This is a genomic window from Sinorhizobium psoraleae (assembly GCF_013283645.1).
Classification (GTDB): domain Bacteria; phylum Pseudomonadota; class Alphaproteobacteria; order Rhizobiales; family Rhizobiaceae; genus Sinorhizobium; species Sinorhizobium psoraleae.
In genome coordinates, this window is the sequence record NZ_JABEKV010000008.1 from 57,672 (window position 1) to 112,778 (window position 55,107).

Consider the following 55,107-nt stretch of genomic DNA (forward strand, 5'->3'; position numbering starts at 1 on the left):
CGAGCGGGAAGAAGGGCACATAGGCGGTGCCTTCCGCTGCGAGCCGGTCGATCATGGCATCGTCACTGCGGTTGGCGAGATTGTACATGTTCTGCACGCAGACGATCTCCGTGATCCTGCGGCCTTCCTCGACTTGTCTTGTGGTCACGTTGGAAAGGCCGATATGCCGGATCAGCCCCTGATGCTTGAGGTCCGCCAGCACCGTGAGCGACTCCTCGATCGAACCTTCGGCCGGACCGTGCACGCTGAACATGGCGCGCAGGTTCACGACGTCGATCACGTCAAGTCCGAGATTCCGCAGATTATCATGCACGGCCTGCGTCAGTTCTTCCTTCGTGAAGGCCGGGATCCATGAAGCATCCGCGCCGCGCCTGGCGCCCACCTTGGTGACGATGACGAGGTCGTCCCGGTAGGGGTGGAGCGCTTCACGTATGATCTCGTTCGTCACGTGCGGGCCATAGAAGTCGCTGGTGTCGATGTGGTTGACGCCGCTCTCAACCACTTCGCGCAGGACCGCGGCGGATTCCGCGCGATCTCGCGGCGGACCGAAAACGCCCTTGCCGGCGAGCTGCATCGCCCCATAGCCGAGCCGGTTCACCGCCCGGTCGCCGAGCATGAAAGTTCCTGATTTTGCAACACTGGACATGCGCTGATCTCCGTTTTGAGCCACGAAAACGGGATTAAGCCTGTTCCATTGGTAGGACAATCAGCTACCATCCGGACGGGCTGTACGGCACGCCGAACAATTGGGAGAAGCGGGAATATGGAACGTGACAGGCCCGACATGGCGGATGTGGGCGCTTTCATGAAGGTGGCCCGGGCCGGGGGGTTCCGGGAGGCGGCCCGGGCGAGCGACATCAGCGCGTCGGCGCTGAGCGACGCCGTGCGACGCCTCGAGGCGGAGCTCGGCGTCAGGCTTCTCAACCGCACCACCCGCAGCGTGGTGCCGACCGAGGCTGGGCGGGGGCTGATGGAGCGGCTCGGACCGGCATTCGGCGAGATCCATGCCGCGCTCGATTTCGCCCGCGGTTTCCGTGACCGCCCGGCGGGCGTGCTGAGGCTGAACGTGCCGGTCAGCGCCGCAAGGCTGGTCCTGCCGTCCATCGTGCCGCCCTTCCTCGCGGCCTACCCCGACATCCGGCTGGAGATCATGACAGACGAAAGCTTCGTCGATGTGATCGCCGCGGGCTGCGACGCCGGCATCCGCTACGACGAACGGCTGCAGCAGGACATGATCGCGGTGCCGATCGGGGCTCGCATCCAGCGCTATGCGAGCGGCGCCTCGCCAGCCTATCTCGACGTGCACGGCCGGCCGCGGCATCCGCGCGACCTGCTTTCTCACAGCTGCATCCGCGGCCGTTTCGCCGGCCGGCCAATAAGTCCCTGGGAGTTCGAGCGCGACGGCGAGGCGGTCACGGTTGACCCGCCCACGTCCCTCGTGGTGCAGGCGGGCGGTGGCTCGGATCTCGGCATCGCGACGGCGAGGCGGTCACGGTTGACCCGCCCACGTCCCTCGTGGTGCAGGCGGGCGGTGGCTCGGATCTCGGCATCGCGACGGCGAGGCGGTCACGGTTGACCCGCCCACGTCCCTCGTGGTGCAGGCGGGCGGTGGCTCGGATCTCGGCATCGCGACGGCGAGGCGGTCACGGTTGACCCGCCCACGTCCCTCGTGGTGCAGGCGGGCGGTGGCTCGGATCTCGGCATCGCGGCGGCGGTTGCCGGAACCGGCATCGTCTCGATCTTCGAAGACTGGTTGCGCCCGCACTTCGAAAGCGGAGCGCTGGAGCCCGTGCTGGAGCCGTGGTGGCTGAGCTTTTCCGGGCCCTTCCTCTACTACCCCGGGCGCCGGCTGGTGCCCGCGCCCCTGCGGGCCTTCATCGACTTCATCAGGGGCATGCCGCCGGGTGGACCCGGTTGAGCAATGAAAGCCCCGTATCTTGGAGGCTGAATCAAGCGGTTACGGACGACAGCGCCTGTCCGCCAGTTCGTAGCCGATCCTCAAGCAATGCGGGCAATTGCCTTGATCTCGAAGTCGAAGCCCGCGAGCCATTTGACCCCCACCGCCGTCCAGTTCGGGTAGGGCGGTGCGCCGATCTGCCAAGCCGCCGCCGCGTTCGTGAGACGGCGATACCTTCGCGTTCATTTTCGTGTTTGGCGCGGCTTGAGCCGAATCGGCAGCTGATCGGATCGGGCCCTTACGTCGAACGAGAGATAGTTGGCAGCGATTAAAGATGGAAAGCTTGCACGCGTGCTGTTCGCATGGCGCAGCATCCTTGCAAGCGAAGTCGTAACGGGCACGACAGCAGCGATGGTGTGGAAATCATTGCCTGTCCGTGGTTCGCCTGTGTGGGGAGAGAGAGAGAGAGAGAGAGAGAGAGAGCGCTGCTGGAAGCGACGACCGTCTGAATTCATAAATTCTAGGCAGTCAAATGTTGATGCCGGAAAGACAACGCCGTGGGGCGCTTGGCGCTTGCGTACCAGACGATCGAGACTTAAATTGGCAAAATGCCTGACCATTCGTCCCGACCGTTGTCGCCGTCAAATATCCCAATGGATGCGCTAAGCGAAGTCTTGCAAGACTTTCGCTTGAGTGGCGTCAACTATGGACGCTGCGAACTCAGACATCCATGGAGCATCGCCTTTTCGCAACAACAGTTGCTTCGTTTTCACTTTGTCAGCCAGGGTCCGTGCTGGATCCATACCGAAGCTCAAGGCTGGCAGGAGTTGAACGATGGAGATCTGGTACTGCTGCCGCAAGGCATCGCACATCGGTTGGCCAGCGCGCCAGATGTTGAGGGCGACTCGCTTGAAAGTTGTCAGATAACAAGGTGGGGAAGCAACGTCTGCGAAGTAGTGCGGGAAGGAACGGGTGCGACCAGCACCCTCTTCTGCGGCTCCATGGCTCTGGGCGCGCATGCGCTTAACCCCTTGATCGCTCTGATGCCGCCAATCATCAAGGGCTGCGATGTGGCCAGCAATGACCCGATCGTTGGACCCCTGCTGGCGGCTATGTCGGTGGAGGCGACACAGCCACAAATGGGGAGCGCGACCGTCTTATCGCGAATGGCGGACTTGCTCGCAGCGCGGCTTATCCGCTGCTGGGTCAATTGCAGCGGAGCCTCGACCACCGGTTGGCTTGCCGCCATCCGCGACCCCCACATCGGTCGTGCGTTGGCAGCGATACACCGAGACCCCGGCCATAACTGGACTGTCGAAAGCCTCGCCGGTGTGGCAGGCCAGTCGCGCTCGATCTTTGCAGAGCGCTTCAGCGCTATTTTAGGAGAGGGCGCGGCACGTTATCTTGGCCGTCTGCGGATGCAGCTTGCCCGCGAGTTGTTGGGGCAAAGCGGCATGTCGGTTGCCGAAGTTGCTACTCGTTTAGGTTATGAGTCGGAGGCCTCCTTCGCTCGTGCTTTCAAGCGCATCACCAGCGTCTCGCCGGGCGTTGTGCGCCGCACAAGTTCCGGACGAATGGACATGGATTTCGGATTTTAAGACACATATCATCCCGGCAAGTTCGTCTATGAAATCTCCCAACTAGGAGATACTTCAATGACGGACACAACATCACAGCTGGACGGGGCAACAATTGGCCTGGAGACCGTCGAGCAATCCGCGTGGAGCGCGGCGACTTGGTTTGCCGTTCTCTCGATGGCGGCCACCAGCTTTGCGCTGGTATCGGCTGAGTTCCTGCCGGCGGGCCTGTTGACACCAATGGCGCGCGATCTCGGGATTACCGAGGGAACAGCCGGACAGGTCGTCACCGCCACCGCTTCCGTCGGCGCCGTGACGGCCCTGTTGAGCAATGTTCTCATCGGCAAACTGAACCGCAAGTCGGTATTGGTCGGTCTCAGTGCGTTGGCGATCGGCTCCAATGTTCTTGCATCATTGGCGACCGATTTTTGGCTGTTGTTGTTGGGCCGGGCTGGGCTGGGCATCGCGCTTAGCGGTTTCTGGGCGCTTTCAGTTGCCGTGGTAGCGAGGCTGGTCGGCGCCAATGCGACAGGTCGGGGCATGGCTATCGTCACCCTCGGCGTCTCGCTCGCGACCATAGCTGCACCATCGATGGGCGCGTTGATCAGCGACTGGCTGGGATGGCGCATCGCCATGGCCATGACCGCCGGGCTTGCCGCGCTTGCTATGCTGCTGCAGGTACTCAGCTTGCCAACACTGCCTGCAAGCACAAGCAACAGTCTCGCTGATGTTTTCCGGCTGACACGACGGCGCGGCATTCAACTGGGAATGCTTGCCATCCTTTTGCTGATGACAGGGCACTTTGCCGGCTCGGTTTACGTGCGTCCCTTCCTCGAACAAGTGACGCTTCTTGACACCAGATCGATCGCCCTGGCGCTGCTTGGCTTTGGCATCGCCTCCGTGATCGGTAACGTTGCCGGTGGCCGACTGGCCGACGCCAGTATCCGCTTGGCACTCGCTGTCACGGCAGTGTTAATGGCGTTCGCTGCTTTCGCTTTGGTGCTTTCGGGCGCTCATATCGGCATCGCGTTCGCTCTCGTTACGCTTTGGGGCTTCGCCTTCGGCATGGCGCCGGTCGTGCTGCCGACCAATCTTTCCCGCGGGGCACCCGACGCTCTGGAGGCGGCGGGCAGCCTGATGGTCGTCTCTTTTCAGGTCGCGATCAGTATCGGCGCGGTTTTCGGCGGCTATATCGTCGACCACTACGGCGCTGGGGGGCCTTTGACCCTTACCGCGGTCCTGGCTGCGTCGACGGTTCTCTTGGCGCTGCTGCAGCCTCGCAGCTGATCTTTGCTTCCGGGTTGAGCAATCAGGCGCAATCGGACTGAAGATGCTGTGCAACCTTTGCGCATCTGTAAGACGCAAGGTGGCGGCGCATGGCGGGCCGAGTAGCGCTCTTACTGGGCTCTGGATATGAGACCGCCGGCACTCGCCGGCGACCTCGACTGCATCAGTCTATGATAATGTGCCTGCCTTCTGCCTTGAGGCGTGCGAAGCCGTCCTTCATCGTAAGCGGCGTGCTACTCGCACCTTGAGAGTATTTCTTGGATTCGACAGCAAGAAATCGCAGCCTTGACCGAACTGATCGAACGACTCGCATTGACGTCACCTCGTTTCGGCGAGCAGGCGCTCAAAGCTCTTGCCCACGTTGATGGTTGTCGCGACGACCAGTCAGCTGCCAACTCACTGAAAATTCCGGCTCTTGATCTTCAGATTGTCGATATGAAGATCCGGCACGAACATGTCCCTCGGCCGAATCCCTGGAGGCGTCTTTTCGCGGGAATCCGGACTTCCAGGGGAGCCGTGAGCGAACTCATCGCCGCGGCCACTCGCCGGCCGGAACGCTCCGTCGCGCTCGGCAAGGCTCGACAGATCGGCCGAGAGATCGAAGAGCTGCTGGGCGACGAGGTGAACCACCTCCCCTTCCCGCTGAATCCTGCCGTTGATCGCCATCATGCTGGCGCCGAGCACGACTCGGCGTGACCGCTCGAAGAGCTTCGGCCAGACGACGATATTGGCGACGCCGGTCTCGTCCTCGATGGTGATGAACATCACGCCCTTCGCCGACCCTGGGCGCTGGCGTACCAGCACCAGGCCGGCCGCCATCAGCCATTGCCCATCGCGCGCCGCCATCGCCTCGGCGCAGGTGACGATCCGGCGCATAGTGAGGTCGTTCCGCAAGAAGCTCAGGGGGTGTCGCCGGAGCGTGAGGCCGGCATGACTGTAGTCCTCGACGACGTTATGGCCGTCGGTCATCTGCCGCAGTTCGACCGCCGGCTCCTGCTGCTCGGCAATGGCCCGCGCCTCCCGTTCCGCGGCCGCGGTGAAGAGCGGAAGCGGTTCGTTGCGCAACGCCTTGATCGCCCAGAGCGCGTCGCGGCGCTCGAGACGCAATGACGGCAGGAAGGCATCGGCTTCGGCAAGCTCGACAAGGGAGGCGACCGGCACGCCCGACCGCCGCCACATGTCATCGACCGATGCGAAGCGTTCGTCGGCGCGAGCGGCGACAACGTGCGCCGCATCGGCGGTCGCCAATCCCCGCACAAGACGCATGCCGAGCCGCACGGCATGCCGGTCCGTGCCCTCTATCGGCTCGAGCATGCAGTCCCAGCGCGATCGGTTGATGCAGATCGGACGGACCTCGACGCCGTGCTTGCGGGCATCGGCGACGATTTGCGCGGGAGCATAGAACCCCATCGGCTGTGAGTTCAGAAGCGCCGCGCAGAAGACGTCCGGGAAATGGTATTTCACGTAGTTGGAGGCATAGGCGATCAGCGCGAAGGAAGCTGCATGGCTTTCGGGAAATCCATAGGAGCCGAAACCTTCCAGCTGCGAAAATGTCTTTTCGGCGAATTCCGGCGTATAGCCGTTCCGGACCATCCCCGAGACAAGCTTGTCCTTGAACCTCGAGACGCCGCCGGTGAACTTGAAGGTCGCCATGGATTTCCGGAGCTGGTCGGCTTCACCGCCGGTAAACCCCGCACAGACCATGGCAACTTTCATGGCGCTTTCCTGAAACAGTGGCACGCCCAGCGTCTTATGGAGGACTGCCTCCAACTCTGGCGTCGGATACTCAACCTTCTCCTTGCCTTCGCGCCGGCGAAGATAGGGATGGACCATATCGCCCTGGATCGGCCCGGGGCGGACGATCGCCACCTGGATGACGAGGTCGTAGAAAGTCCGCGGCTTCATGCGCGGCAGCATCGACATCTGCGCGCGTGATTCGATCTGGAAGGTGCCGAGCGTATCGGCCCTGCGGATCCTCGCATAGGTCGCCGGATCCTCCTGCGGGATGGTGGCCAGATCGAGATCCTGATGCTTGTGCTCGCGGATCAGCGCAAAGGCTTTGGCCATGCATGTTAACATTCCGAGCGCCAAGACATCGACCTTCATCATCTTGAGCGCTTCCACATCATCCTTGTCCCATTCGATCACCTGGCGGTTGGCCATCGCAGCCGGTTCGATCGGCACGAGATGATCCAACCTGTCGTGGGTAAGGACGAACCCTCCGGGATGTTGGCCCAGATGCCGCGGCGCTCCCATTAGTTGCTGGGCAAGTTTCAAGGTCAAGGCGAGACGCCGGTCGTCAGGATTGAGGCCGAACTCGCGCACCTGCCGCTCACCGACTTCGTCCGACCAGGACCAGATGCCGGAGGAGAGCGCCTTGATCAGGTCCTCCGGCAGACCAAGTGCCTTGCCGACATCGCGAATTGCCCCCTTGGCGCGATAGCGGGTCACCGTCGAGCAGAGCGCCGCCTTGTCATGCCCATAGGTTTTGTAGATCCACTGGATGACTTCCTCGCGCCTCTCGTGCTCGAAGTCGACATCAATGTCCGGCGGCTCGTCGCGCTCCTGGGAGACAAACCGTTCGAACAGGAGATCGTTGGTCTCAGGATCGATCGAGGTGATGGCGAGCACATAGCAAACGGCGGAATTGGCCGCCGATCCCCTGCCCTGACAGAGAATGCCCTGGGAGCGCGCGAACCGCACAATGGAGAACACCGTCAGAAAGTAGGGCGCGTATTTCATCGTCTCAATGAGAGCGAGCTCATGACGGATTGTCTTCTCGACATGCGCCGGCAGCCCCTCAGGATACCGCGTCTTCACGCCCTCCCAGGTACAATGCTCCAGCGACTGCTGCGCTGTCAGGCCCGGGATCAGCGCCTCTTCGGGATACTGATAAACCAGCTCTTCCAACGAGAACCGGCAGCGCTCGACGATCTCCGTGGTCCTTGCCAGGGCTTCGGGGTAGCGGGGAAAGAGACGCGCCATCTCTTCCGGCGGCTTGAGGAAGCGATCCGTGTGCCGCTCGCGCTCAAAGCCGACATCGTCGATGGTCGTGCCGGTGCGGATGCAGGTGACGACGTCCTGCAGCTGCCGGCGGCCGCGCTCGTGAAACAGAACGTCGTTGGTGACCACTGTCTTCACCCGGTACTTTATCGCGAGGTTCGACAGCTCATGCAGTCGCAACTGATCGTTCGGACGGCGGCGAAGACAGAGAGAAACATAGGCACGGTCTCCAAGAACCTCCGCCATTTTCCGGAGCTGCACGGCGCAGATGTCGTCCGGCATATCCGGCACCAGAACGCCGATCAGGCCCTCCGAGTACAGCGCCACGTCATCAAGATGCAGGATGCAGTTCGCCTTCCCTCCCCTGCCCTTGCCGAGTGTCAGAAGTCGTGTCAGCCGCGAATAGGCGGCGCGATCGGTCGGATAGACGAGGATCGATATGCCGTCCTGCAGATCGAGCCGGCAACCGACAACGAGCCGCAGGCCGGTGGCGCGCGACGCCTCCAGCGCCCGGACGATACCGGCCAGGCTATTGCGATCAACGATGCCGAGCGCTTCGATGCCCATCAGCCTTGCAGTCGCGAAGAGTTCTTCCGCCGAGCTTGCGCCCCTGAGGAACGAGAAATGCGTGGTGACCTGAAGCTCAGCGTAGCGCATCACGCGAAGATCCCATGCATGAACCACTTATGCGAACCGGTTTCCGCATCGACGCCGTCGCCCGATCGGAAAATCCAGAAGCGTTCGCCGGTATCATCCTCGACCACGAAGTAGTCGCGGACCGCGACCCATTCGGAGCTACGTTTCCACCACTCCCCAAAGATCCGCTCCGGACCATCGGCGCGCTTCACCCGGCGGCGCTTGCCGCGCCAGGTAAACGAGACCGGCGGATGATCCGGCAAAAGGGCAATCACTTCTATCGGTTCGGGACGCTCCAGAAGCCGCGGCGGCCTCGGCCAATTGAGCGGCCGGGTGGCGCCGTCCTCATCGGCCGTCGGCGCGATCCGCTGCACACTGCGCTCCGGGACGTCGCTTGCCACCGGCGCGACACGGAAAATCCGCTGGCCGCCGCGATTGCCGAGTACATCGATCAGCGGTGTCACGTCGGTTACCTGCTCTTCGATCAGCAATGACGCCGACTGTGTTTCGATGAGCGGCTCGGCGAGGGTGGCGGCGAGGCTGAGCTTCTCGATGCCGAAGCCGGGCTCGATCCTCTCAATGCGATCGCGGAAGAGTTTCGTCAGCCAGGCGATGTCGCGGACGGGCTTGGCCGTGCCAGCCCGGAGCGACTGAATGGTGTTGTCGACGCGGTGGACGATGAGGTCGGTGCCAAGCCCACGCTTCTCAAGTTCCAGGCAGAGCTGCCGCACCAGGCGGCTGACGTATTTGTCGATGGTTTCCGGTGCGCCGATCGGTTCGGCAAAGGACTTGTTCACCTCGACGAGGTCCGCCGGCCGGATCGGATCGATCGGCTCGGCGACGCGGCCGTACATCTGGTCGAGACGCCGCCCGACCTCCGGCCCGAAACGCAGGGTAAGCGGCGCCCGCGGTGTGGCAGCCAGATCGCCGACAGTGGCGAAGCCGAGCGTGCGGAGACTTGCGACGGTCTCGGCTGGCAGTCGCAGCGACGAGAGTGGCAACCGGTTCACGGCCTTGTCGGTCTCGCCGCGGCCGACGATCACCGTCTCACGGCTGATGGTACGGGCAAGCGCATGCGCCGCACCCCAGGTATCGGCGATCGCCGCATGGGCAGCGAGACCGCGGCCGTGGAAGCGGTTGATGAGGCCGGACAGCATCAATTCCTCGCCACCCTGGAGGTGATCGGCGCCTTCGGTATCCATGACGATACCGTCGGGAGGATCCATGGCGACAACGGGAGAATATCGCGACAAGGCCCAGAGCGTCAGCCGTTCCAGTGTGGCAAGGTCGGCCCCCGGATCGGCATCGATCATCACGAGCTCCTGGACCAGCGCCCGCGCCTTGGCGGCCGGCATGCCGACGCGAAGCCCGAGTTTGAGAGCTGCCCGATCGGCCGCCGCAACCCATCGCTTCGCCCCGCTCCTGGCGATCACTACGAGAGGCTTGTCAGGAGAGAGCGAAGGATCGGCTCGTCTTATCCTGTCGGTCGGCAGTGTCGGAAGAAAGACAGATACGACCCTGGCCATCGCACGCTCCGATGATAAACTCTCCTCCCTCTCCTGCCCTGACCCGCATCAGTTCCGCCAACCATCGCGGCCGGCCAACGCCCGGTACGGGAAGCGGCTCCGACGGCAGCACCGATATCCGCCAGCGGGTTGCCGCAGCCGTCGGCATGCCGAAGTCCGAAGCTTCCGTTTGGCGCCGCCAGCGGCGGATCACCAGGCCCAACGTCCCGGATTTTTCCGCCGCAAGCTGCAGCCGGCGCGAGGCGGTCATCGGCAGGCGCACCAGTTCGGCGACGACCGCGCCAAGGCCGCCATAGCGCAGCGCCTCCTCGAAGCTTGCGAGCACCGTGTCTTCCTTGTCGCACTCGACAAAGATGACGCGATCGGGATGAAGTCCGACCTGGGCGAGCGCCGGAAAGAAAAGATCGAAGCGCGTCAGGCACCAGACCACCTTGCCGGTCGTGCGGGCCGCGATGCCCCCGATGAAGAGTGCCGCCGCGGCGCCATCGATCGCGCCGTTTCCACCGCCGGCCACTTCGTGTAGCGCGCCATAGGCGAGCCCACCTCTCGCCAGCTGCGAATCGATCTCGCTGACCCCGAAGGGCAGAACGCTTCGCTGGCGCAGGCTGCCCCCCTCTAGGCTGGCGATTTTCTGGCGTAACTCGTCGAGGACTGCGTTCGAAGTGGCGACGGCGGCGGTCATGATCTCCTTTACGGCAACCCGTTTTCGGCTTGAGAAGTATGATTATGTTCTGTATCTGTTCTCAAAGCGAAAATGAGTCAATGCGCATGTGGCGCGCGGAAGTTGAGCGAAAGTGCCCGTCGAAGAAATTCGTTCAAGAGATTCAATCCGATGCCAGGTATAGGAATTTTTTCTCATGACGCGAGGGGGACCTGTGAACGATCTGGGTCCGAGACTGAGGGATCATCGTGAGCGGATCATTGAATTCATCTGTCGGCCATGTCATCGCCACTGCGCGTTTGAGCGCAAGCTGTTAGTGAAAGCGTTTGGCGCCAGCATGACCTTCGCTGTGATCCGCCGACGCATGGCAATGGGCTGCGAGCGCATGCAGACGCCGGAGGGTGACAAATGCGGCGCGCACTTCCCATGTTTGGTTGAGGGACCTGATGGAAGCTAGGCGATGACAAACGACGAAGGCAGCGAGCGACCGCGCAAGATCGTTCACATAGACATGGATGCCTTTTATGCATCGGTCGAGCAGCGCGACAATCCCGAGCTGCGAGGCCTGCCGGTTGCCGTCGGCTATCCTGCGGCCCGCGGCGTGGTGGCGGCCGCCAGCTACGAGGCACGCAAGTTCGGCGTTCATTCGGCGATGCCTTCGGTGACCGCCCAACGGAAGTGCCCCGACCTCATCTTCGTCAGACCGCGCTTTGATGTCTACAAGGCCGTCTCGTTGCAGATCCGCGCGATCTTCGCCGAATACACGCCGATGATCGAGCCACTCTCGCTCGACGAGGCCTATCTCGACGTCACCGAAAACTTGAAGGGCATGGAGATCGCCACCGAGATCGCCGCGGAAATCCGCGCTAAAATCAAAGCGACGACGGGCCTCAATGCGTCGGCCGGGATTTCCTACAACAAGTTCCTCGCCAAGATGGCATCCGACCTCAACAAACCCAATGGTCAGGCTGTCATTACGCCGAAGAACGGGCCGGCCTTCGTCGAGGCCCTCCCCGTCAAGAAATTCCACGGCGTTGGGCCGGCGACGGCCGAAAGGATGCATCGGCTGGGGATCGAGACAGGCGCCGACCTCAAGGAGAAGACGCTCGAGTTTCTGGTCGAACATTTCGGGAAATCGGGGCCATATTTCTATGGGATCGCCCGCGGCATCGACAATCGCCAGGTCAAACCGGACCGGGTGCGGAGATCCGTTGGCGCGGAAGACACGTTCTCTGAGGACATTCACTCCTACGAACCGGCGCGCGACGGTCTTCAGCCGTTGATGGAGAAGGTGTGGGCTTACTGCGGGGCCAATGAAATCGGCGCCAAGACCGTCACGCTCAAGGTCAAATATGCCGATTTCACCCAGATCACCCGCAGCAAGACGGTTACGGCACCTCTGCAAACGATCGGCGACCTCGAGGAGGTGGTCGGCCTGCTTCTCGCGGCGATCTTTCCGCCGCGCAAAGGCATACGCCTGCTCGGCGTCACGCTGTCATCGCTGGAACGGCAGACCTCTGGAGTGGCGCCGCAGTTGCGGCTAGCGCTTTAGACCGCCAGCATCGGCTGGGCTGGATCATTCGAGTGGCGTTTGATCCGGAAGTTCCCGCTGGCAACGGACGGAGGATTTCGTCCTCAGGCACAAGTCCGTTGAGCCAAGCCATGCGTAAGATCGCGTGTCAGCACCGCCATCTGCCGGTCGTGAAACGGGTCGAGAGTAGGCCTCCAGCCAGGCTGAACCGAACTACCTCTGAGGGGTAGTCTAAGCGGCTATCACGCGATCCTGGCGAGTGCGAATATCGCGGCCAGGCCCTCAAGAACGCTTGCGCAAATTACCAAATTGTAATTCACTCCCTTCGATCAACTTTGAGGCGAGGGAGACGTCGTGATCCGGTATCTGGCAGCATGCCTTTTTGTTCTGCTCGGATCCGCCGAGGCCCTGGCGAGCCAGATTGCCATCGCCACCTGGAACCTCGGCTGGCACATGGACCTGGAGACCGCCAAGCACTGGATCGGCGAATGTTCGAAGAACTATGTCGAAGATCCCGCGACTGGCAAATTCAAGCCGTCCCAGGAGGCGGGTTTCAAGCCGGGATGGGACATCGACGCCTTCAAGGTCGAGGGCTGGGACGTGACCCGCTTTCCGGTCTGCAGCGTTTACTTCGCCGGCGGCGCGGTTCGCGTCAATCTCGATGCCTACCGAAAGCGGCAGGAGCAAATCGCGAATTTCATCTCACGGTCCCTTCCTGCAGACATCATCGCCTTCCAAGAGGTCAGCGGCGAGCAGTCAGTCAGGGAAGTACTGCCGAATGGCGGTGTTAACTACGATTTCTGCCCCGTGACGGGTTACAAGGTGCAGCGCCTGGTCATCGCCTGGAAGAAAACGCTGGGCGAAACGGTGTCCTGCGCCATCGAGGATGCGCTCAGCCTGCCCGAGAATCCCGACGACAAGCGGCCGCGGCCGGGTCTTGCGGCCACGCTCAAAATCGACGGGAAACTGCTTCGCATCATGGATGTCCACCTCAAGTCGAGGTGTGTGTCGCCCTTCGACGGCGCAAATCTCGAGGGATCGGGCAAAGACTGCACGATCCTGCAGCAACAGATCGATCCGCTCGAAAGTTGGGTTGAACGCGCGGCGGCCGATGGAGCCAAGATTGTTCTGCTAGGCGATTTCAACCGCAACCTGTGGCATGAGCTGCGCGACCAGCGACCGGCCAGGACCGACGCGAGCGGAACCTCGACGCCGCGGCCGGCGGGCGTGCTGTCCCGGTCGCTCATAGAAGAAATCGCCGACGGTCAGCCAGCGGCCGCCAATCTCAAGGTTCTCGACGAGCACAGCCAGATCAGCGATGCCGGACAGGCACTCTGCGCCCAGGCCGAGATCCGCGATCTGACCACGCCGGAGACGCAGCTGCTCGCCTCGGACAACTATCTCGGATGCCGCAATCCAGTGGGGCTTGATCACATCCTTGTCGGCCCGGGAATCAACAGCAACGGCCCGGCCGAGCATCTGAGCATTGGAAACCTTGGCGGCAACAAAGCCGGCACCCCGAACGGGAAAGACCAGGTCCTGGCTATTTCAGATCACTGCCCTATGATGGTCCGGCTGAATTTTTGATCGGAGTTCAGACCGCCGCCAGCCCGTGGCATTGAAATCTCCTTCCAATTTTAAAGGCCGCGAATACATCCGCACCGACAAACGCGTGCAGGCAATCGTGCGGCACTTCCACGAAGAGCAGAAGCCGATCTTCACGATCTGCCACGGCGTACAAATTCTGATCGCCGTCGAGGGCATTGTGGTGGCAAGAAGGTCGGCGCTCTCGACGCCTGCGAGCCGGAAGTCACGCCGGCCGGTGGCACCTATATCGACCTCTCCCCCACCGAGGCTTATGTCGACGCCACGATGGTATCGGCAAAGGGCTGGACAGCCTTGCCACCTTCATGCGGGAGTGCCTTAAAGGTTCTCGGCACCGAGATCTACCACAATAAATAGACTGCGAGCCCGGCACACGATCGTGCGCCGGGCTCCGTCTTTCGGCAGGAATTCGCCGCCCGCTATACCGCCCCGGGGTTCCAGCCGCGCCCTCTGTTGCCGAACATCTCATACCCGTCCTTAGTGATGGCGAGCGTGTCCTCGAGCTTGATGAAACCGCGCTTCGGGTGAAGCATCGTCGTCTCGACGGAAATGACCATGCCTGCCTCCACGGGGCGATCCGCGTCCACGCCTTCATAGGCGACCGGATGGTTGGTCATCAGGAATGGTGCTTCGTGGCTGATGAGACCCATGCCGTGGCAGAAGAAGTCGGTAAAGGCGGCCGAAGGCGAGCTTTTCAAAACCTCTTCCGCCGCCGCAATCATTTCGCGGCCTGCAGCCCCGGCCTTGGTTTTGGTGAAGGCCGCCTGTTGAATCGAATCGACTTCAGCTAACAGGTCCTCGAGCTCAGAATCAGGCTCGCCGAGCACGCCCATGCGGCAAAGGTCACCGATATAGCCGTGATAGTTGCCGCCCGAATCGATCGAAAGCACCTCGCCCTTCGCCCACGCCTGCGGCGAGGCCGCACGGTTGTGACTGGCGCCGAGGGTCAGCAGGCAATACTCGAAATGCAGCCCGCGATTGGTCTCTTCTCGCCTCAGGCGTTCAATGATCTCCGCCTTGGTGGATCCCTCCCGTGCCGCCGCGATGGTGGCGAGCATGGAATCGGTGATCAGTTCGGACGCAAGCTTGAGTTTTTCCAGCTCCTGCGGCGTTTTGATCGCGCGCAGTCGCTCGAGCGTGTGCGTCGCGTCCACGAAACGCGCACCTTCAAGACGAGAAGCCAGCACATCCCGCGCATCGGAGGGCAGGAAGGGCGGCTCGATGCCGATGCGAGCACGCGCGTTACCAATCTTCTTCAGGTGTTCGACGACAAGCGCTGCCGCATCGAGCGTACCCCAGGTCGCCGTATGGACGGCGGGTGTCCAGAACGGGTTGTTCTGGTGCTCACCTCCCTCCATGCGGTTGCCAACATAGGCTGAGTGATTGGGTGAGCCCTTCTCATAAACGACGATCGGCAGATAGCGGCTGTGGCCGATCGCATCCATTGCGGCGAAGAAGATGAACTTGTAGCCCCCGAGCAGGTACTGCGTGTTGTGCTTGGAGGTGGCGAGCAGCACGTCGATACCCGCCTCCTCCATTAGTCTGTCGAGTTTAGCCGCATCGAAAGGCGGTTCCACCGCCCGCGCTTCGCTTTGATTGATGTTCATGGGTTTTCTCCCAGAGGCCGTTGCCGTGCGCCTTCAGGTGCCAGGCGGGATTAATCGGAAATCCGGCAGGTCGCGAAGCGCTCGCTCGGGGCCGGCCGGCGAATAGACGACGAAGAGCTGCATCGGGCCGGATCCCGTGTTCTTCGTCGAGTGGAAGCGGCTTTCCGGTACATAGACGGTGCAACCAGGCCCAACCTTCTGCGTCATCGGATTGCCGTTCTCGTCCTCCACCATTTGTTCGCCCTCGCCCGAGATGACGAAGATGATCTCCTCAGAGCCGGGATGATTGTGACGTGCATGCCCCTCGCCGCTCGGCAAGTCCACCACACCACCCGAGAAGCGCTCGGCTCCGTTGACCTCCGGCGCGACCGTCAGTGCGAGGCGACCCCAGTCGAACCCGAAGCTGTCGACATCCTTCGGGTAGAGAAAATATTCGTCCTTTGCCATGCCGCGGCCTCCTCCCGCATCTTGCCCGCTTTAGACCACCGTTCTGATGGCCAACGCCTTGAAATCTTCCGTCTGCTTGCGGATCGCCACCTCGGCAGGCAGGCGTTCCATGGAACTTGCGCCATAAAAGCCATTGCAGCCGGGGCAACGATCCAGGATGTAGCGTGCATCCTCCGGCATCGAGATCGGCCCACCGTGGCAGAGCACGATAACGTCCTTCCGCACCGAGCATGCGGCGTTCGCGATCGCGTCGATTTCCCTCACGCAGTCGTCGAGCGACATCGCGGAAGTGGCGCCGATCGCTCCGCCCGTGGTAACGCCCATATGAGCGACGACGATGTCGGCACCGGCCTTGGCCATCGCGATCGCCTCTTCCTCATTGAAGACATAGGGTGTCGTCAGCAGGTCGAGTCGGTGGGCCTCGGCGATCATGTCCACCTCAAGTCCGTAGCCCATCCCGGTCTCCTCGAAGCTCCGCCGCATCCGTCCATCGAAGAGGCCAATGGTCGGGAAATTCTGTACGCCGGAAAAGCCCATCGCCTTCAGTTCCGTGAGAAATTGCGGCATGAAAACGAATGGGTCAGTGCCATTGACGCCGGCGAGTACCGGTGTCGCCTTGACGACCGGCAGCACCTCCAAGGCCATTTCCTTCACGATCTCATTGGCATTTCCATAGGCGAGCAGACCGGCCGCCGAGCCGCGGCCCGCCATTCGGTAACGGCCGGAATTGTAGATGATGATGAGATCGATGCCGCCCGCCTCTTCGGCCTTGGCCGAAATCCCCGTTCCGGCCCCACCGCCGATGATCGGCTTGCCGGCGGCGATCATGCCGTGGAGCTTTTCAAGTATGGTCTTGCGGGGGATTACTGGCATCGGTGTCTCTTTCAGGGGTTGGCGATATCTCGGTAGGCGGCGACTGCGGCCTCGGCGAACTGCGGATCGTTGATGTGGAGCGGAAGCCGTTCGATGCGGCGCGCGTCGGTTCTTTCGACGGTGGCTTCCAGTGCCTCGAAGAGCGCTGCATCCGCCGCAGGATCGAAGAAGGCGCCGCCCTCGATATCGAGCGCCGACACGCCTCTCTCCGGGATCAGGAACCGGAGAGGTCCTCTGCAGAGGTTCAGCTTTGCGCCAATCCACCTTCCGATCGCGGCGCACTCCTCCGGGGTCGTGCGCATGAGCGTGACGTTCGGGTTGTGGCGGTATAAGAGCCGGCCGGCATAACGCTCCGGCACCGTCTCGGGAGCCCAGAAATTCACCATATCCAACGCCCCGACGGAGCCGACATAGGGCAATTCGGTGCGCGCAATTGCGCCGAAACGATCCTCAGTCGCCGGCAGAACGCCGCCGAAGAGGAAATCGCAGACCTCCGTCGTGGTGATGTCTAACACGCTCGAAAGAAGCCCGCTGTCTGCAAGCTTCTCCATCGTGCGTCCGCCGGTGCCCGTGGCGTGAAAGACCATACAGTCATGGTCGGCCTTGAGTCGTTCGACGATGGCAGTCACACAGGGCGTCGTCACGCCGAACATGGTAAGGCCGAGAGCGGGCTTCGAGGCCAATTCCTTCACCGGCCGGTTGGCCATGGCGGTAATCGCTTCGGCCGCGTTTTGCAGGATCACGCGGCTCAGGCGGTTCAGCCCGGCCATGTCCGTGACCGACGGCATCATAATGATATCAGAGACGTCGACATAAGGTGCTACGTCGCCGGACGCGAGCGTCGAGACCATGACCTTCGGCAGCCCGAGCGGCAACCTGCGCATGCCGGCGGTGACGATTGATGTGCCGCCCCCACCACCAATGCCCACCACGCCGACGACGTCTTCGCGTTCGGGAAGGAACCGCGCGAAGGCCTCGCTCATTGCGGCGACCGCCGTCCCCCGGTCGTCGCCCGAAAACACCGCGGCGGCACCGTCCGGATGCGCGGCGGCCACGGTTTCGGCGGAGATGCCGACCGCAATGGTGGGGCGACGCGTGCCGACATCGACTAGAACGGGCTCGCCGCCCGCTGCCTCGACGCGGGACGCAAGATAAGCGAGTTCCTCCCCCTTCGTGTCGGCCGTGCCGACGACGTAGATGTGCTTCATCTCTCCTCCCTGGCGGCTCTGGCCCTCCTCTGCCTTGAAAAGCCGCCTATGCCGACCGGTTTGCCGGCTCTTGCAAAATTATGAGATGCGCGTATCATAAAGATATGGATGTCTCACGTCAACAGAACGAATCCGCCGCACGCGCCGAGCGCGGTCCCCGGGCCCGCACACGCAAACTCATGCTGGAGACCGCCACACGGCTGATGCAGTCTGGCATCACGCCCTCAGTCAGTGAGGTCGCGGAAGCCGCCGAAGTTTCGCGCGCCACGGCCTATCGCTACTTTCCGAGCCAGGCGGCGCTGGTTCATGCGGTGGTGGACGAGGCGCTCGGCCCGATCCTCGATTGGCGCTCCGAAGCACCCGATGCGCTCACCCGCGTCGCCGATCTGTTGGCCACGGCCATGCCGCGCATCGACGAATTCGAGGCGACCTTTAAGGCGGCGCTCAAGCTCTCGCTTGACCAGTGGGCGCAGCGCCAGGCCGGCACTCTTGGTAATGAACCACAGCTCACGCGCGGCCACCGCGTCGAACTACTGCGACAGGTCACTGTGCCGCTCGAGGGCAAGCTGTCCACTGAGGCCCGCGAGCAGCTCGCTCAGGCCCTCTCGCTGGTTTTTGGTGTCGAGGTGCTGGTCGTACTCAAGGATATTTGGGGCCTCTCGGCCGAACGCGCGCAGTCCGTTGCAGAATGGGCGGCGGCAGCCTTGGTTGAGGCGGCGATTCGGGAGGGTCAAACCGCGGCATGATATCGGCCCCTCTCGCTTACAGGAAACTGGTTTGACCAATTTGAATGATACGCATGGATGGCGGCTCTTGGACAGGTCTTCCAAAATTGAACTGCGGTAAAGCATGCCAACTTAAAGTCCGTATGATCTCGGCCTTGCGAGCGGTGATCCAGGGCAGAAGGCAACGAAACAGGGACCTTGACGCTCGTTAGCTTTGGTAATACCAGATTGGTACTGCGGCCCATTGGGCTTGAGATTAGGCACAAGGGTCGAGGAGGACCCGCCGCAGAAGCGCCAACCAGGAGGATTTGATAGGCGGACCGCCCGCCGCAAGGCGGGTATTGTGCATAAAAGGGGAGGAAATATTATGCGCAAGACAGTGGCCGGCCTGATGGCCGGTATCGGTTTCATGTTTGCCTGCGGGACATCCGCGCAATCGCAAGAACTGACGATTTTCTGGGCCGAATGGGACCCGGCAAACTATCTCCAGGAGCTTGTAAACGAATACGAGGCCGAGACCGGCGTGAAGGTCACGGTCGAAACGACCCCTTGGGCGGACTTTCAGACGAAGGCCTTTACCGAATTCAACGCGAAGGGCTCGGCCTACGACATGGTCGTCGGCGACTCCCAGTGGATCGGGGCCGCATCGGAGGCCGGCCACTACGTCGACCTCACCGAGTTCTTCAATAAGCACAAGCTAAACGAGGTGATGGCTCCTGCCACGGTGAAGTACTACTCGGAGTATCCCGCGAACTCCGGCAAGTACTGGTCGATCCCGGCCGAGGGCGACGCGGTCGGTTGGTCCTACCGCAAGGATTGGTTCGAGGACCCGAAGGAGATGGAAGCCTTCAAGGCGAAGTATGGCTATGACCTCGCCCCGCCGAAGGATTGGAAGCAGTTGCGCGACATCGCCGAGTTCTTCCATCGTCCGGACCAGAAACGCTACGGCATCGCGATCTACACCGATAACTCCTATGACGGTCTCGTAATGGGTGTAGAGAACGCCATCTTCTCTTTCGGCGGAGAACTCGGCGACTACAGCACCTACAAGGTCGACGGGATCATCAACTCGGAGAAGAACGTCAAGGCTCTGGAGACCTACCGCGAGCTCTACGGCTTCACGCCTCCGGGCTGGGCGAAGAGCTTTTTCGTCGAGAACAACCAGGCAATCACCGAGAACCTGGCAGCGATGAGCATGAACTACTTCGCCTTCTTCCCAGCGCTGGTCAACGAAGCCTCGAACCCGAATGCGAAGGTAACCGGCTTCTTCGCCAACCCGGCCGGCCCGGATGGCCACCAGTATGCCGCACTCGGCGGCCAAGGCATTTCCATCGTCTCCTATTCCGAAAACAAGGATGAGGCGATGAAATTCCTCGAGTGGTTCATCAAGGATGAGACGCAGAAGCGCTGGGCCGAGCTCGGCGGTTACACGGCAAGCGCCAAGGTCCTGGAATCGGAAGAGTTCCAGAACGCGACGCCCTACAACAAGGCCTTCTATGAGACGATGTTCAAGGTGAAGGACTTCTGGGCAACGCCCGAATATGCCGAGCTGCTGATCCAGATGAACCAGCGCATCTACCCCTATGTGACCGCCGGCCAGGGAACGGCAAAGGAGGCGCTTGATGCTCTCTCTGAGGACTGGAACGCGACTTTCAAGAAGTACGGCCGCCACTAACGGGTGATGAGACCTCGCGGGAGGGAGCCCGGCTCCCTCCCCTTTTCTTCAACTCTGCACCGAATGGTGCTCGCGCGGACGCGACGTCAGCGTTCAGGCAATGCGCAACAGGACGCCGCAAGTGCGCCTTGCGCTGGGCTCTCGGAGGAGGAGCACATTGGCCACCGTGGTTATGACATCGCTGGATTCGAAGTCGCACGCTGCTTCGCGGGGCTTGAGCGACATCAAAATTCGCAATCTTTTCATTATTCCGACGATCCTGTTCCTGATCGTCTTCAACATCTTCCCGTTGATCTACTCGCTCGGCTATTCTTTCACGGACTTTCGTGCTTCGACGAACGCGCCGGCCACCTTCGTCGGCCTGCAGAATTATCGGGAACTGCTGAACGACCCCTTCATCTGGGCGAACTTCGCGATTACGGCGAAATACGTGATCGTGTCGGTTACCGGTCAGGTTGTCGTCGGTTTCGGCACGGCGATGCTGCTCAACCGCGAGATTCCGTTCAAGGGTCTGATCACGACACTGCTTCTGCTGCCGATGATGCTGTCGATGGCGGTGGTCGGGCTCTTCTGGAAGCTGCTCTACGATCCATCCTTCGGCATCATCAACTACGCGCTCGGCCTCGGTTCTTTCGAGTGGCTGGCGAATCCCGACATGGCACTCTACGCTGTCGCCATCACCGACATCTGGATGTGGTCACCTTTCGTGATGCTGCTCTCGCTCGCCGGTCTCTCGGCCGTACCGAGGCACCTTTACGAGGCGGCGGCCATTGATCGCGCGGGACCGTTCTATACCTTCTTCCGCATCACCCTGCCGCTGGTGGCACCGATACTCATGATCGCGATCATCTTCCGCACGATGGAGGCTTTCAAGACTTTCGACCTCGCCTATATCCTCACGAGCCAGCCGACCACGGAAGTGATCTCTATCCGCCTCTACAAGATGGCGTTTCAGGAATGGCAGACCGGGCGATCCTGCGCACTCGCCTACATAGTTCTAATCATGGTGCTCGCGATCACCAACATCTACGTCAAATATCTCAACAGGGTGAAGGAGCGCTGAGATGGCGGCCGTCCAAACTCGCTCCGAGCGCGCGCTGAATCGGGTGGCGATCGCCGCCGTGCTCGTCATCACCCTGCTCTTCCTCGCACCGATCTACTGGATCACCTCTACGGCCTTCAAACCGCGCAACCTCGCGACGACAATCCCCCCAACGGTCATCTTCGAGCCGGAGATCTCGCCGTTCGTCAAGCTCTTCACCAAGCGCTCTCAGCTGCGGGCAGCACCGGAGCCCGAAGACTATGCTGCCGCTCCTTGGTGGGAACGGCTGGTCTTCGACGGGGGTGAAAAGGTCGTGCGCTCGGGACGCGGTGAGGTGCAGTTATCCGGCTATCCCAACCGCTTCATGAATTCGCTGATCGTGGCGATCACCTCTACGGTGCTCGCCGTCGGCATGGGTACCTTCACGGCCTACGGTTTCTCGCGCTTCAAAATGAAGGGCGAAGCGGATCTTTTGTTCTTCATTTTATCGACACGCATGCTCCCGCCCGTGGTCGTGGCAATCCCCATGTTCCTAATGTACCGGGCCGTCGGGCTGAACGACACCCACTGGGGTCTTATCATCCTCTACACCGCCTTCAATCTCTCCTTCTCGGTCTGGCTGATGAAGGGCTTCATTGACGAAATTCCGAAGGAATATGAGGAAGCGGCACTTGTCGACGGCTACACGCGCCTGGAAGCCTTCTTCAAGATCGTGCTGCCAGAGGCCGCCACAGGCATCGCCGCGACCGCCGTCTTTTGCTTCATCACAGCGTGGAACGAGTATGCTTTCGCTCTGATCATGACGAACCGGCGCGCGCAAACGGCACCGCCCTTCATCCCAAGCCAGGTCGGCTCCGGCCTTCCGGATTGGACAGTCATCGCCGCGGGGACCTTCCTGTTCCTGCTACCGGTCGCCATCTTCACCTTCCTGCTCAGGAATCATCTCCTGCGCGGCATGAGTTTCGGAGCGATCCGCAAATGACGTTTCGCGCCATAAACCAGAAGTACCTCGAGCCAGGCTCACAGCTCCTGATGATATTCGGCATCATTGCGCTGTGCCAACCGTGGAACCTGTTCCTCCACCGCTACGGACTGACGATGACGTTAGTCGGGCTGATTGCCTTCATGATCACGTCGAAGGTCCCGCCGGAACAGAAAGCTGACGAGAGCAGGAATCCATGACGCAGATTGAATTGCGCGGCATTGAGAAGCACTTTGGTGCCGTTCAGGTCATCAAGAACCTCAATCTCGCGATCGCCGACAACGAGTTCATTGTTCTGCTTGGCCAGTCCGGCTGCGGCAAGACGACGACTCTACGCGCGATCGCCGGGCTCGAAACGATCGATGAAGGCGACATCCTCATAGACGGTCGGCCGGTGCAGCACATAAAGGCCTCGCACCGGGACATCGCCTTTGTGTTCCAGTCCTTCTCGCTCTACCCGCACATGACAGTCTTCGAGAATATCGCCTTCCCGCTCCGCGCCACCCGCGGCAACCGTACGGATATCGAGCGGGAGGTTCAGGCGGTCGCAAAAACGCTGCAGATCACCCACCTGCTCGCAAAAAGGCCGTCCGCTCTCTCAGGCGGCGACATGCAGCGCGTGGCGATCGGCCGGGCACTCGTCCGGCGCCCCAAGGCGATGCTCATGGATGAGCCGATCGGCGCGCTTGACGCGAAGCTCCGCGAAGAGATGCGCGCCGAGATCAAGCGGCTTCACATCAAACAGGGCTCGACCACGATCTACGTAACCCATGACCAGGTCGAAGCCATGTCCCTCGCCGATCGTATTGTTGTCATGCACGAAGGCGTGCTGCAGCAAGTCGGCAGCCCTCACGAGGTCTACGCTCGTCCTGCCAACATGTTCGTCGCGCAATTCGTCGGGAGTCCGGTCATGAATATGGCTGAAGTGACGGTTTCCGAGGACGCGGGGCATGCGCGTGTGCTGGTCCGAGGTGCTCCAACCGCCGTCGATTTTCCGCCCAGTCTCACGGCCCAGCTCGCTGCCGCTGGGGCCAAAAACGGCAAGCTCACCCTCGGCGTGCGACCGGAAGGGGTTCTCGTTTCACGGGAAGCACGTGAGGGCTTCGTGCCCGTCGAGGCCCATATCATCGAACCGCTCGGCTCGCATGACATCATAGACCTGCAGATTGGCGCCCAGATGTTGCGTGCAAGGACGAAAAGTGGCTTCGTACCCAGGCCCGGCGAGGCCGTCTGGGCTCGGATAAATCCGGCGCAGGCGCATTTCTTCGACAGCTCGACCGGCACATCTTTCGGGATTAGGCTCTGATGGCGCATATCGAACTCAAAGGTATCACCAAGACCTTCGGAACCCACACGGCCCTGAAGGATCTCAGTTTCGAAATTGCCGACGGAGAGTTTTTCGTGCTGCTCGGCGAGACGGGCGCCGGCAAGACGACGACGCTTAGGCTGATTGCCGGGCTCGAAAATCCAACGGGCGGACAAATCTTCATCGACGGTGAGGATGTCGCCGCCTGGGGCGCCGCCGAGCGCGACGTGGCGCTTGTGCTGCAGCAGTATTCCCTTTACCCGCGCTATACGGTCCGCGAGAACCTCGAATTCCCACTCAAAGCTCGCATCCGGCGTGTCGAACCGGCCGAGATCAAAGAGCGTGTCGCCCGCGCCGCGAGGACGCTCCGCATTGAGCATCTGCTCGACCGCAAGACGGACCGCCTATCGGGTGGCGAGATGCAGCGCGTTTCCATCGGCCGGGCTATCGTGCGCAAGCCGCGCGTCTTTCTGATGGACGAGCCCCTTTCCGCCCTCGACGCCAAACTGCGTGAGGCGTTGCGTACTGAGCTCAAGAACCTTCAGATGAATCTCGGGGCAACCTTCCTCTTCGTCACCCACGATCAGATCGAAGCCATGTCGATGGGCGACAAGATCGGCGTACTCAACAACGGTCAGCTCGTTCAGACCGGCACGCCGCAGGAGATCTATCGCAATCCGGTCAACACTTTCGTTGCACGCGCCGTTGGCTCGCCGCCGATGAACCTGATCTCGGGGAGGCTTGTGGGCAGCGAGGCTATCGCGGACGAGGGCTACCGATTGCCTTTTGACGCGGCGTTCGGCACTGCGGTGGACGGAAGGCCCCTCACCTTCGGCATCCGCCCTGAAGATCTTTTCCTCGAAAGCGGCGCACCCGGCGAAGCCCGCGTGCACGACGTCGAGAATCATGGCGTCGAGAAGATCGTCACGCTTCGCACAGGCAACCATTTCTTGCAGGCGACAGTGCCGGCCCAGACCGACCTTGGGATCGAGGAGGCTGTTCGCTTCTCCTGGAATCCGGAAAAGGTCGTGCTCTTCGACGGCGGAAGCGGGATGAGCCTGCGCCACGCTGGCTAAGTCATCGACGCCCAAGACTGCTTCCATCCTGGGTCGTGACTTCCAGTCCGTTTGCCTGTCATTCATATGGCCACGCAGGACGTGTCCATCCGGAATTCGCGAAATCCCGATGCCCTATGCCGGGAAGCGCCGCCGATAGTGTTCGACGACCTCAGGGTTGCGGAGATTAACGGGCAACCCGCCTTTCAAGATGCGGATGGCTTCGGCCGCAGCGCCCGTTCCCATGCGCATCATGCTTTCCTCGGTGATGCCGGCGAGGTGAGGCGTCACGATCACGTTGTCCAGCCGGAAGTAAGGATGCTCGAGCGGTAGGGGCTGTGTTGAGAACACGTCAAGGGCAGCGCCGCCGATACGGCCCATCTCCAGCGCCTCGATCAACGCTGCGTCATCCACGACGGGGCCGCGCGACACGTTGACGAGGATCGCGCCGGGCTTCATGCGCGCAATCCGCTCACGGCTCAAGAGCCCGGTCGTCCCAGGCGTGAGCGGGCAACAGAGAACGACGATATCCGCCGTCGAAACCAGGTCGTCGACCGAGAGAAAGCGCACACCGTCGGGCAGGCTTTCCGGCGAGCGGCTGTTGGCAACGATCTCCAGCCCAAACCCGTACTTCGCGATCCGGAAGACCGCCTTTCCCACATTGCCCATGCCGATGATGCCCATGGTGCGGCCGGCGAGGTCGAGTGCTCGATCGGAGTGAGCTCGCCCAGCACTCCACCCCCTACTTCTGAGGTCGCGGTCCATGGTACGGAACTGGCGCAGCAGCGCAAGCGTCACCATGATGACGTGTTCCGCTACAGTCGGCGCATTGACGGCCGGTACGTTGGCGATCAGCACGCCGGCGGCCGTGGCAGCGTCGTAGGGAATCATGTCGAGCCCCGCGCCGTGCCTGACTGCCGCCCGCAGGGCCGGTGCTTCTTCGAAGAAGGCGGGCGGGATCGGCGCGCGCACGATGACAATCTCCGCGCCCTCGCCTTCATGGAGCAAGGTTTCGGGATCGAGGGCGGACGCTAGCCGCAGATCACCCGCCGCCTTCAACATGGCCTCTGCCTGGGGATGCAGGGGATGGGTCGAGAAAATGAAACTCATCGGCCTCCTCATTACCGACCGGGCTACTCCGCGGCTGTTGCAGGCCCGCCGATGAGGCCCTTCCAGTAGCTTTCCGCGCCCTGCAGATGCGCATTCATCAAAGCTTGGGCGAGATTGCCGTCGCGTGCGAGCAGCGCCTCGTAGATACGGATGTGCTCCTCGTGCGAGCGGCGGCTGCGGGCGATATCAGCGAAGTAGATGGGCAGCCGCTGTTCGCCCATCGTGTAGTAAACGCTGCAGACGCGGTGAAACACACTGTTCTTCGTCGCCCGGACGATCTCCAGATGAAAATCCCTGTCCTCGCGCGCGAGGCCCTCGCCTGCAGCGATCCTCGCCTCGGAAGCGGCGAGAATCTCGCGCAGGCGTTCATAGTTCTCCTCCGTCGCCCGCGCGCAGGCGAGCTCCGCCGCCTTGATCTCGTGGATCTTGCGGAGCTCCACCGTTTCGTAGATCACGATCGGGTCCAGTGGCACGCCAGCACGCGCGAAGAGTGCGATCGCCTCGACGCTCGCCTCCGTCGTCGTGAGATAGATACCCGACTTCGCCCGGCGCTCCACAATGCGCATGGCTTCCAGGATTGCCAGAGCCTCCCGGAGCTGCCCCCGGCTAACGGCGAAGTGCTCGGCGAGCTCTCGCTCCGATGGCGTTCGCCCATTGCTGCTCGAAGTCGTAAATAGATGGGCCGCCAGATCGGAAAGCAGATTGTTTTCTTTCATGGTTACAGTCTTTGCGCGTGAGTCTCCAGGACGCGTTCGTTTATCGTAAATCCCAGGCCGGGTTTATCAGGAATCTCTATCATCCCGTCTCTCACAGCCACGGTCTCCTCAACGAGGTCGTGGATCATCGGGTTCGCGCCAACCGAATATTCGACGACAAAGCTTGCCGGAGAGGCCGCGCAGATGTGCAGGCCCGAGAAGAAGCATGGGGCACCGGCCCACAAATGGGGGGCAAAGCGGAGATTGAAGGCACTGGCGATCACACCAATGCGCATGGCCTCCGTGATGCCGCCGCAGAAGGCCGGATCGGGCTGGAAAATATCGGCCGAGCGCAGCACCGCAAGATCGCGGAAGGCGAAACGAGTGGCTTCGCTCTCGCCGGCTGCGATCGGCACGTTTCCAGCGGCGCGCACTTCCGCCATGCCGGCCTTATCATCTGCGATCACCGGCTCCTCGAACCAGGCGAGATCGCAATCCTGGACGAGCTGGATGAAACGTTTCGCGTCGGCAACCGTATAGGTGCCATGCGCATCGACCATGATATCCACCGAGGGGCCTAGCGCCTTGCGGGCGGCACGCACGCGGGCGGCCGAGACGTGCGGCGCGCGGTCCATTGCGCCGACCCTCATCTTGACTGATTTGAAACCGCCGCTGCCAATGTAGGACTGCAGCTGGCCGCCGATCTTTTCGACACTCTCCCACCCGCCGGATGCATAAGCAGGCAAGCGGTCCGCCTTACGCCCGCCGAGAAGCTTCCATACCGGCACACCCAGCGAATTACCAAGAATGTCCCACAATGCAATGTCGACCGCACTGATCGCGGCAATGGAGAGGCCCCGGCGCGAGAGTTCCGGCATTGCATGACCCGACATCGCCGCCGTTTCGTGGCGCACGCCGTTGTAGAGCATCTCCCAGATCGCGGAGATGTCGGAGGGGTCGCGACCGACGAGCTTCGGCCCCACCTCATGGTTGAGCATGTGCACGAGCGCTCCGTAAGTACCCGCGCTGCCCGCGGCATTCTTGCCCTCACCCCACCCAACGATCCCGTCATTTGTTTCTATGCGCAGGATTGCCGCGTCGAAGGTTGTCAGGCGCCCGAAATCGCTGTGATGCTGCCGACTTGCTTCGATGGGTATGCGAATCCACCAGGCTTGGACGGTCTTGATACGCATTTCGCCTCCCCAACCTCGGCGCGCCGGCCGCAGGGCATGCTCGGGACCGGTCCTCACTTGATCAGTGGCAGGATGGTCTCGGCGGTGATCCTCATCTGGTCATCGTAGAACTTCTCGGTCAGCAGGCTCGATCCGTGATCCTGGATGAACTTGAGCTGCTCCGGCGGGATGTCGACCGGACTGCGCTCAACCATGTCCGGATATTTCGCCGCAGGCGTGCGGTCGACCGGAGCCACGAACTCATTGGTGAGCGCGCCGTCGTATCCGATCTCTTTCAGAGTGGCGACGATCTTCGGCCAGTCGAGATGGCCGAGGCCCGCCGCAAAGCGGTTGTTATCCGCCACATGGAAATCGAAAAGTCGGTTTCCGGCGAGCCTGATCGCGTCGTATATGTCTTCCTCTTCGATGTTGAGGTGAAAGGCATCGAGGCAAACGCCGCAACCGGGATCAACTGCGTCGGCCAGCGCAAGTGCTTGGGCAGCACGGTTGAAGAGATAAGTCTCGAAGCGGTTGAGCGGCTCAATTGCCAGCCGGACGCCCTTTTTTTGGGCGTGGGCGAAGCACTCCTTGGTCGCATCCACGACCCACTTCCATTCCTCCTCCTCGGTGCCATCCGGAACGACCTTGCCGACGGTCGCCGGTACAAGAGTGACGATCTCGCCTTCGAGTTCACTCACCATCGTTATGACACTCTTCACGTAATCCACTGAGCTTGCGCGCTGGCCCTCGTCCTTGGCTGCGAGGTTGCGCTCGCCGAGCGTTAGCGTCACCGCGCCCCAGCAGCGAATGCCGTGTTCCTTGAGCAGCGCGCGAGTGTCCTTGATGTCGTATTGGGCCGGCTCGCCTGAAATCTCGATGCTCTCGTAGCCGTACTTCTTGATGCGTTTCAGCGTGACGGCGAGAGGCTCCGCCCGCATCCAGTTGTGCGTCGAAAGGTGCATAAACGTCCCTCCCAGGCTGGCGCTACTCCCAACACTCGAGGGGGTGCGCGGCGCTTCCTCCACTAGACACCATTCTGGTTTGGCCAATTCTCCTTTGTCAAGGCGCTATCTGAAATTATCGCCTGCGGAGCAAGCGTGCCTGCGCCTCCTCGACTTTCTCAGCGTTTCACGCGATTGCGGGACGAAGCTCGGCCGCTTCGCATTCGAACACATGACGTTGTCACCTTGACCAGATTGCCACATTTGGTATTACCAGATTGGCAGATGGGGAGGCCGTTACCGCGCAGCCGGAGGAGGAACGATGAAGATCGGTATGTGCATGTTTCTTTGGACGACGAGCGTCGGCCGGAAACATGAGAAGCTACTCCGGGACATTAAAGCGACCGGCTTCGACGGGGTTGAGATTCCGATCTTCGAGGGCACTCCAGACGACTACCGCCGCCTCGGCGCATTGCTCGATGGCATCGGCCTGGAGCGCACCGCTGTGTCTGCCATGAGCGACCCTTCCATGAACCTGATTTCGCCTGACACCGCGACGCGCAAGCGCGGCATCGCCTACATGCGGTGGGCTATCGATTGCGCCGCCGCCCTCGGTGCGCACACGCTAAGCGGGCCCCTGCATTCTACGCTGGGCCAGTTCTCAGGCACCGGGCCCACCGCCGCGGAACTGAGGCGGTCCATCTCCTCGCAGCGCACGATCGGCGATCATGCCGTTGAGCGCGGCGTTACCGTTGCGCTCGAGGCGCTGAACCGCTTCGAATGTTATCTCTTTAACACGATGGACGACCTTGCCGGCCATATTGATGCAATTGGGCATCCGAATATTCGCGCCATGTACGACACCTTCCACAGCAACATCGAAGAAGCCGACCCCATCGGAGCCTTCACCCGTAACAAGGACCACATCGTACACGTCCACATCTCGGAGAACGACCGCGGCGTGCCGGGCCGGGGGAACATCCCCTGGACCGAGACCTTCAAGGCGATCCGCGCAAGCGGCTATGACCAATGGCTGACGATCGAAGCCTTCGGTCGTGCATTAAAGGAGCTTGCGGCTGCAACGAAGGTCTGGCGCGACTTTTCCGAGACGCCCGAGGCCGTTTATCGCGATGGATACCGTCACATCCGCGAGGGATGGCAGGGAGTTGCGTAGTGCGAAAAGTAAAGCAGCGTTTGCGAGCGGGTCTGCGGCGCTCGAACATCGGCCATCCCTCCGCCTCGCTCATCGAGCCCTTCGCCTCCAGTGCCAGCAGATAGCGTCCACGGCGCCAGTCTCCCGCCAAACCATCGCCGGCCTCCCCGAGAGCGAGAAAACTCTCACCTGTCTATCCGGTTTCGGGCAACCTGCCCCGGCAGCTTCTCATTCACCCGGGCGCATTGAAAAGAGGTAAGGCGGCATAACGGGGCCGGACTCTGCTCGAAATCACAGAGGTTCTAACTGTGAAGCGCCTCCCCTACAGCTTCGTAGAGTCTCCCGCGGCCGATCGGTAGCCCGACCGAGGAAGGGTCTCCACTCCACCCTCTCGCAACCTGTGAGGAACGTGAAAGACCGACCCTTTTCGGCCCTTCCGCTCGAAATGACAAACGGCACTACGATGCCTGATGCAGTCTTTGAGGTAGGGGTACCGACTGATCCAGATAAATATCGGCACCACACACCTGCGGCAGCCGGTCAGCGTAGCGCATCGAGGAGCGCCTTGGCCCTGGCAAGGTCCTCCGTGCCGAAACCCTCGGTGAACCGGCGGTAGACCGGCGCGAGCAGATCGCGGGCCTCGGGGCGCTTATCTTGGTCGCGCCACAGCCGGGCGAGCGAGGTGCCGGCCCGAAGCTCGAGCGACGCGGCTGCTTGGTTGCGGGCGATTTCCAAGGCTTTGAGATACTCCATCTCGGCGCGATTCTCATTCTGTTGGGGAGAGAGCCGTAGGAGAAGCTCGCCCCTCAGTCTATGGAGCTCTGATTCGTAGAGACGTTCATCGGTCTCTCTCATTGTCAACAACGCTTGATCGAGTGCTTCGAGAGCTTGCTCGGACCGGCCCGCTTGGACAAGCGCGTGGGCAAACAATGCATGGTAACATGGCAACAGCCATGTCGAATCGGTCTCGCGCCACCCGTCGAGCCCCGAACGGAGCTCGGCCAGACCCCGTTCTACGTCTCCTTCTTCGGCCAGCACCCATCCCCAAATCACCCGGGCCATGGCCAGCCAGAATGGGTTGCGCTCCTCCTCACAGAAGACGACTGCGGCCTTAGCCGCCTTGTGGGTTCCGGCAAGGTCTCCACAGAAGTGATGCACATAGGGCGCCACGCTCAGGGCGTATGCTGTGGTCGTGGCGTGGGCGAGATCGCGCGCGAGATCGATAGCTTCCTGACTATGTTTCAGCGCCACATCAGGATAGCCCAGAAGCCATTCAATCCAGGCCAGGAAGGACAGCCCCACGGCCCGCGGATCCTGCCCATAGCGAAACGCCAGCGAGCGGTGCGCCTCCGGATCATAGAGCGCAGCAACCTGCTCCATCTGCTCCCGCGCCGCCGCGAGCTGTCCAAGATTGAGAAGCGTCAGCCCTAGCGTGCGATGCGCCACAACGATGCCATCGAGAGCCCCATGCTGTTCGGCGAGGTGCAGAAACTCTTGTGCGACGCGCCGCGCCTTCCGCTGATGCGCCTTCACCATATGATACACCCATTCGCCGTACATCGCAGGAAAGAGCTGCGTCGTATCGCTCAGAGCGCCGCAAAGCTCTCGCGCTCTCGTATAGGCCCGGGCTGTTTCGGGAGCCGCGTAGCCTTTGGCCGCTGTCAGCGGGACCGCCAGACTGATTTGAAGCAAGAGTTCTCGTTTGGCCCGTTCTGGTGTATCGGGCTGTGCTGCCAAGAGCTCCAGCCCCGCGGTTAAGTGACTGATCGCTTCCACGTTGGCCGAGCGTTCCGTTGCCCGACGTCCAGCCAATAGCCAATAGGTAATGGCCTCGTCGGTCAGTCCTGCCTTCGTGTAGTGAGCAGCAAGGACCTCAGGTTCTGCCTCGGCCTGCGCCGGGAAGTGCTCCCGCAGAACCTGGGCGACACGCGCATGGAGCTGTTGTTTCCTGCTCCGGAGCAGGGTGGCATACGCGGCGTCTTGAACCAGCGCGTGCTTGAAGACGTAGGTCGCGTGGGGCGGGACACCACGCCGGAAGACCAGCTCCGACTTCAGCAATTGATCGAGAGAGTTCTCGAGCTCGGGCTCCGGCAGAGGCGACACGGCAGCGAGAAGCTGATGTGAAAATTCGCGGCCGATGACTGCACCAACCTGCGCAACTTCCTTTACAGGCGCAAGCCGATCCAGCCGGGCCATCAGCGAATCCTGCAGGGTGCTCGGAATTGCGAAGGGCAGCAGCGGGCCGCGTAGGACAAAGCTGCCGTTCCGCGCGACGAGGAGGTCCGATTCTAGGATTGTCTTCGTGAGCTCTTCGATGAACAGCGGCACGCCGTCAGTCTTGATAGCGATCTGGTCGAGCACCTCCGCCGGCAGGGACTTGCCCCCGGCAACGCTCTCCACCATCGTATCGACTTGTTTACGCGTGAGGCGGTTGAGCGAGTGAAACGTCACGTGCGGGTAGTGGGTCCAGGGCGGAGCGAATTCGGGCCGGAACGTAACTACCATCAGAACCCGGAGCTTCTGCACACGGTCGACGATCTGGTCCAGGAGCTCGAGTGAACTTGGATCGATCCAGTGCGCGTCCTCGAAAATGAAGATGACCGGCCGATGCGCGGCCAGGCCGTCGACTTGATCTACCAGGACTTCCAATAGGCGCTCCTTCTGCCGCGGTGTGCTCAAATCAACCGGCGGATAGCGCGTCCCGGTTGGTACCGAAAGCAAAGCAGCAAACAGCGGCACGACCTCCGCGAGTTTGGTGGCGGATTGGGCGAGCACGGTTTCGAGCTTGTCGAGCGTGGAGTCAGCCGCGTCTTGGGGTCCGATCCCAGCGGCCCGTTCGAGCTGGTCGATAATGGGATAGAGCGTGCTGTTGCGGGTGGGGCGAACACTGATATCGCAGGCGCGTGTGCGGCCGTCGAGCCGACCAGATCACAAAACAAGACCGTTAATTGGCGGCGCTCGGCTTCGCCTTTGGGTGAGCGCACTGGCTGTTGTTCTTGGATGTCGGTTTGCTCTGGCGCTGCGTCGACTGGCTGCGTCTTACCCAGAGCAGCTATCGCGTCGAGCAGTAGCCGCCGATGGCCAACAAGCGTTACGCCCAGCTCTTTCAGGTCTTCAGCGGTGAGGTGCGGCAAGCTGCGGGCATCAATCTCATTCTCGCGGAACGAACGTTCGTACCGCTCAAGGCCCAACTCCCGAAGCCAGGCACCGACGTCCATGAATCTTTCGCCTCTGTCTCTCCGGCGTGCAAGGCTCTGTATTCTACCGCAGATTCTCGATGAAGGCGCGAGAGAATCCCGTCTCCGGCCAAAAACGTCCCGACGTCCATAACATGGCGCATTTTGCCCGTTTGGAAAGATTATGGGACGTCGGTTGTCCACCCATCCACGACGCTGGTGAAGGCGAAATTCTCGACCCATTAGCGGCCGTAGCGATCTGGGCCTGGGGCGGCTTATACCCAATAGAAGACGATTTTGCTGACAACCATTGGCGAACGCACGAGATGATTGCGATCCTCTCGTACTCAGGAACGCTTTTCTACCGCACTAAACCTGTTCCTGGGCGGCGAACCAAGCGGAGATCGTGGGCATGTTGCGCTCGAATCCGCCGGGTATGAAAAGATTGAGCAGCCTCGCGGTCGTCTCTCCGGTATTTCGGAAATCGTGGACGACGCCGGCCGGTATTCGCAGGAAAGTCCCCGGCGTGCAGTGCCGCCAGCAGGTGCCGACGAGGATTTCGGGCACACCCTCGAGCACATAGAAGACCTCGTCGTTTCCGACATGGCTGTGCCCACCGACACCCCTCAGGCCAGGCTCGAGTATCCACTCTGACACCGAATAGGCCGCCTCCGTCTCGGCTTCGTCGGCCTTGAACACGCCGGTGAGCAGGCCGAGCCCGTAGTGCCGCCCGTCTCCCGGCTGCAAATGGATGATGTCGCGACGGCGGTGCGACAGAACGTCCTCGCCCACGCTGTTCTCCAAGGGGGCCATGCCGGCTCTTTCAGTTCGATTTCCGTCCGCCCGGTTCATGCCCCGGTCTCCTCGTTCCAGCGGCGCTGCATCTCTTCCGGCGCCACATCCTCGATCTTCTGCGAGAGCATCCACCGATGGCCGAAGGGATCGACGACCATGGCGACGCGCTCGCCATAGGCTTGATCTGCAGCGGCACGCAGAACGACGGCCCCCGCGTCGACGGCGCGGGCAAGATCGGCATCGACCGACAGAGTTGCGAGATGGAAGGTCACGGGAGAGCCACCGATCGTGTCTGGGCTCAGTGCACCGAAGTCGGGATACTCATCGGCAATCATGACGGTGCTTTCGCCGATCTTGAGTTCCGCGTGGCCGATCCGGCCGTCTCGCGGGTCGGTCATCCGGAAGAGCTCCTCGGCACCAAAGGCGCGAACGTAGAAATCAATCGCTGTGCGAGCATTCTTGACGATGAAATACGGGGTCAGGGACGAAATCGAGGTGGACATGGGCGGCCCCCTTGTCGCTGGCGTATAGTTACGTTACGTTACGTTTTATAATTAGATGAGTCAACAGCACATGAGCCCACCGAAACGGCGCGGAAGACCGCCCAACCAATTGGCGCAGGCGAAGATCCTGAAAGCGGCGCACGACATACTGACGGAGGACGGGTTTGGCCGGCTGACCGTCGAGGCCGTTGCCGCGAGGTCCGGTGTGGGCAAGCCGACGATCTACAGGCAATGGGCGAATGCCTCCGAACTCGCCATGGCCGCCTTGATGTCCGGAGATCCGGGCATCAGCGCAGGAGGCGGGACAAGCCTGCGATCGGCGCTCACGGGGCAGATGCGATCGCTGATCCAGGCCTTTGCGACGACCAGAGGGCGCCAAATCGCCATGACGCTCGCGGCGGCCGACCCCGAAAGCGAATTCACCAAGGCCTTCCGCAACCAGGTCATCCTCTCGAGCCGCGAGGCCGGCCGCGCCTTGTTGCTCGAGGCTGCCGCGAGGGGAGAGATTGTGTTGCAGCAAGACCTCGAGGTGCTGCTCGACATGATTTACGGACCCGTCTTCTACCGGCTGCTTGTCGGGCATCGCCCACTCGACACAGGCTTTGCCGACAGCATCGTCGCGATCGCCTTGGAAGCAGTGGCGGCCCACACAGATAGGTAGAGAAAGCGATCTCAGGTCTCTTTTGAAGTCAGCTCTTTGGCCAGTTCGCCGATCGTCGAACGCAACCACTTGTGGGCCGGGTCGTGGCGGTAGCGAACGTGCCAAGCCATCTGCACCGGAAAAGTGCCGAGGGCGACCGGCGCCGGCAGCACCTTCAGCCGTGGATCCCGCTCAAGGCTCCGACAGATAAGGGTCGGCAGCGTTGCGCAGTAGTCGGTGACGGCAAGCATCTCAGGCACGGCGAGGAAGTGCGTCACGGAAACGGCAACCTCTCGCTTGAGGTTTTGTTGCGCCAATGCCTGGAAGACGCCCGCGCGCAGCCGTCCCGGCGGGAGCACGTTCACGTGCTTGAGCCGCTCATACTGTTCTCGGGAAATACGGTCTCGAACGTCGGGATGGTCCTTGCGCAGCACGCAGGCGAGGCCGTCGTCCAGAAGATGCTGGACGACAAGATTGTCCGGCGGATCGACGATCCGGCCGAGCACCATGGCCGTGGTGCCGGAAATGACGCCGGTCTCGGCGAGATCGTTGCCAAATGCAGTCATGCGGAGCTTGATGCCCGGTGCCAGCTCACGCGTCCTCGCGACGAGGGCCGGCATCAGCACAAGCTCCACGTAGCTGTTCGGGGCAAGCGTGAACAGCCGGTCCGCGTTTGCCGGCTGGAACTCCTGCTGGTTCAAGATGAGATCGTCCAGTTGCGCCAGCGCTGCTTCGATCGTTGGAGCGATTTCCTCGGCCAGTTGTGTCGGCTTTATGCCGTACCTTTCCCGGATGAACAGGGGATCCCGCAGGGTCTCGCGCAGGCGGTTCAACGAGTTGGACAGCGCCGGCTGGGTGATGCCCAGTCGCGCTGCTGCCCGTGTCACGCTCCGCTCCTCCATCAAGGCCAGGAAAACCGGGAGGAGGTTCAGATCGTATCTCATCGAGATCTAATCCCACATGAATATCTAAAATCAAAGAAGTAAATTTCTGAAATATGTAGATGGGTGCCATCATCGGCTCATCGACAAGCCGATGCGGCTGATCGAGCTCGACATCAACCGGTATGACGCCTCAAGGCGCGGCACCATCTGACGAAAGGATCCGACCGATGAAAGTCCTCATGGTACTCACCTCCCACGACACTCTCGGTAACACCGGCAAGAAGACCGGCTTCTGGCTCGAGGAGCTGGCAGCGCCGTACTACGTCTTCAAGGACGCCGGCGCCGAGATCACCCTTGCCTCGCCCAAAGGCGGGCAGCCGCCTCTCGACCCGAAGAGCGACGAGCCGATGTTCCAGAGCGAGCTTACGCGGCGCTTCAGCTCCGACGAGGTTGCCAAGGCGCAGCTTGCGGAAACCGTGCGCCTGGACAGCGTCGACCAGAAGGACTTCGATACTGTCTTCTATCCCGGCGGCCACGGGCCACTCTGGGATCTGGCCGAAGATCCGAATTCGATCAAGCTGATCGAAGCCTTCATCGCGGCCGGCAAGCCGGTCGCCCTCGTTTGCCATGCACCGGGCGTCCTGCGTCACGTGAGCAATGCCGTCGGCACCCCGTTCCTTCAGGGACGCTACGTCACCGGCTTCACCAACAGCGAGGAAGAGGCTGTGGGTCTCACCAAGGTCGTGCCGTTCCTGGTCGAGGACGAGCTGATCGGCCTCGGCGCGGTCTTCTCCAAGGTCAAGGACTGGGGCGTGCACACCGTAGTCGATGGCCAGCTCATCACCGGTCAGAACCCGGCCTCATCGAGCGAGGCAGCGGAGGCACTGGTCGCTGCTCTGGGCCAGATGAAGACGAAGACCGCCTGAGCGAGCTGAAGCATCGTGGTCTGCCGACGGCTCGCATCGGCGGATCACGTTCAGAACCCGGAGTTTGTCATGTGCTCCCCTGTTTCAATGATATTGCTGCCGGGCGCCCGACCGGCAAGGGCATTCGACGGCTGTCTTGCGCCAAGACCGGTCGTTGCGCCTATCGCGAAAGTACCTATTCTGCGGTGGCGCGAAAGTCGGATCGCAAAACTGTCGCTTTAATCGGGATTTTTGCGAAAGGCCGATGCGTGCGCCTAAAAAACCAGTCCGTGATAATGGTCATTCATGCCTTCGATACCGTTGCCATTCGTCATCTCCCTTCTTCTCTGCCTTATCCTTGTGCGGATGATGCGGCAGGGAGAACGGAAACTCGGGCTGTTTCCTCTGCTTGTCGCCACTTTTGCCGCTCAGGCGGTCTTGTCGGGACTGAACTGGAACTTCGACTGGCATCCGGCCCGTTTTATTCAGCCGGTCGTCGCGGCGGTCCTTCCGGCGCTCTCCTTTGCAGCCTTCAATCAGCTACGCCGCAATAGGCTTGCAAGGCCCACAGACATGCTGCCGCACCTGGTACCGGCGAGCCTCGTTGCAATACTCGTCGCCTTCTGGCGTGTGCCAATCGATATCGTTCTATTTGTTATCTATCTCGGATACGGTCTTGCGCTTCTACGGGTTGCCCGGGAAGGGCCGGGCTCTCTTTCCGCCGTGCGTATCGCCGATGAATGGACCGCTCATAAGGCGCTCGTCGCAGTGGCGGTTATGCTTGTTGCGACGGCCTTTGTCGACGCAGTAGTGTCCATCGATTTCCTCCTTGGGGATGGCGAGCGGGCCCGCACGACCCTCACCGTTGCGAGCGTTCTATGGCTCGCGGTTGCCGGGTACGCCGCCACGGTCGCGGACAATACTCGCCCCGACAATGAGGCAAATACCACTGCTGAAGATTTCGCCTCTTCCTACTCCTCACTGCCGGCATCTATAAGCATCGGGGATGACCAAGCCATAGCAAGCCGGGTCGATGCTCTAATGCTGGAGCAGCATCTCTATCGCGACCCAGACCTGACATTGGAGCGTCTTGCACGGCGTGCGGGCATCCCGGGACGCCAGATTTCCGGTGCTCTGAATCGAATTTATGGCCGCAATATCTCCCAGATTGTGAATGAATACCGGGTCAGCGATGCCAAACGACGGCTCGTCACGACACGCGATCCGGTGACAGCCATCATGCTGGAATCGGGTTTCGGCACAAAATCGAACTTCAATCGGGAATTCTTGCGCGTCACGGGCATGACCCCGAGCAGCTATCGGCGCGCTGGCCGCGAGGCGTCTGCCGCGCCTGATGCGGGGGCGGAAGCGCCGGTCTCATAACCCTTCGCTCTCGATCGAAAGTCATCGCACAAACGACCCGGATCGCGATCTCGAACGTCCAAGATCGCGTTCAAGGGCGCGCCGCTGTCTATTTCCGGTAAGTTCCAGGCTGACCCCACGGCCACGAGGAAATTCCATGAAATTGTTGATAAAAATCGCGACGATGTTTTGCGGCACCATCTCTCCGATGCTGATGGTGCATCACTCTGCCACTGCCAGCGAATTTGTCGGCGTGCGGCAGATCGCAGCTCCCTCCAAAGAACGAGGCAGCGATCTGGCCGTGACCATCTGGTACCCGGCGGACGCGGGCGGCAAACCTGTCACAATTGGCGAAAGTGTGTTTTTTGTGGGGACGGACGCCATGCTCGAAGCCCCCATCTCGGACGGAAAATATCCACTGATCTTGTTATCCCATGGCGCTGGCCTGGGAGGCACCCCACAAGCCATGAGCTGGATAGCAACACCATTGGCGAAGCAGGGGTTCATTGTGGCGGCTCCAATTCATCCCGGGAACACGGGAGCGAACAGATCAGCAGCAGAAACGATGAAGCTTTGGCTGAGACCAGCGGATATTAGCGCGACCTTGGATGCGGTGGAAAAGCAGCCGCTTTTCGAAAATCACCTTGAATCCGGGAGGGTTGGCGCACTTGGGCTTTCGATGGGCGGTAACACGGCCTTGGCGCTGGCTGGCGCTCGCATCGATCCAATCCGTCTGGCGAGCTACTGTGACACCGAGGCTTTCAATGCTTCGCTTTGCGGATGGGTCAGGCAAAGCGGCGTCGATCTTCACGCCATGGATATGCAACTGGCTGGTCGCAACAACGAAGACAAGCGGATTGAATTTGCGATGGCAATCGATCCTGCACCGGTGGATGTCTTTCAGACCAACACCTTTTCTAAGGTTTCGATCCCCGTCAAGATCGTGAACCTTGGCCAACCAAGAACGATCCCCCGGACCGCGCTCGCTTCGGAGACTGCAAAAGCCATTCCGAAAGGCACCTATTCCACGATCGAGGATGCGAGCCATTACAGCATGTTTGGCGAGTGCAAACCCCATGCGGCCGAGATGGCTGAGTCCGAAAAGATAGGCGATTCCATCTGCTCAGACGGCGGAGGACAGTCGCGCCTCGAAATCCATAGGCAGTTGGTCAATATGGTCACTGAGGCTTTCATTCGAGAGCTGAAAACGGACTGATAGGCAGCATGATTCGCGGAAGTCCTAATCTTAGCGGCAAGGTCGCCGATATTGAAAACTCGGTGAAATTTCCATCACAAATATCGGTCGCAAAAGTCCGGTTTTTGCGACCGATATTTGCGACTGCTCAAGGTCCGCTTGGGAGGCATTGGCGTGAATTCGCGCTCGCCAAACGAACTTCCGCTCAGGCTCGAGAGCGAACATGGACTAGCCAACTGCAAACTTCCGCCTCTGGCGCACCCTGCTCGTTGCGACGAGCAAGACGAATGACGCTTTCTATGACGCCGTTGATCCGTTGGGCTGCGATGGAGTCGCTTCGTCTTTAAACGCCCTGATCGGGAGTAGTGAGGAGGGCAGGCTCGAATTTGCACGAGCTCGTTTACAGAAATGACGGTTTTGAGAGCTTGGAGACAATCGAAGGTGACGGGGACCCAGGAAGCCGCTGTGAGCCCCATCAGCAGATGAGTCTGGAAGCAATCGTGCGCCCGTCATCTGACCGCCGTTCCTCCAGAACCGGTAGCAGGCTTTCCGACGACCACCAGTCTGTCACCGGGAACATCACCTCTGGTCCTGGTCGCCGTTGACAGCCGTTCCCAGATGCCGTTTCGCCGGAATGGGACGACTCCGGCATGTATTTGTCGATGGATAGCAAGTTCCCGCAAAGCAAGGTGTCATTGGCCTGGAACTCTGCGCCAATGATTGAGACCGATAATTTTTCTCGGTTTCAGGCGGCACGAAGAGGCGGCTTCGGGCACACAGGCGGTCAGGACCTCCCCTCTTCTTTCAGCCGCTATCACCCGACGATGCCGAGAACCAGGAGACTAGAGCTTGAGGTGGAGCGGGCTTAGGACGATTCTGGTCGAAATCGATCCTTCCGTGCCAAATACGGGAATTGACGTGAGCGCAGCCGTCGCCTCGAAGCCCTCATCGTCCCCCTGCCGGAACCGCAGGTCGGCACTCTAGGGATTGTCGACGTCCTTGCCGCCACGGGTATGCTCTGACGGGAACACCGCTGAGTATTTTCAGGTCGGGATGCCAGGATCGAGTAACCAACCCGTAGATCGTGTCGATCTCTCGGCCAATGCGGGGAAATGACCGTCGAGGTTCGCGGCCGCTCTCGCAATCGGTTGGACAACAGGAACGGCAACGCGCGCAAGATGATGTCCAGCCTCACTTTCCTCGAATGCGACGGGTGGGGCGCGGCGGAGTGTGGGGCCACGAAAGCGGGAGACGCGTGGCGCCTCCCGCCGTTCTGGCTATAGGGAAGCGGGACCTGCGGACCGGCCAAGGACTTCCTCATCGTTCTGCGGCAACTGACCGTTCGGGGTCATCTTGTCCACCGCGTCCGGGATCGATGTCGAAAGGCGCCTCAACAGTTCATTGTAATCCAGGCCGGTCTTTGCGGCCAACTCCTGAAGGGTATCCTTGCCGATCGACGATTCGACCTGTTCGGGCGAGATGCCTTGAGACGGCTTCTCGGCGCTTACCCAGGAGTCTGCCGCCTCCTGGTTTCCACCGTTCTTGAAAGCATCGACAAGTTCTCCCACGCCTTTGCTGAGCGAACCTTCCTCGGAGCCGCCGAACATCTTGCCGAGTTCGCCGAGAATACCGCCGCTGTTCTGCGCGCCCGCCTTTGCATCCTGAAAGATCTGGCCAAGCTTATCGCGGTTCTGGTAGCCAGCGACCGCGAGCAGCCCCAATAGCGCCGCGAGCGACGGCATGGTGTTGCGAGATGAAGCCATTGTCGGTTCCTTTCTGCTTGGTGAGCTCTTAAGCGCGCCGGGCGACGGCGCCCCATACGAGCAATACAATCACGGCGCCGACGATGGCGCCGATGAACCCGGCGCCCTGGTTGGCGTTGTACCACCCCAATGCCTGCCCCAGATAGGAGGCCACGAAAGCCCCCACAATGCCCAAGATTGTCGTCAGGACGAAGCCTTTCGGCTCGTTTTCGCCGGGCACGATGAGCTTCGCCACGATCCCGGCGGCAAAGCCAATGATGATGGTCCAGATTATACCCATTCCAGAAGTCCCTCGTTTAAGCAGGCGGCGTGAACGCAAGCCTGCTGATTGCATCCGCGGGCTCCGAGGCTCCCGTCTTTTGGAAACAACAAAAGGGGCATGAGAAAATCACACATAGCGCCGCCCTGCAAGAAGCAGCCTTATGTCTTTTGCCGGCTCTCGCAACCAATAGCGAAGGTCGCCGTTCAGTTCGGCCGCCCGAATCTGCATGAGCATGTGAGCGATGGCCGAATGCGTCGAAGGCTTCCCCCTGCGTCACGCCGGGACGCCCGCCGAAGTCGGCGCGCTCGTCGCCGCAATCCAAGGGCACAAGAGCCGCGGAACCGGCATTCTGAACAACGAGAGCGGCGTGTCGCACGTTTCAACGATGTCAGCGAATGGATCGTATCGGAGGTTCCCTCTATGCGCATCGTTTCCGGTAACTCTGGGAACGGCCCGCGCGCGACTTTTTAGGAGAAGATTGCCAGGGTAAAGGCGCAGTTCAATCCGCAGAACGTCGAGGTCGGCATCCGCAAGCTGATCTTCCTGGCCCGCAACAATGCCGATGGTGCGCCATCTGATCCAGAAGGTGGTGATCGGCAAGACACCGGGTCATCAGCCGGCAACATGGTGCACGGCTCGACTGCCAGCGTCATGGCATCTATGGAGGTGCTCGAGCTGATGGAGCGTCAGTTCATCGTAGCCGCAGAACGATCTGACGGAGAAGCTAGACTCTGGCGAGACCGACACGGAGGCCAAAAACAAAAGCTCCTCGACGCTTAGCCAACGCCTCACCCTCTCCTCCGGTCGCTTCGCCATGATTGACAACGGCCTTGGCTTCCAGCTCGTCCCCTGGTCGCGCGAACTCGACCGCAAGCTCGGCCAGCACGTCGCCGGCGTCGCCAGGGAGAGCGGCAGCATCGAGTGGTCGATCGGCCGCAAACGCGACCTCGGCCTTTACGAGTCGGCTAGACCACCGCCATTGAGGGGAATGACCCTATCGGTCTCTGAGATCACGCTTCGCCGATGGGTGATCGCGAGCACGGTCACATCCGGCGAGAGCATGCGGATATGTTCCATGATGTCGCGCTCGGTCGTCTCATCGAGCGCCGAGCTGGCCTCGTCGAGAAAGAGGATCGCTGGATCGCCGTAGAGCGCGCGGGCGATGGCGATGCGCTGACGCTCGCCGCCCGATAGCTTCAGGCCTCGTTCGCCAACCGTCGTCTCGAGGCCCTCGGGCAGAGCCTCGATGAAGGACAGGATCGCCGCCTTCTCGGCCGCCCGGCGCAAGCGTTTCTCATCGCGCGCCCGGCCGAGCAGAATGTTGTCAGCCAGGCTCTCGTTGAGCAGCACGACCTCCTGCGGCACGACGGCAACCGCGCTGTACCAGTCTGCCTGGTCGATGGTCGCTAGATCGACGCCATCGACGAGGATGCGCCCCTGATCCGGTTCGATCGATTTCAGCGCTAGCCTGAAGATCGTAGACTTGCCGGAGCCGGTCTCGCCGACGAGGAAAGTGATGGCACCGCGCTCGGCGGTGAAGTCGATATCCTTCACACCACGCCTGTTGCCATAGGCGTAGCTGACACGCTCGGCGACGATGCGGCCCTCGGTCGGCACGAAGCTCGGCGCATGCGACACCTGCCGCTCCTCGGGGGCCGCCCACATGGTTGCGAGTGGGACGAGGGCCGCCCGCGAGCGCGCCACGTCATCGATGGCGTGAGCGATCATCTCGAAGGGCATGTTGAGCTGCAGCAGCAGCGTGTTGAACAGGACGATGTCGCCGATGGTCAGCGCGCCGGCCTCGTAACGCGGCAAGAGTAGCCAGAGGGTGACGGCGAACTGGATGGTGAGCCCCACCCCTAGCACAGCGATGTAGCCGAGACGCTGCAGCACATAGGCGCGCCAGTTGTCGCGCACTTCTTCGGCCTGCGCCGTGAAGCGCCGGCTCATCCAGCCATGGCTGCCGAAATGCCGCAGCGTCTCCATGGCATTCATGGCGTTGCCGACGAAGCGGGCATTCTCCTGGCCGGCCTCAATAGCCTTGTCGAGGAAGACGTGGGCCCCACGCGCGGAGATGAGTGTGAGGGTGACGGCGGCGACGCCGTAAACCACGACGATTGCCGTCACCTCGATGTTGATCAACGCACCAAGGGTGGCGAGCGTGAGCAGGATCTGCGTTGCGCCGGGGATGAAAACGATGAGGCCGAGCTGCACCAGCGTCGTCAGCGCCTCGCGTCCACGCGCGCTCGCATTCTGGATCTCGGCCGGGTTGTGCTCGACAAAGAAGGTACTGGTCTTCTTCAGGATGCGTTCAAAGAAGCGCGTACCGCTGATGAAGCCGAGATTCTCCGCGCTCATGAAAGAGAGGTACTGCATCATGTGCTGCAGCGCCGACGAGAGCCCCAGGAGCACGGCATAGGCCACGAATCCCCAGGCGAGTATCCGCAGGAAGCCCTCCTGCGGCAAACGATCGATCAGCCGCGAGAAGAGAAAGGGCCCGGCGACGCTCGCAACGCTGGAGAGCAAGACGACCACGGCGACGAGGAACAGCATCCAGCGGTCGGACTTCCAGTACGCGCGGAGGATTTCGGAGATCGGAGCGAGAACGGCAGGTTTGGTCATTGGTCGGCACTGATCGCGTTCGGGGACAGTCAGACTCTTGACCGCCGAACGACGCGGAGCCTTTTGGTGGACATGCCTTGCTGGGGAAAGAACTGTGCCACCCGGCTGCTGGGTATATCAAGTTAGTTAGTATCTGGGATTAAGATAGATGTCCGTTTCCCATGGCTGAGTTGGAACTCCCGTTACGACCGCTTCGCCATTCCGTCCGCAGGCTCGGCGGCTTCCGGTCCAGCTCTTGTCCTCTCCACAATCAGCGTCCGTTGGAAGTCCACCAGCAGATCGCGAATGAAAAGCTACCTGCGTGCGATCATAAGCCGAATCGAAGTTGGGGACCGGACTATCAAAATCAATGGCCGCATTGCGGACCTTGCTGAATGTGATTTGGCGCCTGAGGGAACAGGTAGGCTGATTTGGTTTCGCCTGAAATCCCGTTACAGTCTGAATTCATCGGTGGTCCCAAGGGTTTACTACGATGACTCCTGCCGCTTCGAAGGGGCTGGTGTCGCGCGTCGCTACGATAAATCCCTTGGAGGCGGCAATGGCGGCAATATATCCGTCGGGCGTCGGGAATCGCTTCCCGGCCGCTCGCGCCGCCATCGCTAGGTCGGCATAATGCCGAGCAGCGCCGATGTCGAAGGGCAGCACGCGATGGCCAAACAGTTCGAGCACGCCGTCAAGCGTTTCGGTCAGAGCCTGCTCGCGCCGCCCGTCAGGCAACGCACCGATACCAAACAACAGCTCGGCTAGCGTCACACTGGACAGATATAGGGTTTCAGCGACCTGCTCGTTCAACCATGAGCGCACAGCCGGATCGGGTTCTGGTTTCATCGCCTCGGAGACGACATTCGTATCCAAGACGATCATTCAAACCTCATTGGTTCCGCCGGCGCCCCATCACGTAGCTGGTCAAACACTGCGAAGTCATCATTGGTCAGTCCCAGCCGCCGGCCGAGCTCCGCCAAGGCATCTCCTATACGAACGCGCTGCTCGGGCTTCACTACACTTTCCAAAATCTCACGGACTTCCGCTTCGGTGCTGCGGCCGCGCATCGCCGCGCGCACGCGCAAAGCGCGGTGCACCTCATCGGGCACGTTCCGAACTGTCAGGATAGCCATAGTCAAACCCTCGCACTCGCCTTCAATGACAGCAATATAATCGTTATGCAGTCATCTCGCAAGTTTTCAGCGAGTGACCTTTGCGACTCCGTAAGGGGCAGCCGCTCAAACAATCAAGCAATCGCCGGGATATCGAATAGGACAAGGGTCGCGGCTCAGCCACTAATCACAATGGAGGCAATCGCGCAGCTGCACCGTTCCAGCCGATACATTACGCGATTTTCGAAGCACAGAACGGGGACATCATCTACAGCGCGCTTCTAGTCTCGTGGAGGTAGGGCTGCTCTCGACCATCCTCTGCCGTTCCGGGGCGCGCCAGAAGGGAAATCGTGACCCATATCCGATTGGGGCCGGCAACAGGTGAGGATTGAGCGTTGATCTTCCCCCGCCACCGGCAATGCACGCCGACATTGCTCTCCTGACGCATTTTGGTCCCCCTAACTTCGATGTTTCTGTTACACTCTATTCCTAACCGGGGACTCGAAATGACTTCCGACAATTTGCCTGAACAGGTCGACCGACTTCTCGACAATGCCGATCTGGCGGAAGCTCTCGAAAACAAACAATTCAAACGATTTCTCGATCAAGTACCGATCGCTCTCGTCCTCTCTAAAATCGGCTCTCGGGGAGACCGAATTATCTACGCCAACCCAGAGTTCGAGCGCCTTTCAGGATTGGCCGCGTCGGAGGTTGAGAACAAGGATTGGGGCGTGCTTGAAGCAGAACCTGCCGTCGCGCAGGAAATGTCATCGCTCGGTCAAGCCATTGTGATCCAGACCGACCACGTCGGAACCTTCAAAAGAAGTACTGGGGACACGACGTCCATCATGGACGTCTATTCAAGTGTGGTCGAAGATGACGGGGGAACGCCGTGTTTCCGCCTGGTCGCACTTGTGGATGTGACCGAGCACCGGCAGGCCGAGCGCGAGGAGTTCGAAAACCGTATCAAAGAGCAGGATCTCCTGCTTCGGGAGCTGCAACACCGTGTGAAGAACAACCTTCAGATGATCACGGCACTAATCCGCCTCGAAGCACGCAGCAATCCGGCCCCAGACACGAGGTCCTTCGAAAGGTTGGCCGGGCGGATTGAAGCCCTCACCACCCTGTATCAAGCCCTGGCAAAGGGAGAGAGCCCTCAGAAGGTGGATCTTGGCGTCTATATCGGTCAGATCGCATCCGCCGTCATGGCGTCGAACGCTTGCGATGGGGTCAGCCTTGACATGAAAATTGACCCATATCCCGTTTCGATTAACGTCGCCATGCCAACGGGCCTGGTCGTCAACGAACTGCTCACTAACGCGCTCAAGCATGCTTTCACGGGGCGCGAAGAAGGGGTAATCACTTTGCGAAGCACTTTCGGGGATGATGGTTATCGTGTGATCGTTGCGGACGACGGAATAGGTCTGCCCGAAGGGGAAATCTGGCCCAAACACGGCAAGCTTGGCGAGTTGATCGTGCAATCGCTGCGCGAAAACTCTAAAGCTGATTTCCAGATGATCTCCGCTCCGGGTCGGGGCACACGCGCAACGATAAGTTTCAGACACAGCTCTCCCTAACTTTTTTGGTCGTGGCAGAGATACCAGGACCTATCCCAAACCCCGTTTCACGATGGTTGGAGCCTGGTTGGGCAGCGACTGGATCGAATTCGTGCGTTACCCGCGCGAGGCGTTTTTGGGGGCGGCGGATGCAACCAGGCGATCACTACTCACGGGCGCTTCGGATTATCCCCGACCCGCTGTTGGATTTTTTTGAGCCATTTGCGGTCAAATGACCCGCGTCCTAACAGACTTGATTCTGATCAATGTGGATGATCCGTGGCGCAGCTATCGGCCGTCTTCTCGACATCAGGCTGTGCGAATGTAGTGATGTCTGGTGAAAATCTCACTCTGCCTACCACTTGCATTAACGACAATCGTCTAACGTCGGGTCATGGATAAGGACATCACGCGACTAGCTGAACTATTCGAGTCCTCCCCTGTTCTCGCGGCGGTCTACGACGAGTTTGACCGACTTCGTTACGCGAACACGGCGTTTCGAGCGGCGTACTTCATCGAGCCGGATGAGACACCCTTTTGGCCCGATCTGATGCGGCGGAATTTTCATGCCAAACGCGGGACTGTTATCCACGCTGCAGACTTTGAAGAGTGGCTGATCGCGACCCAGTCTCGCCGCGGGAAGGTTGGCTTCAGAGCCTTTGAAACCGATCTGATCGACGGACGTTGGCTGTGGATGACCGAGACGGTCCAGAAAGACGGATGGATGCTTTGTGTTGCCAGCGATGTGACGGGCTTAAGGGCCAAGACGCGCACCGTCCGGCAGGACCGGGATCTGGCGATAAAAGCCTCCTATACCGACGAATTGACGGGCGTTGCCAATCGCCGCTTCGTCACCGCGCGAATCGAAGACATGTTGCACCCGCGAGGGGACGATGACACGCCGCTAGGCTGCCTTTGCGTCCTCGACATCGACCGCTTCAAGAGCGTCAACGACCAGTATGGCCATCAGATCGGCGACCTGGTGCTCAGAGACTTTGCAAAGAGGGTCCATCGCCTGGTCCGGCGCACCGACTGCTTCGGACGTATCGGCGGAGAGGAGTTCGTGCTCACACTTCCAGCCACTCCCGTCGGGCAGGCACACTTGATCGTCGATCGGATGCTCGCCTCCGTGCGCAAATCCAGGCCATTGCCGGAGCATCCGGACTTCCGATACACATTCTCGGCAGGCATTGCGTGCGCCCAGTCCGGGGATACGGCTATTAGCCTCTATGCCCGCGCAGACCGGGCACTTTACATGGCAAAGCTTGGTGGCCGCGATCGTATTCACACAGACGATTCGCCTGCCGATCGATCCGCCAATGCCGGATGATGTGAAGGAGGGGCCGGTGCAGCGACCAACAAGGTGGTCACCACCGCCGTCAGGTGGAGATTTGACGACCGGACTACGGGGAGGTATCCGCGCAGCCGCCGCATTACAGTCGGCTACTGGCGTGTTCGACATTTCACTGGCCGTGTACTTTAGGCGCTCTGACACCGCGAAACACACCAAGGGCCGCTCCAAGCGTGCCGCCAGCGACCAGCCCTGCAGAACCGCCAGCAAGGAACGCAATCAGACAGTTGAGGAAAACAGTCCCTTCACCGGAATCCGGCAGGAGAATGATTGCGGCGACGAGACCGATCAGACCACCGATCGCTCCAAATGCAATTGCAAACAGCGTCACGGACTCCGAAGGATCGATCTGCCGGTCCGGCAGCTCTTTCTGCATCGAATTTGACCTCTCCGTGGGAGAGCGGCTGTCCACGCGTTCATCCCTGCTCGGCATTGGATCCTCCGGGATGGAGTTTCGGTTCATCGTTATCTTCCGATCGGGAACGCTGATACCTGCTCACAGTTCCTTCTACTGCCATTGGTGCCTCGTCCGCCTCGTCGTCCAACAAGACCCTTTCTGCGGCCCCGTCGAGATCATCATATTGCCCGGAACGAAGCGACCAGAGAAATGCCAGGAGGCCTACCGCGCCCATCGCCAAGGCAATCGGTATGAGAACAGCGAGGTAGTTCATTTCGCTGCCCTGGCTGGTTCTCTCGCACGGAAGCTGCGGCCGTACTTCCCGACCCGTGCCCCGAGGCGCAGTGCGTTTCCGACGACGATGATCGAGGACAAGGACATCGCAATTGCAGCAGCGAGCGGCGTGACCTGTCCGGCAATCGCGAACGGCACACTGACGAGATTGTAAGCGACCGCCATCCCGAAATTCTGGCGGATCAGCGCATCGGCTCGAGACGCCGTCTGCATGATGTCCCGGACAGCCATCAGGCTGTGCCCCAGGAATACGAAGTCGGACGCGCTCCGGCCGATATCCGTGGCCGATGCAGGCGCGATCGACACATGCGCGGCCGCCAGCGCAGGCGCGTCGTTGAGCCCGTCGCCGATCATCAGCACCTTGCGCCCGGCGGCGGACAACGACCGGATGGCCTCCACCTTTTCACCTGGAAGCAGCTCGGCCGAAAACTCCCCGATGTCCAACTGTCTGGCAACGGACGAAACCGCAGGATGGTTATCTCCCGAAACCATGCTCACTGAAAGGCCAGCCGAGCGCAGCGTCTGGACAAGCTCGCGAGCGCCGGGACGGATGGAGTCCTCGAATGCGAAAACCGCTATCGTTTCGCCGTCCTTCGACAACACGGTTGTCGACGACGTGCCGATTTCGATGGGCGGCGCGAAAGACGCCCATGAAGGGCGCCCGAGGCGATAGACCGCGTCCCCTGCCCGCCCCACGATCCCGCACCCATGGGTCTCCTTGAGACTGTCGAACGTCACGGGAGATGACTGACGACCGGCGCTGGCGGCGGCAATAGCAACGGACGCGGGTTGCCGCGAGACCCTCGCCATCTCGGCTGCCAAGGACAGGAGCCGGGGCTGAATATCGCCCGCGTTAACCAGGCGCATATCGCCAAGGGTCAGCGTTCCGGTCTTGTCGAGGAGTACGGTATCGATCTCGTTCAACCGCTCGAATGCGGATCCGTCACGAGCCATGATGCCGCGTTCAAAAAGGCGCCGCCCCGCCACCACCTGCACCATCGGAACGGCAAGCCCAAGGGCGCAGGGGCAGGTTATGATCAGCACAGCGATGGCAATGGTGACGGACTTGTGGAGGTCTCCGGTTCCATAGAGCCATGCGAGCATGGAAAGGAGCGCGACGCCATGCACGACGGGCGAATACAATCCGGCCGCGCGATCAGCGATGCGGCGATAGCTGGAGCGCTCGCTCTCGGCCGCCTCCATCATGCGGGTCATCTCGGCCAGGAAGGAACCGTCGGCGGATGCGGTCGCAATCAGTGTCAGCGGATTGGCGAGGTTCATCACACCCGCCTGCAGCGCGCTTCCAGGCTCGGCACGCTTCCACCGGCTCTCCCCCGAAACGAGCGAGCAATCGAGCTCCGAGGCGCCTTTGACGACAACGCCGTCGACGGGCACACGTTCGCCGGCGGTGACGAGCAGATGCATGCCCGGCTTGACCTCGGAAAGCGGGACGTAGTCAATAGTGCCGTCTGCCCGGATGACACTGGAGCCCCTTGGCGCGAGCCTTGAAAGCGCTCCCACCGCGGAACGCGCCCTGCCCCGCATCAGATGGTCCAGCGTTCGCCCTGCCAGCAGAACGAACAGCAAGGAGGTGCTCGCGTCGAAATAGGCATAGGGTGCGTTGTGGAGGGTGTCATAGACGCTCAAGGCGAAGGCGAGGAGAACGCCGACGCCGCGACCATGCCGCAGCGCCGCCCACGCCGAGCGATAGAAGATCCTGCCTGAATAAATGACTGCCGGCAGAGCGAGCGCTGCCGAAACCATATGGAAGGCGTGGCGGGTCTCGGGATCGGCCCCTGACCAGACCGAAACCGAGAGGATCATGATGTTCATCGCCGAGAAACCGGCGACCGCCAGCGCCTTCAAAAGCGAGGAAAGCACCGGATTCTGCGTGTCCTCCTCGATGGAGGCCAGATGCGAGGCATAGCCGATATTCGCAAGCGCGGCGGCGAAATCCGGGCTCTCGCCGTCATTGCCGCGCCAATTGATGGTGACACGCCGGGTGGACAGGTTTACTCGGGCAAGCTCGACGCCAGGGGTTTTCCCGAGAGTGCCTTCGACGGCAGCAATACATGCGGCGCAATGAACATCGGGCAACGTCAATATGGTTTGCCGAAGGCCGTCACCGAGGTCACGGCTCGCGAGCCGGATCTCCTCAGCGCGCGCGGTCTTCCGACCCGCCTTCTCGGCGACTGGAACGGCGATGTCCGGGCAGCAGGACATGCTATCGCACCGCTTTGTAGGCATGCCAGGTTGCATGGCCCAGCAAGGGGAAGATCACGACCAGCCCGACCAGACCCGTGGCGACACTGACCAGGAACAGCCCCAGCACGATCGCACCCCAGACGAGCATCGGCCTGAGATTGTTCCAGACGAGCGCGACGCTGATGCCCATTGCCGTGAAAGCATCGATGCGCTGGTCGAGCAGCATCGGGATGGAGAACACGCTTATGGCGAAGGAAAATCCGGCGAAAAGGGCGCCGACGAAAATGCCGACCGCGAGCATGGCCCATCCGATGGGCGACATCAGCAGCAGTTGCGTGACATGCCCGAGGCCTGGAAACGGCCGCACGCCGAAAAATAGCGCATAGATGAGCACAGCCGCTCGCATCCAGAGCAGCATGAGCATGCAGAGCAGAAGCCCGGTAAAGAACACCTGGGCGCCGGCCACCGGTCTGACGCGGAGCATGCTCCCGAGACTGACCGGCTCGGATCGCTCAAGGCGCGAGCTCTTCAGATAAAGCCCCGTCGCGAGGAGCGGGGCGATGATCATGAAGCCTGCAATGGCGGGGAACAGGAAATAGTCGCGTCCGGTGGCGAACAGCAGCCAAATGATCAGGAAGGAAACGACAAAAACGGCTACCCCGTAGCTCAGGCTGAGCATCGGGTAAGTGATCAGGTCACGCCAACCTTTCGCGAGCCACTCAAAGGGTGCCTGGGCCGGCAGATGGCGTTGCCATTTCGGATTCCAGGTCTCCTCTATGCCTGAGACCTCGCCTACCCATCGCTGTAATTTTCCAGTCCCGGACATATGTCTCTCCACGGGTACACCATGACGTTAGCAGGATGATTTCGCGGCCCTGTACTGTCCCGGCGCCGACCCCGTCTGCTTCAGGTGAGCGACGCATCCGGGAGCGCTGTCGATGGCGACGTAAAGCATGTGGGCGTTCGCTCCGAGGAAAATGGCCGCAGCGACGAGGCCCCACCAGGCCAGCCACGATCTGCTTCGTCTGGGCGCGACTTTCGTCATCACGGCTTTTCCACGCCCAGAGAATTCACATAGAGCGCCAATATCTTGATCTCCGTGGGTGTCAGCCGCTCGTCCCATGTCGGCATATGACCCTGGCGCCCGCCATGCACGGACTCAATGATACTCTGCATCGTGCCGCCATAGATCCAATAAGCGTCGGTCAGGTTGGGAGCGCCGACCTCCCGACTGCCTTTCGCGTCTTCGCCGTGGCAGGCGGCACAAGTGGCGAGGAACACTTCTCTGCCCGCCTCGATCCGGCCAATGTTCTCCGGCGTGGAGTGTCCCGGATTGGTCAGCGAATAAACATAGGCGGCGACGTCACGGACCTGATTGCGTTCGAGCATCTGCTCACGTCCGAAAGAGGGCATTTGCGCAACGCGGGTTTCAGGGTGCCGTGTGTTGATGCCGACCCTGAGGGTCTGTTCGATATCCTGCGGTCCGCCGCCCCAAAGCCAGTCGTCGTCGGTCAGATCCGGATAGTTGCTCCGGCCCTTTCCGTCGACGCCGTGGCAAACGGCGCAGTTGTCGCCGAAGAGTTGATGGCCGGTGGAACGGACCGTCGCCATCAACTGCTCGTCCGCCCTTATCTGCTCGTAGGAGAGCGTGTCGATCCTCTTCTCCCAAACCGCCCTGGCTGCAGCGGCGGCAGTGAGCTTCTCTTCGACGACGTTGCGCTCGTCGATTCCGAGCAGACCCTTGGTATAGGTGGTGCCGAGCGGCCACGTCGGCAGCAGCACCCACCAGATCAGCGCAAAGACGTGAGTGACGACCAGGAAAAGCAGCACGCCTCGGGGAACCGGCGTGTCGAGCTCCTTGATGCCGTTCCACTCATGTCCGGTGGTCTTCCTGCCGCTGATCGGATCGACTTCCTCTACGTCCATGGCTGGTCGTCCTCGTCGAGAATGCCCCTCTTGGCACGATCGAAGCGTTCGCGGTTAGCCGGCCAGAACGTGTATACGAGCACGCAGATCGAGAATCCGATGAGATAGAAGAGCCCCCAGGTCTTCGCTGCCTCCACCAATGTCTCGTGTGTAACGTCCATGACGACCTTGTCCTTCCTTGTCAATCGCCTGGATCGGGTACCTGTTCCGGCGCCGCGGTATTCTGGTATGCCGCATTGGTGAGCCGTCCAAGGACCTGCAGATAGGCGACGAGCGCATCCATCTCCGTGACCCGCGTTGCCACCCCGTCGAAGGCGCTGACCTGCGTCTCCTCTCCATAGCGTTCGGTGACACCCGATGCCTGTTCGCTGTCGGGCACCGCCTGACCGAAGGCATCGCGTGCGGCGTTCTCGATCATTTCGTCGGTATAGGGCACTCCGACACTCCGCTGCGCCTCCAAATGAGAGCCTAGGTCGTCCAGCCGTAGCAGCGTTCTAGCCAACCAGGCATAGGCCGGCATGTTGGACTCCGGCACGACGTCACGCGGATTAGTGAGATGGGCTACATGCCAGAAATCGGAATACTTGCCCCCTACCCTGGCAAGGTCCGGTCCGGTTCGCTTCGACCCCCAGAGCATGGGGTGGTCGTACTTGGACTCGACCGCCAGCGAGAAGGGGCCGTAGCGCTCGACTTCGTCCCGCAGCGTCCGGATCATTTGGCTGTGGCAGGCATAGCAGCCCTCGCGAATGTAGATGTTGCGGCCGGCGAGCTCCAGCGGCGTATAGAGCCTCATGTCCTCGACGTCCTCGACGGTCTCGTCGATGGTGAACAGCGGAGCGATCTCGACGATCCCGCCGACACTGGCCGCCAATATGATCGCCAGCACGAAACCGATCGCCGTTCGCTCCAGCTTTCGATGAAGGAGTTCGCGCATGTCGTTACTCCGCCGGTCCCGTCGCCGCGCCTTCCGGCATCGGTGGGCCGACCGGAACATCGTCGTGCCGTTCAGCCAGCACGGGAACGCCGCGTACGGTCATCCAGATGTTGTAGGTGGCGACAACGGCTCCGATCAGGAACAGCAGGCCGCCGAATGCGCGGGCGATATAGTAGGGGTACATCGCCACGAGGGAATCCACGAAGGAATAGGCGAGTGTCCCCTCCCCGGTATAGGTCCGCCACATCAGGCCCTGGATGATGCCCGAGTTCCACATCGCGAAGACGTAGATGACGGTGCCTGCGAAGGCGAGCCAGAAATGGACCTCGACAAGGGCTGCCGAATACATCCTCTCGCGCTTCCAGATCGCGGGCACGAGCGTGTAGAGCGAGCCGTAGGTGATCAACGCGACCCAGCCCAGAGCCCCCGCATGGACATGGCCGACGGTCCAGTCGGTATAGTGCGACAGCGAGTTGACGGGACGCACCGCAAGGAACGATCCCTCGAAGGTCGAGAGGCCGTAGAAGAAAGCCGCCATCATGATGAAGCGCAGCGTCGCGTCGTCACGTACCTTGTGCCACGCGCCGTTGAGCGTCAGCAGGGCGTTGCCGGCCGATGCCCATGAGGGCACCAGCAGCATTACGGAGAACGTCATTCCGAGGTTCTGTACCCAGTGCGGCAAGGCCGTGTAGTGCAGATGATGGGACCCCGCCCACATGTAAAAGAAGGTTATGCCCCAAAAGCTGAGGATCGACAGACGGTAGGAAAAGATCGGCCGCTCGGCACGCTTCGGCAAATAATAGTAGAGCATCGCCAGGAAGCCGGCCGTCAGGAAGAAGGCGACGGCATTGTGCCCATACCACCATTGTACCATCGAGTCCTGGACGCCTGCCCAGATCGTGTAGCTCTTGGCATGTCCGAGGGAGACCGGAACCGTAAGGTTGTTGACGATGTGCAGGATCGCCACCACCACTATGAAAGCCATGTAGTACCAGTTGGCGACATAGATGTGCGGCTCCCTGCGGCGCGCCAGGGTGCGGATGTAAAGGACGAAATAGGTGACCCAGACAATGACGAGCCAAAGATCGGCGTACCATTCCGCCTCGGCGTATTCCTTCGACTGCGTCACACCCATGAAATAGCCGGTCACGGCCAGGATACAGAAAAGATTGTAGCCGAAGAGCACGAACCACGGGCTGAATTGGTCTGCCAGCCGGGCGCGGGAGGTCCTTTGTACGACATGGAAAGAGGTCGCAATGAGAGCGTTGCCGCCGAACCCAAAAATCACGCCGGTCGTATGGGCAGGTCTGATCCGCCCGAAGCTGGCCCATGCGGTGTCGAAGTTCAGGCTCGGCCATGCAAGCTGGGCTGCGGCCCAGACGCCGATGAACATTCCGAAGATCGCCCAGAGCAATGTGAACCAGACGCCAACCTTGATCGGATCGTCGTAATAGCGGGAGATGCGCGCTGGATCAGGGGGCGGGCCGAAGGATGTCGACATGATCAGGTACAGCAAAGCAAGGCTATAG

At 61.1% G+C, this 55,107-nt stretch carries 50 protein-coding genes and 6 pseudogenes (2 of these 56 running past the window's edge); 23 read left to right on the plus strand and 33 right to left on the minus strand.

Annotated elements, in window-relative coordinates; translation table 11 throughout:
* Window positions 1-646, minus strand: partial view of an aldo/keto reductase family oxidoreductase gene (locus ILFOPFJJ_RS29050; protein ID WP_173513991.1) — the 5' portion only. 224 nt of this gene lie to the left of the window's left edge; the window shows 646 of its 870 coding nt (coding positions 1-646); the start codon lies at window positions 644-646; the stop codon falls past the left edge of the window.
* Between the two features lie 117 nt (window positions 647-763).
* Between ILFOPFJJ_RS29050 and ILFOPFJJ_RS29055 the strand changes: the two are divergent.
* A pseudogene (locus ILFOPFJJ_RS29055) lies at window positions 764-1,483 on the plus strand (LysR family transcriptional regulator); the annotation flags it as partial.
* Between the two features lie 144 nt (window positions 1,484-1,627).
* A pseudogene (locus tag ILFOPFJJ_RS29060) lies at window positions 1,628-1,918 on the plus strand (type 2 periplasmic-binding domain-containing protein); the annotation flags it as partial.
* Between the two features lie 80 nt (window positions 1,919-1,998).
* On the opposite strand, the pseudogene ILFOPFJJ_RS34750 reads toward ILFOPFJJ_RS29060, so the two are convergent.
* Window positions 1,999-2,091: pseudogene (locus ILFOPFJJ_RS34750) on the minus strand (RidA family protein); the annotation flags it as partial.
* Between the two features lie 414 nt (window positions 2,092-2,505).
* Between ILFOPFJJ_RS34750 and ILFOPFJJ_RS29065 the strand changes: the two are divergent.
* Together ILFOPFJJ_RS29065 and ILFOPFJJ_RS29070 are read left to right on the plus strand one after the other, a co-directional pair.
* Window positions 2,506-3,495, plus strand: a complete 990-nt coding sequence (locus ILFOPFJJ_RS29065; protein WP_173513992.1) for an AraC family transcriptional regulator — start codon at window positions 2,506-2,508, stop codon at window positions 3,493-3,495.
* 57 nt (window positions 3,496-3,552) lie between these two features.
* Entirely contained in the window at window positions 3,553-4,761 is a 1,209-nt protein-coding gene (locus ILFOPFJJ_RS29070; RefSeq protein ID WP_173513993.1) for an MFS transporter, read from the plus strand.
* A gap of 396 nt (window positions 4,762-5,157) precedes the next feature.
* Here ILFOPFJJ_RS29070 and ILFOPFJJ_RS29075 read toward each other — a convergent pair whose 3' ends face one another.
* From ILFOPFJJ_RS29075 to ILFOPFJJ_RS29085, 3 genes are read right to left on the minus strand one after another with little or no spacing between them, the layout of a single operon-like run.
* Window positions 5,158-8,421, minus strand: a complete 3,264-nt coding sequence (locus tag ILFOPFJJ_RS29075) for an error-prone DNA polymerase (RefSeq protein ID WP_173514091.1) — start codon at window positions 8,419-8,421, stop codon at window positions 5,158-5,160.
* On the minus strand, window positions 8,421-9,926 hold the full coding sequence (locus tag ILFOPFJJ_RS29080; protein ID WP_173513994.1) for a Y-family DNA polymerase: 1,506 nt from the start codon (window positions 9,924-9,926) through the stop codon (window positions 8,421-8,423). Before ILFOPFJJ_RS29080 ends, ILFOPFJJ_RS29075 begins: the two co-directional genes overlap by 1 nt.
* Window positions 9,847-10,608 carry an ImuA family protein gene (locus ILFOPFJJ_RS29085; RefSeq protein WP_173513995.1) on the minus strand — a complete coding sequence of 254 codons (762 nt, stop codon included), beginning with the start codon at window positions 10,606-10,608 and terminating at the stop codon, window positions 9,847-9,849. Before ILFOPFJJ_RS29085 ends, ILFOPFJJ_RS29080 begins: the two co-directional genes overlap by 80 nt.
* A gap of 175 nt (window positions 10,609-10,783) precedes the next feature.
* Between ILFOPFJJ_RS29085 and ILFOPFJJ_RS35380 the strand changes: the two genes are divergently transcribed.
* Together ILFOPFJJ_RS35380 and dinB are read left to right on the plus strand one after the other, a co-directional pair.
* Window positions 10,784-11,044: a hypothetical protein gene (locus tag ILFOPFJJ_RS35380; protein WP_246299889.1), complete on the plus strand. Its 261-nt coding sequence runs from the start codon at window positions 10,784-10,786 to the stop codon at window positions 11,042-11,044.
* A gap of 3 nt (window positions 11,045-11,047) precedes the next feature.
* A complete protein-coding gene (dinB, locus tag ILFOPFJJ_RS29090) occupies window positions 11,048-12,139 on the plus strand; it encodes a DNA polymerase IV (RefSeq protein WP_173513996.1) in 1,092 nt (363 codons plus the stop codon).
* Here the strand turns inward: dinB and ILFOPFJJ_RS35385 are convergent.
* Window positions 12,136-12,303 (minus strand): annotated as a pseudogene (locus tag ILFOPFJJ_RS35385) (SOS response-associated peptidase family protein); the annotation flags it as partial. The gene dinB and the pseudogene ILFOPFJJ_RS35385 sit on opposite strands and share 4 nt — an antisense overlap.
* Before the next feature lie 169 nt (window positions 12,304-12,472).
* Between ILFOPFJJ_RS35385 and ILFOPFJJ_RS29095 the strand changes: the two are divergent.
* Together ILFOPFJJ_RS29095 and ILFOPFJJ_RS29100 are read left to right on the plus strand one after the other, a co-directional pair.
* On the plus strand, window positions 12,473-13,705 hold the full coding sequence (locus tag ILFOPFJJ_RS29095) for an endonuclease/exonuclease/phosphatase family protein (protein ID WP_173513997.1): 1,233 nt from the start codon (window positions 12,473-12,475) through the stop codon (window positions 13,703-13,705).
* Between the two features lie 52 nt (window positions 13,706-13,757).
* Window positions 13,758-14,080, plus strand: a pseudogene (locus ILFOPFJJ_RS29100) (DJ-1/PfpI family protein); the annotation flags it as partial.
* Between the two features lie 62 nt (window positions 14,081-14,142).
* Here ILFOPFJJ_RS29100 and ILFOPFJJ_RS29105 read toward each other — a convergent pair.
* Genes ILFOPFJJ_RS29105 through ILFOPFJJ_RS29120 form a run of 4 tightly spaced genes read right to left on the minus strand, consistent with a single transcriptional unit; the run spans window position 14,143 to window position 17,858 of the window.
* Window positions 14,143-15,330, minus strand: a complete 1,188-nt coding sequence (locus tag ILFOPFJJ_RS29105) for a M24 family metallopeptidase (protein ID WP_173513998.1) — start codon at window positions 15,328-15,330, stop codon at window positions 14,143-14,145.
* Window positions 15,331-15,363: 33 nt separating this feature from the next.
* Window positions 15,364-15,777 (minus strand): cupin domain-containing protein, encoded by a 414-nt coding sequence (locus ILFOPFJJ_RS29110; protein WP_173513999.1) that lies wholly within the window; start codon window positions 15,775-15,777, stop codon window positions 15,364-15,366.
* Window positions 15,778-15,807: 30 nt separating this feature from the next.
* Entirely contained in the window at window positions 15,808-16,650 is an 843-nt protein-coding gene (locus ILFOPFJJ_RS29115) for a phosphoenolpyruvate hydrolase family protein (protein WP_173514000.1), read from the minus strand.
* An 11-nt stretch (window positions 16,651-16,661) separates the two neighbouring features.
* Window positions 16,662-17,858 carry a Tm-1-like ATP-binding domain-containing protein gene (locus tag ILFOPFJJ_RS29120; RefSeq protein ID WP_173514001.1) on the minus strand — a complete coding sequence of 399 codons (1,197 nt, stop codon included), beginning with the start codon at window positions 17,856-17,858 and terminating at the stop codon, window positions 16,662-16,664.
* 104 nt (window positions 17,859-17,962) lie between these two features.
* On the opposite strand from ILFOPFJJ_RS29120, the gene ILFOPFJJ_RS29125 reads away from it, so the two are divergent.
* The 7 genes from ILFOPFJJ_RS29125 (at window position 17,963) to ILFOPFJJ_RS29155 (ending at window position 24,664) form a co-directional block, all read left to right on the plus strand.
* Window positions 17,963-18,604, plus strand: coding sequence for a TetR/AcrR family transcriptional regulator (locus ILFOPFJJ_RS29125; protein ID WP_173514002.1), 642 nt, complete (start codon window positions 17,963-17,965; stop codon window positions 18,602-18,604).
* 346 nt (window positions 18,605-18,950) lie between these two features.
* Window positions 18,951-20,258, plus strand: coding sequence for an ABC transporter substrate-binding protein (locus tag ILFOPFJJ_RS29130; RefSeq protein WP_173514003.1), 1,308 nt, complete (start codon window positions 18,951-18,953; stop codon window positions 20,256-20,258).
* A gap of 157 nt (window positions 20,259-20,415) precedes the next feature.
* Window positions 20,416-21,321 carry a carbohydrate ABC transporter permease gene (locus tag ILFOPFJJ_RS29135; RefSeq protein WP_173514004.1) on the plus strand — a complete coding sequence of 302 codons (906 nt, stop codon included), beginning with the start codon at window positions 20,416-20,418 and terminating at the stop codon, window positions 21,319-21,321.
* Between the two features lies 1 nt (window position 21,322).
* Window positions 21,323-22,282, plus strand: a complete 960-nt coding sequence (locus tag ILFOPFJJ_RS29140) for a carbohydrate ABC transporter permease (protein WP_173514005.1) — start codon at window positions 21,323-21,325, stop codon at window positions 22,280-22,282.
* The gene (locus ILFOPFJJ_RS29145) at window positions 22,279-22,482 is read left to right on the plus strand and encodes a hypothetical protein (RefSeq protein WP_085031456.1); all 204 of its coding nucleotides are present in this window, start codon (window positions 22,279-22,281) and stop codon (window positions 22,480-22,482) included. The genes ILFOPFJJ_RS29140 and ILFOPFJJ_RS29145 overlap by 4 nt, the downstream gene beginning before the upstream one ends.
* A complete protein-coding gene (locus tag ILFOPFJJ_RS29150; RefSeq protein ID WP_173514006.1) occupies window positions 22,479-23,588 on the plus strand; it encodes an ABC transporter ATP-binding protein in 1,110 nt (369 codons plus the stop codon). The genes ILFOPFJJ_RS29145 and ILFOPFJJ_RS29150 overlap by 4 nt, the downstream gene beginning before the upstream one ends.
* Window positions 23,588-24,664: an ABC transporter ATP-binding protein gene (locus ILFOPFJJ_RS29155; RefSeq protein WP_173514007.1), complete on the plus strand. Its 1,077-nt coding sequence runs from the start codon at window positions 23,588-23,590 to the stop codon at window positions 24,662-24,664. Before ILFOPFJJ_RS29150 ends, ILFOPFJJ_RS29155 begins: the two co-directional genes overlap by 1 nt.
* A gap of 114 nt (window positions 24,665-24,778) precedes the next feature.
* Here ILFOPFJJ_RS29155 and ILFOPFJJ_RS29160 read toward each other — a convergent pair whose 3' ends face one another.
* From ILFOPFJJ_RS29160 to ILFOPFJJ_RS29175, 4 genes are read right to left on the minus strand one after another with little or no spacing between them, the layout of a single operon-like run.
* Window positions 24,779-25,753 (minus strand): hydroxyacid dehydrogenase, encoded by a 975-nt coding sequence (locus ILFOPFJJ_RS29160; RefSeq protein ID WP_173514008.1) that lies wholly within the window; start codon window positions 25,751-25,753, stop codon window positions 24,779-24,781.
* A 23-nt stretch (window positions 25,754-25,776) separates the two neighbouring features.
* Complete coding sequence (locus ILFOPFJJ_RS29165) at window positions 25,777-26,469, minus strand: FadR/GntR family transcriptional regulator (RefSeq protein ID WP_173514009.1); 693 nt, start codon at window positions 26,467-26,469, stop codon at window positions 25,777-25,779.
* A gap of 2 nt (window positions 26,470-26,471) precedes the next feature.
* Window positions 26,472-27,641: a mandelate racemase/muconate lactonizing enzyme family protein gene (locus ILFOPFJJ_RS29170; RefSeq protein WP_173514010.1), complete on the minus strand. Its 1,170-nt coding sequence runs from the start codon at window positions 27,639-27,641 to the stop codon at window positions 26,472-26,474.
* A gap of 53 nt (window positions 27,642-27,694) precedes the next feature.
* Window positions 27,695-28,582, minus strand: coding sequence for a sugar phosphate isomerase/epimerase family protein (locus ILFOPFJJ_RS29175; RefSeq protein ID WP_173514011.1), 888 nt, complete (start codon window positions 28,580-28,582; stop codon window positions 27,695-27,697).
* A gap of 301 nt (window positions 28,583-28,883) precedes the next feature.
* Here ILFOPFJJ_RS29175 and ILFOPFJJ_RS29180 point away from each other — a divergent pair, with 301 nt between their 5' ends.
* Window positions 28,884-29,735: a sugar phosphate isomerase/epimerase family protein gene (locus tag ILFOPFJJ_RS29180; RefSeq protein WP_173514012.1), complete on the plus strand. Its 852-nt coding sequence runs from the start codon at window positions 28,884-28,886 to the stop codon at window positions 29,733-29,735.
* Window positions 29,736-30,254: 519 nt separating this feature from the next.
* Here ILFOPFJJ_RS29180 and ILFOPFJJ_RS29185 read toward each other — a convergent pair.
* The 4 genes from ILFOPFJJ_RS29185 to ILFOPFJJ_RS29200 form a co-directional block, all read right to left on the minus strand.
* The gene (locus tag ILFOPFJJ_RS29185) at window positions 30,255-32,489 is read right to left on the minus strand and encodes an AAA family ATPase (RefSeq protein WP_173514013.1); all 2,235 of its coding nucleotides are present in this window, start codon (window positions 32,487-32,489) and stop codon (window positions 30,255-30,257) included.
* Window positions 32,390-33,133, minus strand: a complete 744-nt coding sequence (locus ILFOPFJJ_RS36865; RefSeq protein ID WP_312032748.1) for an SAM domain-containing protein — start codon at window positions 33,131-33,133, stop codon at window positions 32,390-32,392. Before ILFOPFJJ_RS36865 ends, ILFOPFJJ_RS29185 begins: the two co-directional genes overlap by 100 nt.
* 126 nt (window positions 33,134-33,259) lie before the next feature.
* Complete coding sequence (locus ILFOPFJJ_RS29195) at window positions 33,260-33,682, minus strand: cupin domain-containing protein (protein ID WP_173514015.1); 423 nt, start codon at window positions 33,680-33,682, stop codon at window positions 33,260-33,262.
* Window positions 33,683-33,738: 56 nt separating this feature from the next.
* Window positions 33,739-34,188 carry a VOC family protein gene (locus ILFOPFJJ_RS29200; protein ID WP_173514016.1) on the minus strand — a complete coding sequence of 150 codons (450 nt, stop codon included), beginning with the start codon at window positions 34,186-34,188 and terminating at the stop codon, window positions 33,739-33,741.
* A gap of 55 nt (window positions 34,189-34,243) precedes the next feature.
* Here ILFOPFJJ_RS29200 and ILFOPFJJ_RS29205 point away from each other — a divergent pair, with 55 nt between their 5' ends.
* Complete coding sequence (locus ILFOPFJJ_RS29205) at window positions 34,244-34,849, plus strand: TetR/AcrR family transcriptional regulator (protein ID WP_173514017.1); 606 nt, start codon at window positions 34,244-34,246, stop codon at window positions 34,847-34,849.
* Between the two features lie 11 nt (window positions 34,850-34,860).
* Here ILFOPFJJ_RS29205 and ILFOPFJJ_RS29210 read toward each other — a convergent pair whose 3' ends face one another.
* Window positions 34,861-35,772, minus strand: coding sequence for a LysR family transcriptional regulator (locus ILFOPFJJ_RS29210; RefSeq protein ID WP_173514018.1), 912 nt, complete (start codon window positions 35,770-35,772; stop codon window positions 34,861-34,863).
* Between the two features lie 167 nt (window positions 35,773-35,939).
* Here ILFOPFJJ_RS29210 and ILFOPFJJ_RS29215 point away from each other — a divergent pair, with 167 nt between their 5' ends.
* The 3 genes from ILFOPFJJ_RS29215 to ILFOPFJJ_RS29225 all read left to right on the plus strand — a co-directional run bounded on the left by ILFOPFJJ_RS29215 (window position 35,940) and on the right by ILFOPFJJ_RS29225 (window position 39,195).
* Window positions 35,940-36,638, plus strand: a complete 699-nt coding sequence (locus ILFOPFJJ_RS29215; protein ID WP_173514019.1) for a type 1 glutamine amidotransferase domain-containing protein — start codon at window positions 35,940-35,942, stop codon at window positions 36,636-36,638.
* Window positions 36,639-36,923: 285 nt separating this feature from the next.
* Window positions 36,924-38,000: a helix-turn-helix domain-containing protein gene (locus ILFOPFJJ_RS29220; protein WP_173514020.1), complete on the plus strand. Its 1,077-nt coding sequence runs from the start codon at window positions 36,924-36,926 to the stop codon at window positions 37,998-38,000.
* Window positions 38,001-38,136: 136 nt separating this feature from the next.
* A complete protein-coding gene (locus ILFOPFJJ_RS29225; protein WP_173514021.1) occupies window positions 38,137-39,195 on the plus strand; it encodes an alpha/beta hydrolase family protein in 1,059 nt (352 codons plus the stop codon).
* Window positions 39,196-40,451: 1,256 nt separating this feature from the next.
* Here ILFOPFJJ_RS29225 and ILFOPFJJ_RS29230 read toward each other — a convergent pair.
* Both ILFOPFJJ_RS29230 and ILFOPFJJ_RS29235 read right to left on the minus strand, forming a co-directional pair.
* On the minus strand, window positions 40,452-40,937 hold the full coding sequence (locus ILFOPFJJ_RS29230) for a YidB family protein (protein ID WP_173514022.1): 486 nt from the start codon (window positions 40,935-40,937) through the stop codon (window positions 40,452-40,454).
* 28 nt (window positions 40,938-40,965) lie between these two features.
* A complete protein-coding gene (locus ILFOPFJJ_RS29235; RefSeq protein ID WP_046796937.1) occupies window positions 40,966-41,217 on the minus strand; it encodes a GlsB/YeaQ/YmgE family stress response membrane protein in 252 nt (83 codons plus the stop codon).
* Window positions 41,218-41,920: 703 nt separating this feature from the next.
* Here ILFOPFJJ_RS29235 and ILFOPFJJ_RS29240 point away from each other — a divergent pair.
* Window positions 41,921-42,154, plus strand: a pseudogene (locus tag ILFOPFJJ_RS29240) (DUF3363 domain-containing protein); the annotation flags it as partial.
* On the opposite strand, the gene ILFOPFJJ_RS29245 reads toward ILFOPFJJ_RS29240, so the two are convergent.
* The 3 genes from ILFOPFJJ_RS29245 to ILFOPFJJ_RS29255 form a co-directional block, all read right to left on the minus strand.
* Window positions 42,154-43,821 (minus strand): ABC transporter ATP-binding protein, encoded by a 1,668-nt coding sequence (locus ILFOPFJJ_RS29245; RefSeq protein ID WP_173514023.1) that lies wholly within the window; start codon window positions 43,819-43,821, stop codon window positions 42,154-42,156. The pseudogene ILFOPFJJ_RS29240 and the gene ILFOPFJJ_RS29245 sit on opposite strands and share 1 nt — an antisense overlap.
* 444 nt (window positions 43,822-44,265) lie before the next feature.
* Window positions 44,266-44,685 (minus strand): type II toxin-antitoxin system VapC family toxin, encoded by a 420-nt coding sequence (locus tag ILFOPFJJ_RS29250; protein ID WP_173514024.1) that lies wholly within the window; start codon window positions 44,683-44,685, stop codon window positions 44,266-44,268.
* Window positions 44,682-44,936 carry a FitA-like ribbon-helix-helix domain-containing protein gene (locus ILFOPFJJ_RS29255; RefSeq protein ID WP_173514025.1) on the minus strand — a complete coding sequence of 85 codons (255 nt, stop codon included), beginning with the start codon at window positions 44,934-44,936 and terminating at the stop codon, window positions 44,682-44,684. The genes ILFOPFJJ_RS29250 and ILFOPFJJ_RS29255 overlap by 4 nt, the downstream gene beginning before the upstream one ends.
* Window positions 44,937-45,421: 485 nt before the next feature.
* Between ILFOPFJJ_RS29255 and ILFOPFJJ_RS29260 the strand changes: the two genes are divergently transcribed.
* Window positions 45,422-46,492: a sensor histidine kinase gene (locus ILFOPFJJ_RS29260; RefSeq protein ID WP_173514026.1), complete on the plus strand. Its 1,071-nt coding sequence runs from the start codon at window positions 45,422-45,424 to the stop codon at window positions 46,490-46,492.
* A gap of 373 nt (window positions 46,493-46,865) precedes the next feature.
* Window positions 46,866-47,801: a sensor domain-containing diguanylate cyclase gene (locus ILFOPFJJ_RS29265; protein WP_173514027.1), complete on the plus strand. Its 936-nt coding sequence runs from the start codon at window positions 46,866-46,868 to the stop codon at window positions 47,799-47,801.
* A 133-nt stretch (window positions 47,802-47,934) separates the two neighbouring features.
* On the opposite strand, the gene ILFOPFJJ_RS29270 is transcribed toward ILFOPFJJ_RS29265, so the two are convergent.
* The 9 genes in view from ILFOPFJJ_RS29270 to ccoN are tightly spaced (at most 27 nt apart) and all read right to left on the minus strand, a layout consistent with a single transcriptional unit that may run on beyond the window.
* The gene (locus ILFOPFJJ_RS29270; protein WP_173514028.1) at window positions 47,935-48,255 is read right to left on the minus strand and encodes a hypothetical protein; all 321 of its coding nucleotides are present in this window, start codon (window positions 48,253-48,255) and stop codon (window positions 47,935-47,937) included.
* Entirely contained in the window at window positions 48,239-48,493 is a 255-nt protein-coding gene (ccoS, locus tag ILFOPFJJ_RS29275) for a cbb3-type cytochrome oxidase assembly protein CcoS (RefSeq protein WP_173514029.1), read from the minus strand. Before ccoS ends, ILFOPFJJ_RS29270 begins: the two co-directional genes overlap by 17 nt.
* Entirely contained in the window at window positions 48,490-50,736 is a 2,247-nt protein-coding gene (locus tag ILFOPFJJ_RS29280; RefSeq protein ID WP_173514030.1) for a cation-translocating P-type ATPase, read from the minus strand. Before ILFOPFJJ_RS29280 ends, ccoS begins: the two co-directional genes overlap by 4 nt.
* Before the next feature lies 1 nt (window position 50,737).
* Window positions 50,738-51,544, minus strand: a complete 807-nt coding sequence (locus ILFOPFJJ_RS29285; RefSeq protein WP_173514031.1) for a DUF2189 domain-containing protein — start codon at window positions 51,542-51,544, stop codon at window positions 50,738-50,740.
* A gap of 27 nt (window positions 51,545-51,571) precedes the next feature.
* Complete coding sequence (locus ILFOPFJJ_RS29290) at window positions 51,572-51,763, minus strand: hypothetical protein (RefSeq protein ID WP_173514032.1); 192 nt, start codon at window positions 51,761-51,763, stop codon at window positions 51,572-51,574.
* Entirely contained in the window at window positions 51,763-52,644 is an 882-nt protein-coding gene (gene ccoP, locus ILFOPFJJ_RS29295; RefSeq protein WP_173514033.1) for a cytochrome-c oxidase, cbb3-type subunit III, read from the minus strand. The genes ILFOPFJJ_RS29290 and ccoP overlap by 1 nt, the downstream gene beginning before the upstream one ends.
* A complete protein-coding gene (locus ILFOPFJJ_RS29300) occupies window positions 52,635-52,805 on the minus strand; it encodes a cbb3-type cytochrome c oxidase subunit 3 (protein WP_173514034.1) in 171 nt (56 codons plus the stop codon). The genes ccoP and ILFOPFJJ_RS29300 overlap by 10 nt, the downstream gene beginning before the upstream one ends.
* Window positions 52,806-52,825: 20 nt before the next feature.
* Window positions 52,826-53,578, minus strand: coding sequence for a cytochrome-c oxidase, cbb3-type subunit II (ccoO, locus tag ILFOPFJJ_RS29305; protein ID WP_173514035.1), 753 nt, complete (start codon window positions 53,576-53,578; stop codon window positions 52,826-52,828).
* Between the two features lie 4 nt (window positions 53,579-53,582).
* Window positions 53,583-55,107, minus strand: the 3' portion of a protein-coding gene (ccoN, locus tag ILFOPFJJ_RS29310; protein WP_173514036.1) for a cytochrome-c oxidase, cbb3-type subunit I. 131 nt of this gene lie beyond the right edge of the window; only the last 1,525 of its 1,656 coding nucleotides appear in the window; the start codon falls outside the window, past its right edge; it ends in the stop codon at window positions 53,583-53,585.

What these genes read in the sequence shown, in the direction of transcription:
- ILFOPFJJ_RS29065 (WP_173513992.1), top strand. Translation starts at nt 2,506, where the DNA reads ATGCCTGACCATTCGTCCCGACCGTTGTCGCCGTCAAATATCCCAATG.
- ILFOPFJJ_RS29070 (WP_173513993.1), top strand. Translation starts at nt 3,553, where the DNA reads ATGACGGACACAACATCACAGCTGGACGGGGCAACAATTGGCCTGGAG.
- ILFOPFJJ_RS29075 (WP_173514091.1), bottom strand. Translation starts at nt 8,421, where the DNA reads ATGCGCTACGCTGAGCTTCAGGTCACCACGCATTTCTCGTTCCTCAGG.
- ILFOPFJJ_RS29080 (WP_173513994.1), bottom strand. Translation starts at nt 9,926, where the DNA reads ATGGCCAGGGTCGTATCTGTCTTTCTTCCGACACTGCCGACCGACAGG.
- ILFOPFJJ_RS29085 (WP_173513995.1), bottom strand. Translation starts at nt 10,608, where the DNA reads ATGACCGCCGCCGTCGCCACTTCGAACGCAGTCCTCGACGAGTTACGC.
- ILFOPFJJ_RS35380 (WP_246299889.1), top strand. Translation starts at nt 10,784, where the DNA reads ATGACGCGAGGGGGACCTGTGAACGATCTGGGTCCGAGACTGAGGGAT.
- dinB (WP_173513996.1), top strand. Translation starts at nt 11,048, where the DNA reads ATGACAAACGACGAAGGCAGCGAGCGACCGCGCAAGATCGTTCACATA.
- ILFOPFJJ_RS29105 (WP_173513998.1), bottom strand. Translation starts at nt 15,330, where the DNA reads ATGAACATCAATCAAAGCGAAGCGCGGGCGGTGGAACCGCCTTTCGAT.
- ILFOPFJJ_RS29110 (WP_173513999.1), bottom strand. Translation starts at nt 15,777, where the DNA reads ATGGCAAAGGACGAATATTTTCTCTACCCGAAGGATGTCGACAGCTTC.
- ILFOPFJJ_RS29115 (WP_173514000.1), bottom strand. Translation starts at nt 16,650, where the DNA reads ATGCCAGTAATCCCCCGCAAGACCATACTTGAAAAGCTCCACGGCATG.
- ILFOPFJJ_RS29120 (WP_173514001.1), bottom strand. Translation starts at nt 17,858, where the DNA reads ATGAAGCACATCTACGTCGTCGGCACGGCCGACACGAAGGGGGAGGAA.
- ILFOPFJJ_RS29125 (WP_173514002.1), top strand. Translation starts at nt 17,963, where the DNA reads ATGGATGTCTCACGTCAACAGAACGAATCCGCCGCACGCGCCGAGCGC.
- ILFOPFJJ_RS29130 (WP_173514003.1), top strand. Translation starts at nt 18,951, where the DNA reads ATGCGCAAGACAGTGGCCGGCCTGATGGCCGGTATCGGTTTCATGTTT.
- ILFOPFJJ_RS29140 (WP_173514005.1), top strand. Translation starts at nt 21,323, where the DNA reads ATGGCGGCCGTCCAAACTCGCTCCGAGCGCGCGCTGAATCGGGTGGCG.
- ILFOPFJJ_RS29145 (WP_085031456.1), top strand. Translation starts at nt 22,279, where the DNA reads ATGACGTTTCGCGCCATAAACCAGAAGTACCTCGAGCCAGGCTCACAG.
- ILFOPFJJ_RS29150 (WP_173514006.1), top strand. Translation starts at nt 22,479, where the DNA reads ATGACGCAGATTGAATTGCGCGGCATTGAGAAGCACTTTGGTGCCGTT.
- ILFOPFJJ_RS29155 (WP_173514007.1), top strand. Translation starts at nt 23,588, where the DNA reads ATGGCGCATATCGAACTCAAAGGTATCACCAAGACCTTCGGAACCCAC.
- ILFOPFJJ_RS29160 (WP_173514008.1), bottom strand. Translation starts at nt 25,753, where the DNA reads ATGAGTTTCATTTTCTCGACCCATCCCCTGCATCCCCAGGCAGAGGCC.
- ILFOPFJJ_RS29165 (WP_173514009.1), bottom strand. Translation starts at nt 26,469, where the DNA reads ATGAAAGAAAACAATCTGCTTTCCGATCTGGCGGCCCATCTATTTACG.
- ILFOPFJJ_RS29170 (WP_173514010.1), bottom strand. Translation starts at nt 27,641, where the DNA reads ATGCGTATCAAGACCGTCCAAGCCTGGTGGATTCGCATACCCATCGAA.
- ILFOPFJJ_RS29175 (WP_173514011.1), bottom strand. Translation starts at nt 28,582, where the DNA reads ATGCACCTTTCGACGCACAACTGGATGCGGGCGGAGCCTCTCGCCGTC.
- ILFOPFJJ_RS29180 (WP_173514012.1), top strand. Translation starts at nt 28,884, where the DNA reads ATGAAGATCGGTATGTGCATGTTTCTTTGGACGACGAGCGTCGGCCGG.
- ILFOPFJJ_RS36865 (WP_312032748.1), bottom strand. Translation starts at nt 33,133, where the DNA reads ATGGGTCGAGAATTTCGCCTTCACCAGCGTCGTGGATGGGTGGACAAC.
- ILFOPFJJ_RS29200 (WP_173514016.1), bottom strand. Translation starts at nt 34,188, where the DNA reads ATGTCCACCTCGATTTCGTCCCTGACCCCGTATTTCATCGTCAAGAAT.
- ILFOPFJJ_RS29205 (WP_173514017.1), top strand. Translation starts at nt 34,244, where the DNA reads ATGAGTCAACAGCACATGAGCCCACCGAAACGGCGCGGAAGACCGCCC.
- ILFOPFJJ_RS29210 (WP_173514018.1), bottom strand. Translation starts at nt 35,772, where the DNA reads ATGAGATACGATCTGAACCTCCTCCCGGTTTTCCTGGCCTTGATGGAG.
- ILFOPFJJ_RS29215 (WP_173514019.1), top strand. Translation starts at nt 35,940, where the DNA reads ATGAAAGTCCTCATGGTACTCACCTCCCACGACACTCTCGGTAACACC.
- ILFOPFJJ_RS29220 (WP_173514020.1), top strand. Translation starts at nt 36,924, where the DNA reads ATGCCTTCGATACCGTTGCCATTCGTCATCTCCCTTCTTCTCTGCCTT.
- ILFOPFJJ_RS29225 (WP_173514021.1), top strand. Translation starts at nt 38,137, where the DNA reads ATGAAATTGTTGATAAAAATCGCGACGATGTTTTGCGGCACCATCTCT.
- ILFOPFJJ_RS29230 (WP_173514022.1), bottom strand. Translation starts at nt 40,937, where the DNA reads ATGGCTTCATCTCGCAACACCATGCCGTCGCTCGCGGCGCTATTGGGG.
- ILFOPFJJ_RS29235 (WP_046796937.1), bottom strand. Translation starts at nt 41,217, where the DNA reads ATGGGTATAATCTGGACCATCATCATTGGCTTTGCCGCCGGGATCGTG.
- ILFOPFJJ_RS29245 (WP_173514023.1), bottom strand. Translation starts at nt 43,821, where the DNA reads ATGACCAAACCTGCCGTTCTCGCTCCGATCTCCGAAATCCTCCGCGCG.
- ILFOPFJJ_RS29250 (WP_173514024.1), bottom strand. Translation starts at nt 44,685, where the DNA reads ATGATCGTCTTGGATACGAATGTCGTCTCCGAGGCGATGAAACCAGAA.
- ILFOPFJJ_RS29255 (WP_173514025.1), bottom strand. Translation starts at nt 44,936, where the DNA reads ATGGCTATCCTGACAGTTCGGAACGTGCCCGATGAGGTGCACCGCGCT.
- ILFOPFJJ_RS29260 (WP_173514026.1), top strand. Translation starts at nt 45,422, where the DNA reads ATGACTTCCGACAATTTGCCTGAACAGGTCGACCGACTTCTCGACAAT.
- ILFOPFJJ_RS29265 (WP_173514027.1), top strand. Translation starts at nt 46,866, where the DNA reads ATGGATAAGGACATCACGCGACTAGCTGAACTATTCGAGTCCTCCCCT.
- ILFOPFJJ_RS29270 (WP_173514028.1), bottom strand. Translation starts at nt 48,255, where the DNA reads ATGCCGAGCAGGGATGAACGCGTGGACAGCCGCTCTCCCACGGAGAGG.
- ccoS (WP_173514029.1), bottom strand. Translation starts at nt 48,493, where the DNA reads ATGAACTACCTCGCTGTTCTCATACCGATTGCCTTGGCGATGGGCGCG.
- ILFOPFJJ_RS29280 (WP_173514030.1), bottom strand. Translation starts at nt 50,736, where the DNA reads ATGTCCTGCTGCCCGGACATCGCCGTTCCAGTCGCCGAGAAGGCGGGT.
- ILFOPFJJ_RS29285 (WP_173514031.1), bottom strand. Translation starts at nt 51,544, where the DNA reads ATGTCCGGGACTGGAAAATTACAGCGATGGGTAGGCGAGGTCTCAGGC.
- ILFOPFJJ_RS29290 (WP_173514032.1), bottom strand. Translation starts at nt 51,763, where the DNA reads ATGACGAAAGTCGCGCCCAGACGAAGCAGATCGTGGCTGGCCTGGTGG.
- ccoP (WP_173514033.1), bottom strand. Translation starts at nt 52,644, where the DNA reads ATGGACGTAGAGGAAGTCGATCCGATCAGCGGCAGGAAGACCACCGGA.
- ILFOPFJJ_RS29300 (WP_173514034.1), bottom strand. Translation starts at nt 52,805, where the DNA reads ATGGACGTTACACACGAGACATTGGTGGAGGCAGCGAAGACCTGGGGG.
- ccoO (WP_173514035.1), bottom strand. Translation starts at nt 53,578, where the DNA reads ATGCGCGAACTCCTTCATCGAAAGCTGGAGCGAACGGCGATCGGTTTC.